The sequence below is a fragment of the Cellulomonas timonensis genome (genome assembly GCF_900046455.1).
In the GTDB taxonomy this organism is placed as follows: domain Bacteria; phylum Actinomycetota; class Actinomycetes; order Actinomycetales; family Cellulomonadaceae; genus Cellulomonas_A; species Cellulomonas_A timonensis.
In genome coordinates, this window is record NZ_FCOT01000007.1 from 1 (window position 1) to 56255 (window position 56255).

Below are 56255 nucleotides of genomic sequence, written 5' to 3' on the forward strand. Positions count from 1 at the left end.
CGCGTGGGTGGTCGTCGGGGGCCAGCAGGAGGCGCCCGACTCGCGAGGCCAGGGCGCGGCGGGCGTCGTCGGGCAGGCCGGAGTCGGTGACCAGGACGTCGACCTCGTCGAGGGCGGCGATCCGGGCCAGGCCCACCACGCCCCACTTGGTGTGGTCGGCGAGCACCGTGAGCTGCGTCGCGCAGGCGAGCAGGGCCTGGTTGGTGGCGGCCTCGAGCAGATTGGGGGTGGTGAGTCCGTCCTCGTCGAGGCCATGCACCCCGAGGTAGGCGGTGTCCACCCGCAGCCGGGACAGCGAGGTGTCGGCCACGGGGCCGACGAGCGCGTCGGACGGCGTGCGCACGCCACCCGTGAGGATCACGTCGAGCCCGGCCGGCGAGGTCGCGGAGTGCAGGGCCTCCGCGACGGGCAGCGAGTTGGTGACGACGGTGAGGGGCCGCAGAGCGGTGGCGGCGGCGATCTCCCGGGCCAGCAGGTGCGTGGTGGTGCCCGCGGACAGCGCCACCGACTGCCCTGGCTCGATCAGGCTCGCGGCGAGCCGGGCGACGGCGGCCTTCTCGGCTGCCGCCCAGCCGCGCTTCGCCTCGAAGCCGGGCTCGTCGGCGGAGCGGTGCCGGGCCTCGACGCCGACGGCGCCGCCGTGCACCCGCCGGACCAGCCCGGCGTGGGCTAGCTCGGCGATGTCACGGCGGACCGTCATGTCGGAGACGCCGAGCTCGTCGACGAGGTCGGCCACGCGCACGGCGCCGTGCGCGTGGACCGCTGCCAGGATGCGCTCCTGGCGAAGGGAGGCCAGCATCCGCACAGTATTCACCATTTCCGAACAACAACCAACAACCGGTTGCTGTTCGGCGACGTCAGCGCCCCGCGGGGGTCAAACCGAGAGAGCGGCCCGCGAGGCCACGCGACCGCGAGGCCAGCGTCCGCGCCACCCCGCGCAGCGCCACGGCCGCGGGGGAGTCGGGGTGGGCCAGGACGACGGGCGTGCCGGAGTCCCCGTCCTCGCGCAGCGTCACGTCCAGCGGCACCTGGCCCAGCAGCGGGACCTCGGCGCCATTCGTCCGGGTGAGGTTCTCCGCCACGCGGGCGCCGCCACCGGCGCCGAACAGCTCGAGCCGGGAGCCGTCCGGCTGCTCGAGCCAGGACATGTTCTCCACGACGCCCACCACGTTCTGGCGGGTCTGCTGCGCCACCGAGCCCGCGCGCTCCGCGACCTCGGCCGCCGCGACCTGCGGGGTCGTCACCACCACGACCTCCGAGGAGGGCAGCAGCTGCGCCACCGAGATCGCGATGTCGCCCGTGCCGGGCGGCAGGTCGAGCAGCAGCACGTCCAGGTCGCCCCAGAACACGTCGGCGAGGAACTGCTGCAGCGCGCGGTGCAGCATCGGGCCGCGCCACCCCCCCGGCTGCCCCGCCGGCACGAACATGCCGATCGAGACGACCTTCACGTCGAAGGCCACTGGCGGCATCAGCATGTCGTCGACCTTCGTCGGCGGCTGCGTCACGCCCAGCAGGCGGGGGATCGAGAAGCCGTAGATGTCTGCGTCGATCACGCCGACCCGCAGCCCGTCGGCGGCCATCGCCACCGCCAGGTTGGCGGTCACGGAGGACTTGCCGACACCGCCCTTGCCCGACGCGATGGCGTACACCTTGGTCAGCGAGTTGGGCTGCGCGAACGGGATCACAGGCTCGGCCGAGTCGCCGCGCAGCAGAGTGCGCAGCGCCGTGCGCTGCTCGGCGGACATGACGCCCATGTCGACCCGCACGTCGGTGACGCCCTCGACGGTGCGCGCCGCCGCCGTGACATCGGTGGTCAGCGTCGCCTTCAGCGGGCAGCCCGCAGTCGTCAGGTCGATGCCCACCACCACGAGCGGTCCGCCGTCGGTCGCGGCGCCAGGCGTCACGTCGACCGAGCGGACCATCCCGAGCTCGGTGATCGGCTTGCGGATCTCGGGGTCGAGGACCCCGACGAGGGCGCCCCGCACGGCTTCGGCGAGGACGGCAGGATCAAGGGAGGACGACGACATGGACCCATGGTAGGTCGGACCCGCGCAAGGCCCGATGGGCCCAAGGTCGCTACGCCCCGCCGTCCCGCCGTGCGTCGCCCGAGTCGTCCTGAGTCGGGGCCGGTCGGGCGTCGATCGGCACGGCCTCCCGCTCGGCACGCTCCGCCTCCCGTTCGGCGGCCAGCTCCTCGAGCAGGTTCCGCAGCTCGGAGCGCACGAAGTCGCGGGTCGCGACCTCGTTCAGGGCGATGCGCAGCGCCGCCATCTCCCGCGCCAGGTACTCCGTGTCGGCGAGGTTCCGCTCCGCGCGCTGCCGGTCCTGCTCCAACGTCACGCGGTCGCGGTCCGTCTGCCGGTTCTGGGCCAGCAGGATCAGCGGCGCCGCGTAGGACGCCTGCAGGGACAACATCAGCGTCAGCGCGGTGAACCCGAGCGCGGCCTTGTCGAACTGCACGCTCGTGGGCGCCCAGGTGTTCCACGCGATCCACGCCAGGCAGAACAAGGACAGCCACACGAGGAAGCGCGGCGTGCCCATGAAGCGGGCGATCCCCTCGGAGACCTTGCCGAACGCGTCCTGGTCGAGCCGGACCTTGGGCAGCAGGCTGCGACGGGCGACCTTCGGGGTGTCGAGCCGGTCAGCCACGACGCCCCACATCCCGTGCCGAGGGCGCCCGCGTCCCGGTCGGCGGCGTCGAGACATGCTCGTCGTCGGTCTCGCGCCAGTCCTCGGGCAGCAGGTGGTCCAGCACGTCGTCGACGCTCACCGCGCCGAGCAGGCGCCGCTCGGAGTCCACCACGGGCAGGGCGAGCAGGTTGTACGTCGCGAGCAGGCGCGTGACGTGCAGCAGCGGCGCGTCGGCGGACACGGCCTCGATGTCGGTGTCCACGAGCGCGCCGATGGCCTCGTGTGGGGGGTCCCGCAGCATGCGCTGCAGGTGCACCACGCCGATGAACCGCCCCGTGGGGGTCTCGAGCGGTGGCCGCACCACGAAGACCATCGAGGCGAGCGCGGGCGCCAGGTCCTGGCGGCGCACATGCGCGAGCGCGGCGGCGACGGGCGTCTCCGGGCCGAGGATCACCGGCTCGGTGGTCATCATGCCGCCTGCGGTGTTCTCCTCGTAGGCGAGCAGGCGCCGCACGTCGCGGGCCTCCTCGGGCTCCATCAGCGCGAGCAGCTCGGCCTGCTGCGCGTCGGGCAGGCCGCCCAGCAGGTCGGCGGCGTCGTCGGGCTGCATCGCCTCGAGCACGTCAGCGGCGCGGGTGCGCTCCAATCCGGACAGGATCGCGACCTGGTCGTCCTCGGGCAGCTCCTCGAGCACGTCGGCCAGGCGCTCGTTGTCCAGCGCGGAGGCGACCTCCATCCGACGCGTCGTCGCCAGGTCGTGCAGCACGTCGGCGAGGTCGGCGGGCTTGAGGTCGTCGTACCGGGCCAGCATCAGCGCGGCGCCCTGCGCCACATCGGCGGCGGACAGGCCGGTCACCGCGTCGACGGGCACCAGCACCGTCTCGCCGCGGCGCCGCAGCAGGCCCGTCGTGGGGGAGGAGCGGCGCACGAAGAGCTGCGTCACCCGCCAGTCGCCATCCCGCTGCCGCTCCATCGCGACGTCCTCGATGGTGCCCGTGCCGGACCCGTCCACGAACGTCACCGTGCGGTCCAGCAGCTCGCCGACCACCAGCGTCTCGGAGGGGCGCTGCTCGAAGCGCCGCATGTTCACCAGCCCGGTGGAGATCACCTGGCCGGGGTCGATGGCGGTGACACGGGTCAGCGGCAGGAACACACGACGCCGGCCCGGCACCTCGACGACGAGGCCCACCGCGCGCGGGGCGCCCTTCTCCCGGACGAGCGCGACGACATCGCGCACTCGACCGACCTGGTCACCGAGGGGGTCGAAGACGGTGGTGCCGGCGAGGCGCGCGATGAAGACCCGGGTCCCTGCGCTGCTCACGCAGGTCAGGATAGACGCTGGGCCCTGGTGGCCGCCCGACACGCGGCGCTGGCGGAAGGGCAGTCCTCCTGGCGTCCGCGCTGATCCGGGCGCCGGGCGCGCTGATCCTGGCGTGCCGGGGCGCCGTGGGGGAGGATCGGAGTATGTCGTTCACCCGTCAGACCCGTGTGCCCCAGGCTCCCACCCTGCCGCAGGGCGAGCTGGTCGCGTCCTACGGCGCCTACCTCGAGGCCCAGCGCGCCGTGGACCACCTGGCCGACAAGCAGTTCCCCGTGCAGCACGTGACGATCGTGGGCACGGACCTGCGGATGGTGGAGCGGGTCACCGGCCGGCTGTCCTACCCGCGCGTGGCCCTCGCCGGCCTCGCGTCCGGCATGTGGTTCGGGCTGTTCGTCGGCCTGCTGCTCACCTGGTTCTCGTCCGGGTCCGGATCGACCCCGCCGCTGCTCGCCGCGATCCTCATCGGCGCGGCGTTCGGCGTGCTGTTCTCCGTCATCACCTATGCGTTCACCGGGGGGAAGCGGGACTTCACGTCGTCCTCGCAGATCGTGGCCGCGCAGTACGCCGTGCTGTGCGCCGCCCAGCACGCGCACAAGGCGCGCGCCCTCCTGCACGAGATCGGCGGCGTGCAGTCCGGCTGGCCGGCCCGGCCGGCGCCCGCGAGCCCGGCCCAGCCGCCGTCCGACCCATCGGCCGCCTATCCCACGCCGCCGGCCCCGCAGCCGCCCAGCGGGTCGCCCACCACGCCGCCGGTGCAGCCGCCGACGGCGCCGCCCACGAACCCGCAGCAGCCGTCGGCCTGACGCCCGCCCTCAGGCCCTGAGGGCGGAGCGCCCGCCCTCAGGCGGAGCGACCCGAGAGCCGCGCCATCCACGCCTCGACCTCGTCGGGGTCGCGCGGCAGCGCAGCCGAGAGGTTCTCGTTCCCGTCGGCGGTGACCAGCACGTCGTCCTCGATGCGCACCCCGATGCCGCGGTACTCCTCGGGGACCAGCAGGTCGTCGCTCTTGAAGTACAGCCCGGGCTCGATGGTGAAGACCATGCCGGGCTCGATCGTCGCGTCGAGGTACAGCTCACGGCGGGCCAGTGCGCAGTCGTGCACGTCGAGACCCAGGTGGTGGCTGGTGCCGTGGACCATCCAGCGGCGGTGCTGCTGCCCCTCGGGGGACAGCGACTCCTCGACGGAGACGGGCAGCAGGCCCCACTCGCCGAGCCGTGCGGCGATGACCTCCATCGCGGCGGCGTGGACGTCGCGGAACTTGGCGCCCGGCACGGCGACGGCGAACGCGGCGTCGGCGGCGTCGAGCACCGCCTGGTACACGCGGCGCTGCACCTCGGTGAAGACGCCGTCCACGGGCAGCGTGCGGGTGATGTCGGCGGTGTAGAGCGAGTCGACCTCCACACCCGCGTCGATCAGCACGAGCTCGCCGGGGCGCACCTGGCCGTCGTTGTCGGTCCAGTGCAGCGTCGTGGCGTGGTCGCCGGCGGCGGCGATGGTCTCGTAGCCGACGTAGTTGCCCTCCAGGCGGGCGGGCCCGAGGAACGTGCCCTCGATGACGCGCTCGCCGCGCCGGTGCGCCACCGCGGCGGGCAGCTCGGCGACGATCTTCTCGAAGCCGGCGATGGTGGGCGCCACGGCCTCGCGCATCTGCTCGACCTCGTGGGAGTCCTTGACCAGCCGCAGCTCGGAGAGCGCCTCGGCCAGGCGCGCGTCGGACTCGCCCGCGTCCTCCGCGGCGCGGATCTCCTCGACCACCGCGTCGACGGCCTCGTCGACGCCGGAGACGACGACGAGCTGGACGCCCTCGGGCCCGATGTCCTTCGCGAGCGCGTCGCGCAGGCCGTCGAGGTGGGCGGTGCGGATGCCGGTGAGCGTCTCCAGGTCATCGAAGGTGGGCCGCGCGCCGACCCAGAACTCGCCGTAGCGCGCGTCGGAGAAGAACTCCTCGCTGTCGCGGCCGGCTGGCGGGCGCACGTAGAGCACGGCCTGGTGCGTGGCGCCGCCCTCAGCCTCGTCGTCGGGGTGCAGCACGAGCACCGCGTCGGGCTCCTGCTCCACCCCGAGGCCCGTCAGGTGCGCGAACGCCGAGTGCGGGCGGAAGCGGTAGTCGGTGTCGTTCGACCGGACCTTGAAGGCCCCCGCGGGGATGACGAGGCGCTGGCCGGGGAACTGCGCGCCCAGGCGCTCACGGCGCGCAGCCGTGTGCGGCGCCGCGGGGCCGGGCTCGGTGGACACGCCGGGTCGGGGGCCCCACCCGGAGGCCATGAACTCCTTGAACGCCGCCGAGGAGGGGCGCTGGGAACGGTTCTCGCCGCGGCTCTCCAGTGGCTGGTCGCTCGACGGCACGGTCTCGGGGGTCACGTCCTCGCTCATGGTCCCATCCTCCCACCAGTGCGCGGCAGGACGGTCGGCAGGGCGGGCCGAGCGCGGGCAACTAAAGTTGTGCGGTGCGCATCGATCTGCATACCCACTCCACGGCCTCGGACGGTACCGAGAGCCCGTCCGACGTCATTGCCGCAGCCACCAGCGCAGGCCTTGACGTCGTCGCCCTCACCGACCACGACACGACCTCCGGCTGGGACGAGGCGGCAGCCGCCGCCCACCAGCACGGCATCGCCCTGGTGCGCGGCGCCGAGATCTCGGCGCGCTCCCACGGGACGAGCGTCCACCTGCTGTCCTACCTGCACGACCCCACCCACCCCGACCTGATGGCCGAGATCGGGCAGACTCGATCGGCCCGGCTCAGCCGCGCCCAGCAGATGGTCGAGCTGCTCGCCGAGGACTACCCGCTGACCTGGGAGCACGTCGTCGCCCAGTCCGGCCCCGACACCGTCGTGGGCCGCCCGCACATCGCCGACGCACTCGTGGCGCTCGGCGTGGTGCCGAGCCGTGACGCCGCCTTCGCCGACCTGCTCACCGCGGACAGCCGCTACTACGTCCCGCACCACGCGCCCGACGCGGTGGTGGCGGTGCGCGCGATCCGCGCGGCGGGCGGCGTGCCCGTCTTCGCCCACCCCGGCGCCACGGGCCGCGGCCGAATCGTGCCCGACGAGGTGTTCGACGAGCTCGCCGAGGCCGGCCTCGCGGGCATGGAGATCGGCCACCGCGACCACTCGAAGGAGCAGGTCGTCAGACTGCTGGGCATCGCCGCGCGACTGGGCATGCTCGTCACGGGGTCCAGCGACTACCACGGCGCCGGCAAGCTCAACCGGCTCGGGGAGCACCAGACCCCGGCCGCGGTGCTCGACGCCATCGAGGAGCAGGGACACATCGAGGTGGTGCGCCCGTGACCGACTTCTTCGACCCTCGGCTGTTCAGCGAGGTCTTCATCACCCTGTTCGTGATCATGGACCCGCCCGGGGCCGTGCCGATCTTCCTCGCCCTGACCAGCACGCTGACGCGCGCCCAGCGCAACCGCTCGGCACGCCAGGCGGTGCTAGTGGCGCTCGGCGTGATCATCGCCTTCGCGGTGTTCGGCCAGCAGCTCCTGTCCTACATGCACATCTCGCTGCCCGCCCTGCAGGCGTCCGGCGGCCTGCTGCTGCTGCTCGTGGCGATGGAGCTCCTCACCGGGAAGATGGAGGAGCCGCAGCCCTCGGGCGCGAAGGGCGTGAACGCGGCGATCGTGCCGCTCGGCACCCCGCTGCTCGCCGGGCCCGGCGCCATCGTCGCCACGATGGTGTTCGTGCAGGGCAGCGACGGGGACACCGCGGCGTGGACGTCGATCGTCCTCGCGTTGCTCGCCGTGCACGTGTGCCTGTTCCTGGCGATGCGGTTCGCGAACGTCGTGCACCGTGTGCTGGGCGACTCCGGCACGATCCTCATCTCGCGGATCGCGGGCCTGCTGCTCGCGGCCATCGCCGTGCAGCTCGTCGCGGACGCGGTGATCGCCTTCGTGCGGAACGCCTGACCGCACCGACCCCGCGCATGACGAAGGCGAGCCGTCCTGGGACGGCTCGCCTTCGTCATGCGCAAACCCTGTCAGCAGTGCTGACCGTGGGGGAGCGGGCAGGTCACGGCTGTGCGGTGGCCGATCCGGCAGCCGGCGCGCCGCCGTCCTGGCGGCGACGGGTGCGACGGCGCGGGCGGCGAGCGCCGCCCTCTGCCGGGGCGTCGCCCTGCGGCGCGGGCGGGGTCGACCCACCCGACGCGGCGGCGGGAGCCTCGCCGGTGGAGGGCGCGGACTCCGCGGACCCGCCGCTGCGGCGCCGGCGCTGGCGCGAGCGGCCCTCGCCGTCGGCGGGCGCCGCGTCGTCGGAGCGCGGGGCACGCTCGCGGCCCTCGCCACCAGCAGCGCCGCCCGTGCGACCGGATCCGCCGCGACCCGAGCCACGCTCGGGCCGGCCGCGGTCCGCTGCGCCGTCCGCGCGCGCGGGCCGGCCGGTGCGCTTGCCCGTCTCGCCGAGGTCCTCGAGCACCTCGGCGTCGAGCCCGGCACGCGTGCGCGCCGAGCGCGGCAGCCGGCCCTTGGTGCCCTCGGGGATGCCCAGGTCCGTGTAGAGGTGCGGGGAGCTGGAGTACGTCTCCACGGGCTCCGGGATGCCCAGGTCCAGCGCCTTGTTGATCAGGCCCCAGCGCGGCACGTCGTCCCAGTCGACGAACGTCACGGCGGTGCCCTTGTGCCCGGCGCGGCCGGTGCGGCCGGTGCGGTGCAGGTACGTCTTCTCGTCCTCGGGGCACTGGTAGTTGACGACGTGCGTCACGTCGTCCACGTCGATGCCGCGCGCGGCGACGTCGGTGGCGACCAGCACGTCGACCTTGCCGTTGCGGAACGCGCGCAGCGCCTGCTCGCGGGCGCCCTGGCCCAGGTCGCCGTGGATCGCGCCTGCGGCGAAACCGCGCTCGATCAGGTCGTCGGCCACCTTGGCGGCGGTGCGCTTGGTGCGGGCGAAGACGATGGTCAGCCCACGGCCCTCGGCCTGCAGCAGCCGCGCGAGCACCTCGACCTTGTCGAGCGCGTGCGCGCGGTAGACGACCTGCTTGATGTTCTTGACGGTCTGGCCGCCGTCATCCGGGTCGTTCGCGCGGATGTGCGTCGGCTGCGTCATGTAGCGGCGGGCCATCGCGACGACGGCGCCGGGCATGGTCGCGGAGAACAGCATGGTGTGGCGCGAGGCGGGCGTGCGCGACAGGAGCTTCTCGACGTCGGGCAGGAAGCCCAGGTCGAGCATCTCGTCGGCCTCGTCGAGCACGACGCAGCGCACGCGGGACAGGTCGAGGTAGCCCTGGTTGAGCAGGTCGATCATGCGGCCCGGGGTGCCGACGACAACCTCGACGCCGTTCTTCAGGGCGTCGACCTGCGGCTCGTAGGCGCGGCCGCCGTAGAGCTGGACGATGCGCACCGAGCGCTGCGACGACGCGGTCTGCAGGTCGCCGGCCACCTGCACGGCGAGCTCGCGCGTGGGCACCACGACGAGGGCCTGCGGCTTGCCCGGCGCGGGCAGCTCGTCATAGCCCGGCTCGCCGGGCGCCACGACGCGGTGCAGCAGCGGGACGCCGAAGCCCAGCGTCTTGCCGGTGCCCGTCTTGGCCTGGCCGATGATGTCGTGGCCCGACAGCGCGACCGGCAGCGTCATCGCCTGGATCGGGAAGGGGTGGGTGATCCCGGACGCCGCGAGCGCCGCGACGATCTCGGGGCGGACGTCGAAGTCCGCGAAGGACGGGTCGGTGGCCTGCACGCTGGCGTGGCTGGGGTCAGCCGCCGCAGCGCCGGCGATCTCCGGCTCGGTGGTGGTCATATGTGTGACTCTTCACTGCTGGGGTGGCAAGCCGCGCGCTTCCCGAGGCTCGTCGCCGTCGGGAGCGGGCATCGCCACGCGAGTTGGCCGGCAGCCGATCGTGAAGGTTCAGTCGCGCGGGGCGCCAAGGCGCTGCCGGCGCGAGGCGGTCGAGACGACCGGGCAACCGATGTACTGGGCCATCCTATCGGACGCGGCTCGGAGCGGAGATAAGATCCTCCGATGACTCCGACGCTGCGCATGGATGCCGACCAGGTCGAACCCGGCGCGGACACGATCGACCTCCTCGGCCTCGTGGCGCAGTTCGAGCTGCAGTCCTTCGCCCGGCTCGCCGCCGACTCCGCCGCCGCCCCGAGCCTGGAGCAGCGCCTGCAGCTCAGCCGGCTCGCCGCGGCGGCAGTGGAGCGGCGCGACCGGGTGCTGCGCCGGATCGCCGAGCTCGGCGGCGACCCCGTCCAAGCGGTCGCCCAGTTCGACCACGTCCTCGACGACTTCGACACCCGCACCGCGCCGAGCTCATGGTGGGAGCGGCTGCTCACCACGTATGTGGGCTACGGCGTGGCCGACGACTTCTGCCGCATCGCCGCGGCCGGGCTCGACGACCAGTCGCGCCAGCTCGTCCTCGAGCTGCTCGAGGACGCGGAGCACGCGGAGCTGGCCGTCGCCGCGCTGGGCGCCGCCGGCTCCGACGACGCGGTGCTGGTCTCCCGCCTCGCGCTGTGGGGGCGGCGCCTCGTGGGCGAGGCCCTCGGCGTGGTGCAGGCGCTGCTGGTCTCGCGCCCGGGCCTGGTGCGGCTCGTCGACAGCGGCACGGCGGAGGCCGAGTCCTCAGCCCGGCTCTTCGGCGAGCTGACCGCGCAGCACACCCGGCGGATGGCGCGCCTGGGGCTCACCGCCTGATTCCTCGGAGACGCGCGACGGGCGCGGCACGCGGGTGTTCCCACCGGCGTGCCGCGCCCGTCGCGCGCTTGTCAGGTCAGATGGTGCCGAAGCCCACCCGTCCCTTCGCCTCAGAGCCGATCTCCACGTACCCGATCGACGCCGTCGGGATGATGACGCGACGGCCACGGGAGTCGAGCAGCTCCAGCGCCGGCTTGCCAGCGAGGGCCTCCGTGACCAGGGCGGCGACCTCGTCGGCGCTCTGGTCGGACTCGAGCACCAGCTCGCGTGTCTGGTTCTGTACACCGATCGTGATGTCCACTGACAACGTCTCCTCGCAGCTCTGGTCGGTCCGAAGTGTGTGCCCTGGCCGGTCAGGCAGTGGGACCGTTCCCCATCCTAGGTCGGTCGTCGTACTCGAAGTCGCCTCGGATGAGCCCGGCGACCCCGCCCCAGGCGAGCCGCGCGATCAGGTCGGCGGCCTCGGCGGGCCCCGGGCCGTCCGGCGAGCGGTAGCGGTGCGTCGCGGCGACCTGCGTCATGGCGATCATGGACACGGCCAGCATCGCGGCGCTCGACGCCGGCAGCCCCGTCACGTCGACCAGCACCTCGGCGATGCGCCGCGCGGCCTCGGACGTCACCCGCTCCACGTGCTCGCGCACCCCGGCGTCACGCGTGACATCCGACTCGAAGAGCAGGGAGGACGACTCTCCCGCCACCTCCACGAAGTCGACGTAGGCCCGCACGATGTCGGCGACCACCGCGCGGCCCTCACCCGGGCGCACCGGCCCGTTGACCACGGGGGCGACCGCCAGCTCGACGGCGGTGAGCAGGTCCTCGCCGCGCTGGTCGACGACGGCGAGGTACAGGTCGAGCTTGGACGGGAAGTGGCGGTAGAGGACCGGCTTGCTGACCTCGGCGTGGTCGGCGATGTCGTCCATCGAGACGTGGTGGTACCCCTCCGTCGCGAAGAGGCCCTGGGCGATGCGCAGAACCTGGGCGCGGCGGGCGTCGCGGGGCATCCGGGCATTCCGGGGCTTTCCGGCGGTGGCGTCCTTCACCCGTCGATCGTAGCCACGGGCCCTCCTGCGAGGTGCGAGGATGTGCCGATGGCCGCGCGTGAGAAGTCCGGGACGAGCCGGGCACAGACCCGTCGCGCCGCCGCGCGCGCACGCCGCCGCAAGCGCGCGATCTCGTCCAGCGTCGGCGGGGTCGCCCTCCTGCTGGGCGGCTTGGGCGGATGGCTCGGCCCCGGCGGCGGGATGGACGTGCTCCGCCCGCAGCAGGACGCGCCGGTGGTCGCCGCCCGCGACTGGGCCGACGTGGTGCGCGGCGACTCCGCCTCGCGGGGCGGTGAGCGCGCCGACCTGGCCGGGCTGACCGACGAGGTCGCGGCCGAGGTCGCCAACGAGGGGGACGCCCTCCTCGCCGAGGAGCTGCTCGGCGAGGGCGCCGCTGCGCTGCCGGAGCCTGGCTCCGGGCTCGCCGAGACGGACGTCGCCGCCGGCCTGCTCTCGCTCGACGTGCCCCGCTCGGCGGGCGGCACGCTGGTCGTCGTGCCGGGCTCCCAGGCCGCGCCCGGGCCAGGCGAGGTCCGGACCATCCGCATCGAGGTCGAGGCGGGCCTGGATGTCGACCTCGGGCTCTTCGCGCACACCGTGATGAGCACGCTCAACGACCCGCGCGGCTGGGGCGCCGACGGCTCGATCACCTTCGCCCGCACCGATGGCGACGCGGACCTTCGGGTCGTCCTCGCCTCACCGGCCCTCGTCGACACGATGTGCGCCCCGCTCGAGACGGTCGGCAAGGTGTCCTGCGGCATCAAGGGGCACGCCGTCCTCAACTACCTGCGCTGGGTGGACGGCTCGCAAGCCTGGGCCGGCGACAAGGTCGGCTACCGCCAGTACCTCGTGAACCACGAGGTCGGGCACGTGCTGGGGCACCGCCACGAGTACTGCGGCGGCTCCGGGGAGCTCGCCCCGCTCATGCAGCAGCAGACCGGCTCGATGGCGCCGTGCAAGCCCAACCCGTGGCCCGCGCAGGACGTCTAGTCGTGCCGAGCCGCATGCGGCCTTGGATGTCAGCGGCCGGTGATGTGATCGGCGGGTGAACCACCGCCCCGCCTCCACCATGCTGCGGCTCGTGCGGCCGGTGCTGGCCGAGGCCGAGGCGTCGGGCGGCCCCCGGCTCGACGCCGACCAGCAGGCTGTCGTCGACACCGTCGCCGCTGGCCAGGCCCCTGCGCTGCTCGTGCTCGGCGCCCCGGGGACGGGCAAGACCACTGTGGCGGTCGAGGCCGTGGTGGCCGCCATGGCGGCGGGCGGGCTCGCCCCCGAGGACGTGCTGGTGATCGCCGCGAGCCGCCGGGCTGCGGCCGAGCTGCGCGACCGGCTCTCGGCCCGACTGCGCCTCACGTCGGGGCAGGCGATGGTGCGCACTGCCCCCGCCGCCGCGTTCGCGGTGTTGCGCGCACGGGCGGCGCTGCTCGGCGACCCGCCTCCGACCCTGATCTCCGGCCCCGAGCAAGACCTCCTGCTCGCCGAGCTGCTGGCCGGCCACGCCGAGGGGGAGGGCGCCCACCTGGAGTGGCCCGCCGCCGTGCCCGCCGAGGCGCTGGGCCTGCGGGCGTTCCGCGACGAGCTGCGCGACCTGCTGATGCGTGCCGCCGAGCGAGGGCTGACACCCGTCGACCTGGCCGAGCTGGGAGCACGCCACGACCGCCCGGCCTGGGTCGCGGCGGCCGGGCTCTACCAGGAGTACCTCGACGTCACGCTGCTGCGGGCGGGCACGCCGGACATGGGCGCGCGCCACGACCCGGCGGTGGTGGTGGACGAGGCCGCCGAGGCGCTGCTCGCCTGGGATGAGGAGGTCGCCGCCGCCCCGCGCCCGCGCTGGCGCCTGGTCGTCGTGGACGACCACCAGGAGAGCACGGCGGCGACAGCGCGGCTGCTGCGCGTGCTGGCCGACGACGGCGCCCGGCTGCTGCTGCCCGCCGACCCCGACGTCGCCGTCCAGGGCCTCCGTGGCGCGAGCCCGGCGCTGGTCGGCCGGGCGACTGTGGACGGCGACGGCCTGGGCGAGCTCGGGGCGCAGCGACTGGTGCTGGGCACGGTGTGGCGGCACGGCGCCCGGCTGCGGCAGGCAGCCTCCGAGGTGGCGTCGCGGGTGGGGGCGCTCGGCGCCGTCGCGCATCGGCGCGCGGTCGCTGTCGAGGGGGCCGAGGCGGGGACGGCGCGCGGCGCCATCCTGCCGAGCGCCGCCCAGGAGGCGGCGTACGTCGCGCATGCGCTGCGCAGCGCGCACCTCGAGCACGGTGTCCCGTGGGAGCGCATGGCGGTGATCGCGCGGTCAGGCTCCCAGGTCACCGCGCTGCGCCGCGCGCTCGCGGGCGCCGCTGTGCCGGTGGCCGTGCTGGGCAGCGACGTGCCGCTGCGGGAGGAGCCCGCGGTGCGCCCGCTGCTCGAGGCGGTGCGCTGCGTGCTGCCCGCCCCGGACGGGACCGCCGCCCCGCTCGACCCGGAGGTGGCCGCGCGCCTGCTGTGCTCCCCGCTGGGCGGGCTCGACGCGGTGGGGCTGCGCCGGGTCCGTCGCGCGCTGCGCGCCGAGGAGATCGACGGCGGCGGCGGCCGCAGCAGTGACGCGCTGCTCGCCGAGGTGCTCGCCGACCCGGCACACGCCAGCGCCTTGCCCACCACGGTGCGCCGGCCCGTGCTGCGGCTCGCGGAGGTGCTCGCGGCGGGCCGTGCGGCCGCACTCGCGCCGACCGCCGATCCGCAGACCGTGCTGTGGGCGCTGTGGCATGCCACCGGGCTGTCGGAGGCATGGCGCCGGTCCGCGCTCGCGGGCGGCCCCGGGAGCGCGCGCGCCGACCGCGACCTCGATGCCGTCCTCGCGTTGTTCCGGGCCGCTGAGACCTTCGTGGACCGGCTGCCGCAGGCGCCGCCCGGGGCATTCGTCGACTGGGTGCTGTCCCAGGACCTGCCCGCGGACACCATCGCCGCGCGCGCCCACCGCGACGCCGTCGCGGTGCTCACCCCGCCGGGAGCCGCCGGGCGCGAGTGGGATGTGGTGGTCGTCGCCGGCGTGCAGGACGGGGTCTGGCCCGACCTGCGCCTGCGCGACTCGCTGCTCGGCGCGCAGACGCTCGTGGAGATCCTCGCCGGGCGCGAGCCCGACGCCGGTCAGCTCGGCGCCGGCGCCCGCGCCGCGGTGCTCGCCGACGAGCTGCGCTCCTTCGCCGTGTCCGTGTCCCGGGCGCGCCGGGCGCTGCTCGTCACGGCCGTCGCCGACGCGGACACGCAGCCGTCGCCGTTCGTCGAGCTCATCGAGCCGTGTGAGGCCGATGTGGACCCGCGCAAGGTGATGAGCCCGGCGCCGCTCGACCTGCGCGGCCTCGTCGCCCAGCTCCGCTCGCACCTCGAGGCCACCGCGGTGGGCGGCAGGCCGGACGCGGGCGCCGCCGCGCTCCTGGCCCGGCTCGCGCGCGAGGGCGTCGAGGGGGCGGACCCCGCGCAGTGGCACGGCCTGGCCGAGCCGTCGAGCGACGCCGTGCTGTGGGCGGAGGGCGAGAAGGTCCCCGTGTCCCCGTCCAAGGTCGAGACGGCGTCGACCTGCGCGCTGCGCTGGGCGCTCGAGGCGGCGGGCGGGACGGCCGCCGAGAGCTCGGGGCAGTCCCTCGGCACCCTCGTGCACGCCATCGCGCAGACCTACCCGCATGGCTCCCACGACGAGCTGCTCGCCGAGCTCGACCGCCGCTGGCCCGAGCTAGGGCTCGGCGACGGCTGGCCCGCGCTGGTGCAGCGCCGCCGGGCCGAGGGCATGGTGCGCCGCTTGGCGCAGTACGTGCGCTCGGCGGGGGAGCCGCTGCTGGTCGAGGGCAGGTTCGAGCTCGAGCTGGACCGCGCCGTGGTGCGCGGCAGCGTGGACCGGGTCGAGCTCGCATCCGGTGGCGCGTCCCCTGACGATCCGCCGCTCGTGCGGGTGAGCGACCTCAAGACGGGGCGCAGCGCGCCGTCGGTGGCCAAGGCCACGGAGAACGCGCAGCTCGGCGCGTACCAGCTCGCGGTCGACGAGGGAGCCTTCGAGGGGCTGCCGCCCGGGGCCCGCAGTGCCGGCGCGCAGCTCGTCTTCGTCTCCGACGTCGGCAAGGGGCCCACTCTGCGCGTGCAGCCACCGCTCGAGCGCGAGGACGACGGCTCCACCTGGGCGCGCACGCTCATCGAGGACGTCGCCGGGCAGATGGCCGGATCGACGTTCACCGCGTCCCCGAACGACCTGTGCTCGCGGTGCCCCGTGCGTCGCAGCTGCCCCGCGCAGGACGAGGGCGCGCAGGTGGTCGAATGAGCACCGTGCCGCCCGCAGACCCCCGGCTCTCCGCCGCAGCCATCGCCGAGCTGCTCGGCAAGCCCGCCCCCACGGACGAGCAGACGGCCGTCATCGAGGCGCCGCTGCGCCCCTCGCTCGTGGTCGCGGGCGCCGGCTCGGGCAAGACCGAGACGATGGCCGGACGGGTCGTCTGGCTGATCGCCAACGGCGTCGTCGCACCCGAGCAGGTGCTCGGGCTGACCTTCACCCGCAAGGCCGCCGGCGAGCTCGGCGACCGGGTCCGCCACCGGCTGCGCCACCTCGCCCGGGCCGCCGCCCAGGCCGGGCTCACCCTCCCCGGGCTGACTGCCGCGGAGCAGGGCGCCGGGCTGCTCGACCTGGCCCGCCCCACCATCTCGACGTACAACTCCTACGCCGCGTCCCTGGTCACCGACCATGCGATGCGGCTCGGCATCGAGCCCACGTCGCGGCTGCTCGGCGAGGCCGCCCAGTGGCAGCTCGCCTCCGAGGTGGTGGAGTCCTGGACCGGGGACCTCGACACCGAGGCCGCCGTGTCGACAGTGGTGGAGGCCGTGCTCACCCTGTCCGGGGCCCTCGACGAGCACCTGCTGACACCCGCCCAGGCGCAGGCCGGCATCGAGGACATCATCGAGGCGATCCAGCAGACGCCGTCCGGCGAGCCGCCCCGCGCGCACTACGCCGCCGTGCAGACGCTGCTCGGCTCGCTGGGCCAGCGGGTCAGGATCCTCGACCTGGTCGAGGACTACCGCCGCCGCAAGCGCGCCGCCGACGCGCTCGACTTCGGCGACCAGGTGGCGCTGGCCGCGCGCCTGGCCCGCGACGTGCCCGAGGTCGGGGCAGGCGAGCGGGCGCGGTTCGCCGTGGTGCTCCTCGACGAGTACCAGGACACGTCCTACGCCCAGCTCAGCCTGCTGGCGGCGCTGTTCGGCGACGGGCACCCCGTCACGGCCGTCGGCGACCCGCACCAGTCGATCTACGGCTGGCGGGGGGCGAGCGCCGGGGGCCTCGAGCGGTTCCCCGAGACGTTCCCCGTCGTCGAGCGCGCGCCCGGGGCGGCGGACGGCCAGGACGCTGCGGTGACGCGGCGCCGCGCCGACGTGCACCAGCTCTCGACGTCCTGGCGCAACGACACGGCCATCCTCGCGGCCGCGAACCATGTGGCCAGCCCGCTGCGCCAGGCCAGCACCCGTGTGGAGGTCCCGCAGCTCGCCGTCCGCCCCGGCGCCGGGCCCGGCCAGGTGCTGGCACACGTCGCGGCGACGGTCGAGGAGGAGGCGGCCACGGTCGCCCGGTTCCTCGCCCAGCGCTGGCGGCCGGCTGGTCCCGGGAGCACCCGCGTGACCGCAGCGGTGCTGTGCCGCAAGCGCTCGCAGTTCACCGCCCTGCGCCGCGCGCTGCGCGAGGAGGGGCTGCCGGTGGAGGTCGTCGGGCTCGGCGGGCTGCTCTCCGCGCCCGAGGTCGTCGACCTCGTCGCCGCGCTGCAGGCCGCGCACGACCCCTCACGCGGCGACGCCCTCATGCGGCTGCTGACCGGTGCGCGCACCCGGCTCGGCGCCGCTGACCTGCACGCCCTGGCGGCATGGTCCGCCGAGCTCGCCGCGGGCCTCGGGCGCCGCCACCAGTCCGCGAGCGACGAGCAGGCAGTGGTCGAGGGCGACGTGGTGGACGAGCGGAGCATCGTCGACGCGCTCGACCAGCTCCCGCCGCCCGGCTGGCGCAGCCCCTCAGGCCGGTCCCTCACCGACACCGCCCGCGCCCGGCTGGTCGAGCTCGGCCAGCTCCTGCGGGTGCTCCGCGCGCACACCTACCTCTCCCTGCCGGAGCTCGTGGGGGAGGCCGAGCGGCTGCTCGGCCTGGACATCGAGGTCGCCTCGCGGGCGGGGGTGTCCGCAGGCCGGGCGCGCGCTCACCTGGACGCGTTCCGCGACGTCGCGGTCCGGTTCTCCGACAGCGCCGACAGCCCGACCTTGGGCGCGTTCCTCGCCTGGCTCGCCGCCGCGGAGTCGCATGAGCGCGGCCTGGACATGCCGGTGGCCGAGCCCGACCCCGACGCCGTGCAGCTCATCACCATCCACGCCGCCAAGGGGCTGGAGTGGGATGTGGTGGCCGTCGCCGGGATGGTCGACGGCGGCTTGCCCGCGATCCGCACCCAGGGCAAGGACGGCCCCCGCGACTCCGGGTGGCTGACCGGGCTGGGCACGCTGCCCTACCCGTTGCGCGGCGACCGTGCGGACCTGCCGGCGCTGGACTGCGCGGGCGCCGCGGACCCGAAGGACCTCGAGTCGCGCCGGCGCCTGTTCGAGCAGGCCTCCGGGGACCACCAGGTGGCCGAGGAGCGCCGCCTGGCCTACGTGGCCCTCACCCGCGCGCGGTCCGCGCTGCTGCTCACCGGCGCCTGGTGGGGCGAGGCGCAGCGCCCCCGTCCGCCGTCGCTCTTCCTCACCGAGCTCGCCGAGGCGGGCCTGGTCGAGGACGCCCACTGGGCCGCCGAGCCCGAGGCCGGCGCTGCGAGCCCGCGCGAGGTCGGCGACGAGCCGCCGGTGTGGCCCGCGGACCCGTTCACCCGCGGCAGCGCCGACACCGGGTCGCGCCGTGCCGCCGTGGAGTCCGCCGCCGACGCGGTCCGCGCCGCGATGGCGTCCGTGCAGGCCGACTCTGACGCGCGGATCGACGCCGGGCCCCGGTGGGACCGCACCGCCGAACTGCTGCTGCGAGAGCGGGTGCGCACGCAACGGCCGCCCACCGACGTCGAGCTGCCCGCGCACCTGTCCGCGTCCGCCGTGGCGCGCCTGGCCTCCGCCCCGCAGGAGTTCGCGCGCGCGCTGCGCAGGCCAGTGCCGCTCGAGCCATCGCCGCAGGCCCGCCGCGGCACCGCGTTCCACGCGTGGGTGGAAGGCTGGTTCGGCGCGTCGAGCCTGGTCGACCTGGACGACCTCCCGGGCGCCGACGATGACTCCGTGGCCGTGGACGCCGACCAGAAGGCCCTGCGCGAGGCGTTCCTCGCCACCGAATGGGCGCAGCGCACCCCGCTCCAGGTCGAGGTCGACATCGAGACGGTCGTCGCGGGGTACGTGCTCCGCTCCCGGGTGGACGCCGTGTTCCGCGACCCCGAGCGGCCCGACGTGGACGACGCGGTCGTCGTCGTCGACTGGAAGACCGGCGCCCCGCCCACCGATCCGGTCGCGGCGGCCGCACGGGAGCTCCAGCTCGCCGTCTACCGGCTCGCGTGGTCGCGGTGGAAGGGCACGCCGCTCGACCGGGTCAGCGCCGCTTTCGTCTACGTGGGCGCGCGCCGCACGGTGCGCCCCGCGCGCCTGCTCGACGAGGCCGAGATCACGGAGCTGCTCGAGGCCGCCGCCGCGCGCCGCGACGGGGCGGCGGACGTGGCGCCCACCGCAGACGCGGCGGACACCGCAGCCGTCAGTTGACGGCGTCGGCCTCGTCGTCGGCCTGGGTGTGCTCGTCGAGCTCGACGAGCATCTGCACGGCATCGGCGACGACGTCCTCTTGGCCCGACCGCACGCCGTACAGCAGCCAGCGGGCGAGGGCCAGCTCCCCGGCAAGCAGCGCGCGCTCGGCCAGGTGCGGGTCGAGGAGCTCGGTGCGGCGCAGCTGGTAGGCCTCCATGATCGAGTCCACCGCCTCCTGCGGGGCCGCGACGAGCAGCCAGGACAGGTCGTCGGCGGGGTCGGCGACCTTGGCGTCGCTCCAGTCGAGGATCCCGGTCACCGCGCCACCGGCGGTGAGCACGTGATCGGTGGTCAGGTCTCCGTGCACGATCGTCGGCCGGAAGCGCCACAGGGCGACGTCCTCGAGGCGCTCCTCCCACCGCAGCAGCAGCGACGGCGGCACCTTGCCGGTGCGGGCGGCCTCGTCGACCTCCGACTGGCGGCGGCGGCGGTACGCCTCGGCGTCGTACACGGGCAGGCCCGCGTTCTCGACGAGCGAGGTCGGCAACTCGTGCAGGGCCGCGATGGCCCGGCCGAGGGACGCCGCGAGCCCGGGGCCGGGGCCGAGCGTCTCGAGGCGCAGGGGGACGCCCGGCACCTCGGGGTAGACGACGGCCCTGCCACCCTCGGGCAGGTGCGCGAACCCCGTGGTGCGCGGCACGTCGAACGGCAGGCGCTCGGCGTCGACCTCGGCGGCGAGCCCTTCGAGCAGCTCCACCTCGGCCTCGAGGGCCGCCCCGGCGGCGGGGTGCACGGGGGCGCGCACGACCCAGCGTCGCCGGGTCGAGTCGATCACGACGGCGGAGTCGTAGTCGCCGCCCGATCCTGCGGCCCTGCGGGCGTCGAAGGCGTCGAGACCGGGCACGGCGACCGTCGCCAGGGCGGCGAGGGCAAGGGGTGAGCGTGGCACCCGCTCAGCCTAGGCGGCGGCCCGGCCCGGTGCGGGCACGACCACGGGCGTGTCTGGGATGTCCTGAATGTGGTGACTCGGTGGACGTGTCGTGAACCTCCTGCGAGGTCCGCGTACCGTGACGGGGTGAATGCTGCCGAGCTCCCCCTGGCCCGGATCCGCACTGACCGGGCGGCAGACGTCAGGTCGCGCCCCGGTCTGATGGCCTCGTTGTTGACCGATCCGGCCACCCGCGTGCTGTTGGTGCACGCCGGCTCGGTGGCCACCCGCCCCGGCCCGGACGGCCGCCCCGAGCTGACCTTGTTCGGCGCCGGCGAGGCGGCGCTGCGGGCCCCGGGCGGCCGCCTGCCGGAGGGCTGGGTGTTCCTCGGGTATGACGACGCCGACGGCCTGCCGGGCCTCGCGCCGCATGAGACCCGGCCCGAGGGCGCCACGCCCTACCTGGCCCGTCTGGTGCCCGACCGCGACACGGCGGTGCTGCTCCGCGGGGACCGGTGGACGCCGCTGCGCGATGTGGGCGTCGAGCTCTCGGCCCGCGACGCGGGGCTGGCCACCGCCGCTGTCGCCCTCGAGGGGTGGCACTCGCGGCATCCGCGCTGCCCGCGCTGCGGGGGCCTCACGCGGTCGGAGAGCGGCGGCTGGGGGCGCCGGGGCGGCGACGACGGCAGCGAGCACTATCCGCGCACCGACCCGGCGGTGATCATGGCCGTGGTCGACGAGCAGGACCGTCTGCTGCTGGGGCACGGCGCGCTGTGGCCGGAGAACCGGTTCTCGACGCTGGCCGGCTTCGTCGAGCCGGGGGAGTCCATCGAGCACGCGGTGCGCCGCGAGGTCCGCGAGGAGACGGGCGTCGTCGTGGGCGCCGTGGAGTACCGGGGAAGCCAGCCGTGGCCATTCCCGGCGTCGCTCATGCTCGGGTTCCGGGCGACGGCGCTGTCCACGGACATCACCGTCGACGGCCTGGAGGTCACCGAGGCCCGGTGGTTCGCCCGCCTGGAGCTGCGCGCGGCGGTGCGCTCGGGAGCCGTGCAGCTCCCGAGCCGCACGTCGATCGCCCGCGCCCTGATCGAGGACTGGTACGGCTCGGAGCTGCCCGAGCCGCTGTGACCCCGCCTGGCGTCAGTTGTTGAGCCGCGCCCGCACCTCGGCCAGCGACGGGTTCGTCGCGGAGCTGCCGTCGGGGAACAGCACAGTCGGGACCGTCTGGTTGCCGCCGTTGGCCTGCTCGACGAACGCCGCCGCGTCGGGGTGCTCCTCGATGTTGACCTCCGTGTAGCCGATCCCGACGGAGTCGAGCTGCGACTTGAGCCGCCGGCAGTACCCGCACCAGGTGGTCGAGTACATGGTGATCGTCCCGGCGTCGGGGGTCTGCGTGCTCATGCGTCCTCAGCTCTCTCTCGGGTGACGGCCCGCTCGGTGCGGCCGGGCCTGCCGCAGGTGAACGCCCTGGGCTGCCCGTTCTCTTCCCAGGCGCCTGGAGCCGGGCGTTGTGGGCGCGGCCCGGAGCGTCGGCGGGGGCTGAGACAATCGGTGGCGATGTCTGCTGATGATCTTCTCGAAGCCCTCGACCCCGACCAGCGTGAGGTGGCCCTCGCCCTGACGGGGCCCGTGTGCGTGCTCGCGGGCGCGGGAACCGGGAAGACGCGGGCCATCACGCACCGCATCGCGTATGGCGTCCGCACGGGTGTGTACCGGCCGACATCTGTGCTCGCCGTGACGTTCACCGCGCGCGCCGCGGGCGAGATGCGGACCCGCCTGCGCGACCTCGGCGTGGCCGGCGTGCAGGCCCGCACGTTCCACGCCGCGGCGCTGCGCCAGCTCGGGTTCTTCTGGCCGAAGGTCGTGGGCGGGGCGCCGCCACGCATCCTCGAGCACAAGGCGCCGGTGGTCGCGGAGGCGGCGCAGCGCCTGAACCTGTCCGTCGACCGGATCGGTGTGCGGGACCTCGCCTCCGAGATCGAGTGGTCGAAGGTCTCGCTCGTCACGCAGGACGACTACGTGCGGGCCGCCACCGCGCTGGACCGCCCGGCGCCTGCGGGGTTCGACCGGCAGGCCGTCGCGCGCCTGCTGGACGTCTACGAGCAGGTCAAGACGGAGCGCGGCGTCATCGACTTCGAGGACGTGCTGCTGTTGCTCGCGGCGCTGCTGGAGAGCCGCGGCGACGTGGCGGCGGAGGTCCGGGCGCAGTACAAGCACTTCGTGGTCGACGAGTACCAGGACGTCTCGCCGCTGCAGCAGTTCCTGCTCGACCAGTGGCTGGGCGGCCGCCAGGAGATCTGCGTCGTCGGCGACCCGAGCCAGACGATCTACTCGTTCACCGGCGCCACCCCGCACCACCTGCTCACGTTCTCCCACACCCGCCCGAAGGCGCAGGTCGTGCGGCTCGTGCGCGACTACCGCTCCACGCCGCAGGTCGTGGGGCTCGCGAACCGCTTGCTCTCGAAGGCGTCCCGCGGCCAGTCCGGCGCCCACGCGCCGCTCGAGCTCGTGGCGCACCGCCCTGCGGGGCCGCCGGTGGGCTACGTGGCCTACGACGACGACGACGCCGAGGCCGCCGGGATCGCCACCCGGATCGGACGGTTGATCGCCGCGGGCACGCGCCCGAGCGAGATCGCTGTGCTGTACCGCACGAACGCGCAGTCGGAGCCCTTCGAGCAGGCGCTCGCGTCCGCCGGGATCGGCTATCTGGTGCGCGGTGGCGACAGGTTCTTCGCCCGCCGGGACGTGCGGGACGCGATCCTGCTGCTGCGCGGCGCGGGCCGCGCTGCCGGGGCCGACGAGCCCATGCCGCAGCTCGTGCGGGATGTGCTGCTCGCCGTGGGCTGGGCGCCCGAGCCCCCGGCGGCTCGTGGCGCCGCCCGTGAGCGGTGGGACGCGATGCAGGCGCTGGTGGCGCTCGCGGACGACCTCGCGGCCACGGCTGAGCGGGAGGGCCGGCAGGCGATGCTCCCCGATCTCGTCGCCGAGCTCGACGAGCGCGCGGCGACGCAGCACGCGCCCACCGTCGAGGGCGTCACCCTGGCCTCGTTGCACGCCGCCAAGGGGCTGGAGTGGGACGCCGTGTTCCTCGCGGGCATGAGCGAGGGGCTGATGCCGATCTCGCTCGCGGAGACGGACGCGGCGATCGCCGAGGAGCGCCGCCTGCTGTACGTCGGCATCACCCGGGCCCGCGAGCACCTGGAGTTGTCCTATGCGCGAGCCCGGAACCCCGGCGGGCGGGCGTCGCGTCGGCGCACCCGCTTCCTGGACGGGCTGTGGACCGACGACAGGCAGTCGCCGCGGACGGGCCGGCCCTCGCGCGCCACGGCCGTCCCCGCCGACGTCGACCCCGAGCTCCTGTCCCGGTTGATGGAGTGGCGCGCGCTGGTCGCCACGGAGACCTCGAAGCCCACGTACACGGTGCTGAACGAGGCCGCGCTCATGGGCATCGCCGCCCAACGGCCGTCGACGATCGCCGAGCTCGCACGGGTCAACGGCATCGGCCCGGCCAAGATCGACAGGTTCGGGGCGACGCTCCTGGCCATCGTCGCGGGTGATTCGCCCAGGTGAGGAGGCCTTCCTCCCGGCCGGGTGGAGGTAGCAGGACCGCGACGAGAAACTCGTCGAGGAATTCGCGAATAAAAGAGTTGTGCCGCTTGATGAGCGACGCATAACCTGTCTGTCGTCCCTGTAGGAGGGCCGTGCCGAAGAGGCGCAGGCCCGAGTTGAGAGGAGGTGGGTGCCCTGATGGAGACCATGAAGCGCAACGCAATCGACACGATCGCGTACACGCCGCGTCCCGCTGCGCCCATCTCCGGCACGCCCCAGGGCTGGTCGGCACGTGGCGTCATCGCCCAGGGCTCCACGGTGCTTGCCGCTCGTGGCGTTCGGCGCCGCGCTGGCGCTCTCGCGGCTGCTGCCGGCGGCCCACTCGACTCCGCATTACTCACCTGACGGTCTGACTGACCGAACTCAGGCCGCGGAGTCCTCACACGGACACCGCGGCCTTCGTCTTTCCACCTGATGTCACAGGGGAGCGGCGCAGGTCCCGGAGGCTCCGGAACCTCGCATCACGCTCACCAGCTCGACACTTCAGGAGGACATCGTGCGGCTCACGACGCTGCTCGACACGGTGAACCAGGGCGGATCCGGCCCTTGGCCCCTCGCGCCCGTGCCCACCACCGCCGACGACCAGCAGCAGTTCGACCGGATGATCGCGGGCCTCATCCCGTGCCGCTCGAACGACCCGGAGCTCTGGTTCGCCGAGCAGACCGCCCAGGTCGAGCAGGCGAAGGCCATGTGCCGCGGCTGTCCGATCATCGAGGGCTGCCTCGCCGGCGCCCTCGAGCGCGCGGAGCCATGGGGAGTCTGGGGCGGGGAGGTCTTCGTCGCGGGGGCCGTCGTCGCGGTCAAGCGCGGTCGGGGACGCCCGCGCAAGGACGCGGCCCCGGCCGCCTGACGCCTGGCGCACATCTCCCGCGCCGCACGCCCACGGCACGGCCCGCCTCACCAGCGGCCGGCCGCCGGACCGCGTGCGGAGGCGGGTGCAGGGGGCACCGCAGGGGGCACCGCAGGGGCAGGGGGCAGGGAGGTGCATCCGCACTGCGGGTGCACCTCCCATCCGCGCGTCTGCGGCAGCACGTCGGGCATCGCCACCTCGACCGTGGCGCCCCGGGTGCGTGGCGTCCGCCCGTCCAGGTGGGCGAGCACCTCGGCGGCCGCGAGGGCGGCGCAGACGCCGGCGAGGACGCCCGGCTCGCCCGGCTCGCCCGGCGGCGGGGGCCCGCGCGGTCGCGCGGCGACGAGCTGCGCGGCGACGGTGGGCCACGCGGCGTCGACGTCGGCGCGGTGCAGGTCCAGGCAACGCAGGCATGGCCCCTCGCCGGGCACGACGAACGGCCCGACGCTGGCGTCCGCCTCGCGGAGCACCACCGACAGGTGCGTGGCGCCGCTCGCCACGAGTGCCACGGCCGTGGCGGGGTCAGCGGCCCCGCGCTCCACATGCAGGATCACGTCCGGGCGCTGCCCGGGCGGCAGGGAGACCTCCACCTCGGGGGCGATGTCGCGCAGCGCGCGGGCCGCGGCGGAGAGGCGTCGCCCGCCGACGTCGCTCACCCGGTACCCGGAGGCGCCCACATCCAGCGACGTCACCCACGAGTCGTCGTCGAGCAGGATGGTCCCCACCCCGGACGCCGCGAGTGTCAGTGCCGCGCCCAACCCGGTGCGACCGAGGCCGACGACCCCGACCGACCGCCCCGCGCGAGCCCGCACCTGCGCGGCGCCATCGCCGTCGTCGCGTAGCAGCGTCCAGGCCTCGACCTCGGCGGAGGCGCCCGGTCGCAAGGGCGGCCCGGCCCGCCGTGGGCCGTCCGAGGTGACCTGGGCCGAGCGCAGCGCGTCCGCGAGCTCGCCGGCGCGGGCGGCGGAGACCCCGTGACGGCCCGCCTCCCGTCTCAGCAGGTCGAGGTCGCCGCCGTGCTCCAGCTCGAGCAGCAGGTCGACCTCCCGCGCGCCGAGGTCCACCAGTCGCACTGCCCACCGAGGGTCGGCGCCCACCTGCACCTCGGAAGGCCCACGGCGCAGCACGCGCAGTCCAGGACGCAGCCGCATGCGCTCTCCTCCGAGTCGTCGCCCGCACCAGGGCCCGCGTCCCGGGCCAAGTGGGCCCACCCTGGCACGCGGGGCGGCCTCAACAGCCGTCATCCACAGGGGTGCGGCACGCCCCAGACGCGAACGGGGCGCCGTCCCGGAGGACGGCGCCCCGTGGAGGCGTGGCGGAGGTGCTCAGGCCTTGCCGAGGATCCGGTTCAGCTTGGTGCCGCACACCGGGCAGATGCCCTTGGCCATCTTGCGGCCCGACTCGGAGACGACGACGTCACCCTCGGTCTCGCGCTTCTCCTTGCACTTCACGCAGTAGAACTCGCCCGTGTACTTCTCGGCCATGACAGATCTCCTCGCGATGTCTGGTCACCGGTGGCGGTTGGCGCAGGCCCGGCGGCCCGGCCGGTACTTGGGGGACCCCTCGGCGCGAGCAGGGCCACAGTAAACCGTGCGGTAGCCCGAGAAAGGCCGTTCCCGGAGGCGCGCCGAGCACGTCGCCCACCTGGAGTGTGACGAACCGCCTATCACCGCCCGCAACGGGCAGAACATGGTGAGTGGGGGCGCCTGGAGCGTCCTAACGGCTACGGTGCTGGTCGTGCAGCCGTCCAGCGAGCACCCAGCCAAGCAGGTGCGTCCCCGCGCCGGCCGAGCGCCCGACGTCGGGTCAGCCACGGCCGCGCTGTCCGACGCCCATGGCCCGGTCGAGGTGCGGCGGTCGCGCAAGAGGCTGCGGACGGTCACCGCCTACCGGGAGGGCGACCGCACCATCGTGGCGATCCCGGCGCGGTTCACCCGTGCGCAGGAGCGCGAATGGGTCGCGCGGATGCTCGCACGGCTCGCGAACCAGGAGCGCCGACGCCGGCCCTCGGACGCCGAGCTCATGCAGCGCGCGGTGGAGCTGTCCACCCGCTACCTCGCGGGCCAGGCGGAACCGGCCAGTGTGGTGTGGTCCTCGAACCAGGGGCGCCGCTGGGGATCGTGCACCCCGTCCGACCGGACGATCCGGATCTCCGACCGGCTGCGCGGCATGCCGAGCTGGGTGCTCGACTACGTGCTGCTGCACGAGCTGGCGCACCTGCTGCACGCGGGCCACGGTCCGGAGTTCTGGGCCGAGCTCGACGCCTATCCGCGCACGGCTCGGGCGCGCGGGTTCCTGGAGGGGTACTCGTACGGCGAGGAGCACGCCGAGGACCTCCGCGAGGGGCAGGTCCCGGCGGCCCCCGTCGCAGAGGACACCGAGCTCGAGGCGCGCGAGCAGAACTGACGCGCGGGCGACCGCGCGGGCCTCAGGCGCCCTGCGGCCCGCGGCCCTCTTGGGCGTCCGGGTCCGTCGGCTCGTCGTCCGGGGCGGATTCGGCGTCGGCGTCGGATTGCGCGGCCGCCTCCCCGAAGATCTCCGCCAGCGCACGGTCGACGTCGGCGTGCTCGTCGCTGCGCTCGGACCGGCGCCGCGCATAGCCCTGCGGGTCGTCGAGGTCGTCGGTGGTCGGCATGAGGTCCGGGTGCTCCCAGACCGCGTCGCGGGCCTCGGGGCCGCCGTCGGCCGTGATCGCGGCCCACAGTGCTGCCGCGTCCCGCGAGCGGCGGGGGCGCAGCTCGAGGCCGACCAGCGTCGCGAAGGTCTGCTCGGCGGGGCCGCCCGCGGCACGGCGGCGGCGGATCATCTCGCGCAGCGCCATCGCGTGGGGCAGATGCGGCAGGGCGGCGACGGAGGTCACCTCGTCGACCCAGCCCTCCACGAGCGCGAGCGCCGTCTCGAGGCGGGCCAGAGCGGCCTGCTGCTCGGGGGTGGTCTGCGGGGCGAAGACGCCACGTGAGATCGCGGCCTGCAGCGCGGCCGGGTCGGTGGGGTCGATCGAGCGGACCGCCTCGTCCAGGCTCTCCACGTCGATGCTGATGCCGCGCGCGTAGGCCTCGACGGCGCTGAGCAGGTGGCCTCGCAGCCAGGAGACGTGCGTGAACAGCCGGGCGTGGGCGGCCTCGCGCAGCGCGAGGAACAGCCGCACCTCGTCCACCGGGGCGTCGAGCCCCTCCGCGAACGCGTCCACATTGCTGGGGACGAGGGCCGTCGACGGCTCCCGCACGAGGGGGACGCCGATGTCGGTCAGCCCGAAGACCTCGCGGGAGAGCGTGCCGGAGGCCTGCCCGACCTGCATGCCGAACACCGCCGAGCCCAGCTGGTGGATGATCTGGCGCGGACCGGCGGCGTCGCCGAGCGGCCCCAGCGCGCGGGGCATGTCCGGCTCTGCCTCGTCGGGCAGCGTGTCGGCCAGGGCTCCGGCGAGCGCCTCCGTCAGCGAGGAGGCGATGGGCTCCGTGAGGTTGCGCCAGGCCGGCAGGGTCAGCTCCACCCATTCGGAGCGGCTCAGGGCGCGGGCTGGGCCGCCGCTGGGCGGCAGCTCGGTCGCGGCGTCGAGCCACAGCTCGGCGACGGACAGGGCCTCGGTGGCCTGACGGGTCTGCTGCGACGTGAGGGACGGGTCGCCCTCGGCGACGGCCGCCTGGCGGGCGACGTCATGCGCGAGGTCCCAGTTCACCGGGCCGTCGCCGGATGCGGCGAGCAGGCGCTGCACCTGGGCGAGCACCTGTCCGAGGAGCTGGGGATCGTTCGGCAGCCCGGAGGCGGCGGCCAGCGCGGCGGGGTCCATGCCCTGGGCGCGGAGCTGGCGCAGGGCCTCCTCGGAGTCGGATCCGAACATCTGGCGCAGGAGCTGTTCCCACTCGGGCGCGCCTTCACCTTCGGGGAAGGGACCGGCGGGGCGTTCGCTGCTCATCGGCGTGCTCCTGGGACGATGGGCTGAGGTGTCCGTCAACGGTAACCACACCCCGCAAGGATCGAGGGACGGTGCAGGCACAGGTTCGCTCAGGGCGCAGCCTCGCCGATGACGCGCGGGAGGCCCCGCGCGAGGTCGTCGTCGTGGGCCACGGGCCCGTGGCCGTCGGCGTCGCGGCGGTGCTCTCGGCGCGGCTCTCCGCGCGCTCGGGCGGCGTCGTCCGGATGCTCGACGCTGCCCCTGACGATGAGCCTGGCGCCGCGTTCGCGGGGGCGGACGCCGTCGTCCTGGCCTCCCACACCGGCGACCTCGGAGCGGCGCTCACGGAACCGTCGGCCGAGCGCCGCGCCGCCGCGGTGGCCGACGCCGAGCGGGTGCTGGCCGGCGCCCGAGCCGCCCGCGTCCCGCAGGTTGTGGCGATCACGTCCGCGATGGTCCACGGGGCCGCCCCGCAGCAGCCGCCGTTGCCCGAGGACGCGCCGCTGATCAGCGCGGCCGAGGCCGGCGACGGCGTGGTGGGCGACCTGCTGGCCGTCGAGGCGGTGCTGGCCCGGGCCGCACGGCGACGCGGCGGTCCGCGGGGGACGGGGCGGCGCCCCGCACCGATCGGCGGGCCCGCCGTCGACACGATGCTCCCCCGCCACTTCGAGGCGCCCCGGCTGCTGACGGTGCGCGGCGTCGAGCGTGAGTGGCAGTTCACGCATGTGGACGACCTCGGCTCGGCGGTGGCGCTCGTGGTCGACCAGCGGCTGCGTGGGCCGTTCACCGTCGGCCACCCCGACGTGCTCACCGCGCGCGAGGTCGAGGCTGCCGCGGGGATGCGCCGCATCGAGCTGGCCGCCGTCACCGCGTTCGGCACGGCCGAGCGCCTGCACCGGGTGGGCGCGCTGCCCGCCCCCGCCGCCGAGCTCGCCTACACCGTCTACCCGTGGACCGTCACCGGCGCCGGGCTGCTCGCCGCCGGGTGGGAGCCGCGCTGGTCGGCGGCGCAGTGCGTCGACGCGCTGCTCGAGGGCGTGCAGGGCCGCACCGCGCTCGCGGGCCGCAGGCTCGGAGCCCGGGACGCGGCGGCCGTCGGCGCGGCGGGCGCCGCCGTCGCGATGATCGGCACGGCAGCGGTGTGGCGCAGGGCGCGGGCCCGCCGCCGTCCCTGACCGTCTCGACCGCCGGGCTCACGGGTGCGTGGGGGATGATGTGCCGGTGCATGACGAGCCCACTCCCGCACCGGACGGCGTGACCGGCCTGGCGAACGACGGCCCGGCCGCGCCCAGCAACCGGTCCATCACCCTGTCCGTGACGATGCTGGCCTCCGCCGTCCTGCTGGCGGTGCTGGCCCTGCTGCCCGCGCCCTACGCCGTGAGCTCGCCCGGGCCCACCCGCGACACGCTGGGCGAGCACGCGGGGGAGCCGCTCATCACCATCTCCGGCGCCGAGACCTACAACGCGACGGGCGAGCTGCTGCTGACGACCGTGTCCACCACGGGTCGGCCGGGCTACCCGTCGAACCTGCTGAGCGTGGTGACCGGCTGGTTCCAGGGCGCCACGGCCGTGCGGCCCGTCGAGCTGGTGTTCCCGCCCGACGTCTCGCAGGACGAGTTCGATCAGAGCAACGAGGCGGCGATGGTCTCCTCGCAGGAGAACGCCACGGTCTCGGCCCTCGAGGAGCTCGGCTACGAGGTGCCGGCCACGATGACCATCGCCGGCACCACCGAGGACAGCGGCGCCGCGGGGATCGTGCAGGAGGGCGACGTGCTGGTCTCGATGGACGGCGAGCCGCTCACCACCTACTCGCAGCTCGTGGACCGGCTCTTCGCGACGGAGCCGGGCTCCACGGTGCAGCTCGGCGTGCTGCGCGACGGCCAGCCCGTCGACCTCGAGGTCGTCACCGCGGAGCGCGAGGGCGGCGGCAGCCAGCTCGGGGTGTACATCGACCCGCAGTTCGACCTGCCGGTGGACGTGTCCATCAAGATCGACGACATCGGCGGCTCGAGCGCCGGCACCATGTTCGCGCTGGGGATCATCGACAAGCTCACGCCCGAGGACGAGGCGAACGGCGCGATCATCGCGGGCACCGGCACCATGGACTCCGTGGGCCGCGTCGGCGCCATCGGCGGCATCCAGCAGAAGCTCGCGGGCGCCCGCCGCGACGGCGCCGAGTGGTTCCTGGCGCCCGCCGCGAACTGCGACGAGGTCGTCGGGCATGTGCCGGACGGCCTGCGGGTGGTGAAGGTCGAGACCCTGCACGAGGCGCGCGAGGCGGTCGTCGCGATCGGCGCGGGGCAGGGCGACGACCTGCCGACGTGCGGCTCCTGAGCTGAGGCCGCGGCTCACGCCCGCGGGCGGCTAGCTCACTCCAGCGTGGAGCGCAGCGCCTCCACCAGGCCGGGCACCACGTCCGAGCCCTCGCCGACCGCGTCATCGGAGTCGTTCGCCCGGGTGCGGACCGCGCACCAGGACGGGCCGTCGCGCAGCACGCCCACGGCGATGCGCACGTCCTGGCGGTCCGGGTGGCCCATGAGGTAGGCGAGCGCCTCGTCGGGGTCGGCGGGCATGCCCTCCTCGGCGGCCGGGGGCAGCACGACGCGCTCGACGGTCACCGCGGCGCCGTCCACCGTCGGCGGCCACGTGATGCCGCCCAGCAGCTCCTCGAGGTCCTCGGCCGCGGGCAGACCCTCCTGCTCCACCGACGTCAGGTGCTGCGGCTCGTCGGCCGCACGGGCCACCACCTCGGCGGGGAGCTGCTCCGCGAGGCCCGGCTCGGCCTCCAGGGCCTGGGCGGTGCGGACGAGCGCGAAGACGCGGGCCGGCCCGTCCCACCCACCGGTGGCGACGTGGCGCTCGATCTCGCGGACCGCGTCGGCGAGCGCGAGCTGGGTAGCGACGGGAGAGGCGTCAGTCATAGAGCCATCGTCCCATCTTCGCGTGGGAGCCTATGTGCGGGGCCATGGGAACCTGTGGGCCGCCTGGGTCGTTCACGGAGCAACGTGCACACCCGACTCAGCTGACGACGAGGACCTTGATCCAGTGACTTTCGCTCATCCGCCCACCCGCCCGGGTCGACCTCATCCGCCACGGGAGCGCCGTGGACCACTGGTCCCCACGGTCATCGTGCTGGCTGTGCTGGTGGTCCTCCTGTTGATCGCCGCCAACGTCTGGACCGAGTTCCTCTGGTTCCAGCAGCTCGGCTACGTCGAGGTCATCCGCACCGAGTGGGGCTCGCGCCTGGTGCTGTTCCTGCTCGGCTTCCTGGTGATGGGCGGCGTGGTCTTCGCGAGCCTGCGGTTCGCCTACCGCTCGCGCCCGGTGTACGCGCCGTCCACGCAGGAGCAGGCGAACCTCGACCAGTACCGCGAGGCCATCGAGCCGCTGCGCCGCGTCGTGATGATCGCCGCGCCCGCCGTGCTCGGGCTGTTCGCGGGCGGCGCCGCCTCGCAGCAGTGGGCCACCATCCAGCTCTGGATGAACAGCGTCCACGTCGGCAAGACGGACCCGCAGTACGGGATGGACCTGTCGTTCTACCTGTTCACGCTGCCGGGCCTGCGGTTCATCGTGTCCTTCCTGATGGCCGTGGTGATCCTGGCCGGCATCGCGGGCGTCGCCACGCAGTACCTCTACGGCGGCCTGCGGATCGGCGGCGCGGCGCACGGCGCCCGCACCACGCGCGCGGCACGCATCCAGGTCTCGGTGACCGGCGCGGCGCTCATGCTGCTCATCGCCGCGAACTACTGGCTCGACCGGTACTCCGTGCTGACCCGTGAGGGCGACAAGTTCGAGGGCGCGTCGTTCACCGACGTCAACGCCGTCATCCCCGCCAAGGGCATCCTCGCGGGCGTCGCCGTGTTCGTGGCGATCCTGTTCATCGTGACGGCTGTGCGCGGCACGTGGCGCCTGCCGGCGATCGGCGTCGGGCTGATGGTGGTCTCCGCGATCGCCGTGGGCGGCGTCTACCCGGCCATCGTCCAGCGCTTCCAGGTGACCCCGAACCAGCAGGACGCCGAGGCGGAGTTCATCCAGCGCAACATCGACGCGACGCTCGACGCCTTCGCGCTCGACGGCGTGGAGGTCTCCGAGTACGACGCCGAGGTCACCGCCGAGAAGGGCGCGCTGCGCTCTGACGCGGACACGACGGCGTCCATCCGACTCCTGGACCCGCAGATCGTCAGCCCGTCGTTCAAGCAGCTCCAGCAGAACAAGGGCTACTACTCCTTCGCGGACACGCTGTCCGTGGACCGGTACACGATCAACGACGAGAGCCGCGACACCGTGATCGCCGTCCGCGAGCTCGAGCTCAGCGGCATCAACGACGCGCAGCGCAACTGGATCAACGACCACACCGTGTACACGCACGGCTTCGGCGTGGTGGCCGCCTACGGCAACACGACCGGCGCCCGTGGCGCCCCCGCGTTCTGGGAGGGCGGCATCCCGTCCTCCGGCGAGATGGGGGAGTACGAGGAGCGGATCTACTTCAGCCCCAAGTCGCCCGACTACTCCATCGTCGGCTCGCCCGACAACCAGGAGTGGGAGCTCGACTACCCGGACGACTCGGCGCCGGGCGGCCAGGTGAACACCAGCTTCCCGACTGACGAGGTCGACGCCGGCCCGAGCATCGGCACGCCGCTCAACCAGTTGCTGTACGCGATCAAGTTCGGCTCCGAGCAGATCGTGTTCTCCGACCGGGTGACCGACGAGTCGCAGATCCTCTACGACCGCGACCCGCGCACCCGCGTGGAGAAGGTCGCCCCGTACCTGACCCTCGACGGCCGCGTGTACCCCGCGGTGGTCGACGGGCGCGTGGTGTGGATCGTGGACGGCTACACGACGTCCGACCAGTACCCGTACGCCGCGTCGCGCTCTCTCGAGGACGCCACGACGGACTCGCTCACGGCGCGCTCGGCCTCCATCGAGGCGCTCGAGCCGGAGAAGGTCAACTACATCCGCAACTCGGTGAAGGCCACCGTCGACGCCTACGACGGCTCGGTGAAGCTGTACGCGTGGGACACCGAGGACCCGGTGCTGCAGGCGTGGAACAAGGTGTTCCCGACGTCGCTGTCGTCCGTCGAGGACATCAGCAGCCAGCTGATGAGCCACATCCGCTACCCCGAGGACCTGTTCAAGGTGCAGCGGAACCTGCTCACCCGGTACCACGTGCAGGACGCCACCCAGTTCTTCTCCGGCGGTGACTTCTGGGCCAACCCGAACGACCCGACGCTCGGCGACCAGCAGGTGGCCCAGCCGCCGTACTACCTGACGTTGAAGATGCCGGACCAGGACGAGGCGACGTTCTCGCTGATGTCCACGTTCATCCCGGCCGGCACCAACCAGCGCAACGTGCTCACCGGCTTCTTGGCGGTCGACGCCGAGGCGGGAACCGAGGCCGGCAAGGTTGCGGAGGGCTACGGGAAGCTCCGGCTGCTCGAGCTGCCACGTGACTCGACGGTGCCCGGGCCCGGCCAGGTGAACAACAACTTCAGCGCCGACCCGACGGTCTCCCAGCAGCTCAACCTGCTGCAGCAGGCGAACTCCGCCGTCGTGCGTGGGAACCTGCTGACCTTGCCCGTCGGCGGCGGCCTGTTGTACGTGCAGCCCGTGTACGTGCAGTCCTCCAGCGGCACGCAGTTCCCGCTGCTGCAGCGGGTGCTCGTGGCCTTCGGCGACCAGATCGGGTTCGCCCCGACGCTGGACGAGGCGCTGGACCAGGTGTTCGGCGGCGACTCCGGCACCAATGCCGGAGACGTGGGCACCGACCCCGAGGCCGGCGTCGAGCAGCCCGTGCCCGAGGACGGCGCCACCGAGGCGCCGGCCCCCGAGCCGACGGCGACGCCCGAGCCGACGGACGCCCCCACCGGGGACGCCCGGGCGGCCCTCGACAAGGCGCTCGCCGACGCCAGCCAGGCCATGAAGGACGGTCAGGCGGCTCTGGCCGCAGGCGACTTCGCGGCGTACGGTGAGGCGCAGAAGCGGCTCGACACGGCGCTCTCGGCGGCGATCGCCGCAGAGCAGCAGCTCGACCAGGGCTAAGGCCCGAACGATGGGCGGCGCGGGGCGGTGGACGTATGAGCCACCGCCCCGCGGTGCGTCCGGGGCAGGGGCGCGGGACCCGATTTGGCTGTCGTCCCACCTGTGCCGTACTGTGAAGACACCGACGCGGGGTGGAGCAGCTCGGTAGCTCGCTGGGCTCATAACCCAGAGGTCGCAGGTTCAAATCCTGCCCCCGCTACTTGTGAAGTGGCAGTACAGAGGCCCTCTCGATCATCAGATCGAGAGGGCCTCTGTCGTTGGCGTAGGTCAGCTCGCGTCCCACTGGGCCTCGACGTCGAGGACCCACGTGACCCCGAAGCGGTCGGTGAGCATCCCGTACAGCGGCGCCCACGCGGCCGGGGCGAGCGGGACGGCGATGGTGGAGCCCTCGGCGAGCTTCTTCCAGTAGCCGGTGACCTCCTCGGCGTCGGCGCCCCGGACGGAGACGAAGAACGGGATCGTGCCGGGCTGCCAGGCGGTGTGGGAGGGCACGTCGTAGGCCATGACCCGGACGCCGGCGCCGGAGGCGACCTGGCCCCACATGATCTGGTCGGCCTCCTCGGCGGCGGTGACGGCTCCCGCGTCGGCGTAGGTGATGGCGGCGAGGTCGCCGCCGAAGACGGACTGGTAGAACTCCAGGGCGGCGCGGGCCTGGCCACGGAAGTTCAGGTGGGGCGTGACGTTGACGGACATGGATGGCTCCTGAGGTGGATGGGCTGCTGGGCCCCGAGGTTCTCGGGGCATGTCACCGAGACTTCCAGGAGTAGCGGCCAGATCCTGGCCTCTACTTCGACTACTTTGACGACCATGACGACGCCCACCTCCCGGCTGCTGCGACTGCTCTCGCTGCTGCAAACCCGGCGCGACTGGCCCGGCCAGGTGCTGGCAGAGCGCCTGGAGATCAGCCCGCGCACCGTGCGCCGGGACGTCGAGCACCTGCGCGAGCTGGGCTACCGGGTCACCGCCGTCAAGGGGCCCGACGGCGGGTACCGGCTCGACGCGGGCTCGGAGCTGCCCCCGATGCTGTTCGACGACGAGCAGGCCGTCGCCCTGGCGGTGGCGCTGCAGGCGACCTCGGTCAGCGGGATCGGGATCGACGAGGCGGCCGGCCGGGCGCTGGCCACCGTGCGGCAGGTGATGCCGGCCAGGCTGCGGCGGCGCATCGACTCCCTCGACGTCACAGCGGTGCCCGCCACCGGGGCGGCGCCGACCCCGACGGTCTCCCCGGACGTGCTGGTGGCCGTCAGCACCGCCATCCGCCAGCGGGAGGTCCTCGCCTTCGACTACGCGCCCGACGCGGCGGACCACCCCGCACGCCGGGTCGAGCCGCACCACGTGGTGACCTCGTCCGGGCGGTGGCACCTCGTGGCCTGGGACCTCGACAAGGGCGCGTGGCGGATCTTCCGCCTCGACCGCGTCCAGCCGCGAATGCCCACCGGGCGCCGGTTCACACGGCGGGAAGTGCCCGGCGGCGACGTCGCAGAGTATGCGGCCGCCAGGTTCAAGGGCTCCGACCAGGCGAACGCATGGCCCTGCGTCGGCGAGGTGACGCTGGCCCTGCCCGTCGGCGACGTGGCGCCGTTCGCCGGGGACGGCGTCGTGACCGACCTGGGCGACGGTCGCTGCCGGCTCACGGCAGGGTCGTGGTCGTGGGTGGCGCTCGCCGCCTCCCTCGGCAGGTTCGACGCCGACATTGAGGACGTCGCGCCGGCGGAGCTCGCCGTTGCATTCGGTGTCCTCGCCGAGCGCTACTCCCGCGCGACGTGACGCAGCAGCAACGCCTGAGACGTGCTCGAACCCGATGTCACGGGGACAACGCGATGCTGGCTATCTCGAGGGGCGTCTGAAGGCAACTTGGAAACCGCGCAGAGGACAGAGCCAAATCGCATCGGCCTTGCACTCGTCTGTCGGAGTGCGTGATTTCGCCGTGACCGTAACGACACGCCACCCAACTTGCTCCGTGGTCGAGCTGCTTCCTGCTAGCGTCCATGCGCCGGATGGAGGGCCATGATTGAGTCAGTGACTTTCAAGAGCTTCAAGCAATTCGCGGATGTCCGCATCCCCCTGCAGTCTGAGGGTCTCACCCTCGTCGCCGGCGGAAACAACGCGGGGAAGTCGAGCCTGCTTCACGGTTTGGCTGTTTGGGAATTCTGCCGCACGGTTGTGACAATGGAAAAAGGCGATGCTGCGATTCGTGTCGGCAGTCATCATCAGGGTCTGGGCCTTGGTGATGATGAATTCAGTCCGATCGCCCTGCCAAGTCTGAAGCATCTATGGACGAACTTGAAGACTCAGAAGACACCGTCCGACCCTGATGGGTACACTCTGCGGATTAGGTGCGAATGGGAGGATGAACTCCAGGCCGGGAAGCACCTGGAGTTTGGGCTTTCGCTCTCGAATGATCGCCTCTTTGTTCGTGCCACGTCCTCTAATCTTGAACGGGCCGACGGAGTGCCGCGAATGGCGTACCTTCCCCCGTTTGCCGGTATCACTGATCGCGAAACTAGAGTTACAAGAGCGGTGCGAACTCGGCGGATCGGCGAAGGTCTAGCTGGAGCTGTGCTTCGCAACATCGTTCTGGAGTTGCAGGAAGCGAATCAAGTGCGTCGTACCGTGCTCAGGGGCGACCGGTCGAAGATCTCCGATGCGGCTCTCAAGGTTCTGCGCGAAACTGACCCCTGGGAACTACTGCAGCAGGCGCTGAGGCAACAGTTCTCCGCCGAACTCATCGTTGAGCCATTTCGCGAGGAATATCACTCGTACATACGGGTCGACTTAGACAAAGGTGCGGTTGACGGCTATAAACTCAAGCGCCACGCCGGCTACAATCGGCGGGACCTTATGGTTGAAGGAAGCGGATTTCTGCAGTGGCTGAGTGTCTACGCGCTAGCGGCCTCCGGTGAGGTGGATGTTCTGCTTCTCGATGAGCCCGACGCGCACCTCCATCCGACACTGCAATCCCAACTCTTGGCGGCAGTGGCTGAACTGGCGAGAAAGACAAGCAAGCAAGTTCTAGTCGCGACGCACTCTGCGGAGATCCTCAAGGCGGCTGATCCGAGCGCGATCCTCGAGATACGACCCGGAGGAATTCATGCTAAGTATCTCGCGCAAGATCACCAGAAGGTTGGACTGCTGGCCGGAATCGGGTCTTCTTACGCACCCAGGATAGATCACCTGCGACGCACAAAGCGCCTCCTCTTTCTCGAGGGGTCCTCTGATGAGAGCATACTTGCTGCGACAGCAAAATCTCTCGGGAGGCGGTTCCCGGATGAGGTAACAATCTGGCAGACTTCGGCGTCCCACAAGGAGCGCCGTCAACTTTTCCGCGCGCTTCTAGAGGAGATTCCTGGGATCAGGGCTCTCAGTTTGCGCGATCGCGATGAGGCGCTGGTCGCTACGACGAGCCTCGACTTATCCGACAAGAGCGAGTCGCCCAGCCCGGAGTTTCGTGCCCTAAAATGGCGACGGCGACACATCGAGTGCTACTTGCTGCATCCCCAAGTGATTGCTCGCGTTGCGCACGTGTCGATCAACGATGTCTCGGATTGGTTAGCAAGCGAATTCGGACTAGCGATTTCCGCGACATACGTCGAATCGGACTGCCCCTCCGCGTTCGTTGATGTCGACGGGAAGTTTGTGCTCAGGTCCGCGATGAGCAGATTTGCGTGTTCGACCAAGAGCATGCCCATCACAGTGGCGAAGGCGATGTCCGCCGATGAAGTATGCGTCGATCTGCGAACGATGCTCGACATTGTGGATGAGTTCGTGGCTTCGGCATAACAGTGGGTGGCCCCCGTGCTTCGGGCTCTCACCCCGCCCCGACGGGTGCGCGCCGTCAGAACACCCGGTAGGCGACCTCCGGCGGAGCCGCGCAGCCGAGGTCCCTCGATCGAGGTTCTGGACCGGATGCTCGCGGCCCTCGAGCAGTATGACCGCGGTAGTATCACGGTATGAAGCTGAGTGTGAGCCTCCCGGACGAGGATGTGGCAGTCCTCGACGAGTACGCCAGGGCCACCGGCCTGCCGTCCCGTTCTGCGGCAGTGCGCCGTGCGGTCCAGATGCTGCGTGAGGTCGACCTCGAGGACGACTACGCCGCAGCGTGGAACGAGTGGGAGGCCTCGGGCGAGCGGGCAGCGTGGGACGGCGCCGTCGGGGACGGTCTCACCGATGCTCCGCGGTGAGATCAGGCTCACGGACTTGGATCCCACGGTCGGCAGTGAAACCGGGAAACGCCGCCCGGCGATCCTCGTGAGCAACGACCGCGCCAACGCGACAGCCGCACGCCTCGGGCGCGGAGTCGTGACCGTGGTGCCGGTGACCAGCAGCACCGCTCGCGTGTTCCGGTTCCAGGTGCTCCTTCCCAGCGCCCTGACCGGGCTGGACGTGGACTCCAAGGCCCAGGCGGAACAGGTGCGCTCCGTGTCCGTCGAGCGGATCGGCCCGGTGCTCGGCCGCGTCCCCGCGGGGCTGCTGGCCGAGCTCGACGGTGCGCTCCGGCTGCACCTCGACCTGTAGCGCTGCGTGGGGTCTCGCCTCTCGTCTCGCGCACGGACGCCGAGCGGCTCCGCGACATCTTGGAGTGCATCGACCGGATCGACCGTGCCGAAGCGACTGCTTCGAGCGGGAGTCAGAACACCCGGTAGGCGACCTCCGCCGGGGCCTCGAGGAGTCGCTCGATCTCGTCGTCGAGGCGGACCAGCGTGAGCGAGGCCCCGGCCATCTCGAGTGACGTGCAGTACTCGCCGACGTAGCTGCGGCCGATGGTGATGCCGCGGTCGGCGAGCTTCTGGTGGGCGATGCCGTACAGCACGTACAGCTCGGAGATGGGCGTGCCGCCGAGGCCGTTGATCATCAGCGCGACGCGGTCGCCCGACTCGTAGGGCAAGTCGGGGACGACGGCGCCGAGCAGCTCGTCGACGATCTCGTTCGCGGAGACCAGCTTGGCGCGTCGGCGGCCGGGCTCGCCGTGGATGCCGACGCCCACCTCGATCTCGTCGTCGGCGAGCTCGAAGAGCGGGGAGCCCTTGGCGGGCGGGGTGCAGGGGGTCAGGGCGATGCCCATGGAGCGGGTCACGGCGTTGACCTTCTCGCCGATGCGGATCCCCTCGTCGAGTCCCGCGCCGGCCTCGGAAGCCGCCCCGACGGCCTTCATCACGAAGAAGTTCCCGGCCACGCCGCGGCGGCCCACGGTGTACGTCGAGTCCTGCACCGCGACGTCGTCGTCGATGAAGAGGGTGCGGACCTTCATGCCGTCGGCCTCGCTCATCTCCTGCGCCATCTCGAAGGCCATACGGTCGCCGGTGTAGTTGTTGACCAGCAGCAGCACGCCCGCATCCGAGGCGAGGCGCTTGGCCGACTCGTAGACGTAGTCCATGGGCGGGGCGGCGAACACGTCGCCGGGACAGGCGCCGTCGAGCATGCCCCGCCCGACCATCATCACGTGGGCGGGCTCATGCCCGGACCCGGATCCCTGGAGGATGGAGACCTTGTCGTCACGGGGCGCGTCGGCCCGCATGATCAGGTTGTACGCCGGCTCGTAGCTCAGCGTGTCCGGGTTGGCGAGGGCGATGCCCCGGAGCATCTCGGGGACGAACTGCTGGGGGTCGTTGACGAACTTCTTCACGGCTTCCTCCACGGCACTGTGAGCGGATGGGTGCGGGTCAGGCCAACCCCGGCAGGTGGTCGGACCACTGTGCGGCGACCTGCTCGGCGATGACCGCCACAGCGAGGGCTCCCGCGTCGGGCGAGCCGATGCTGCGCTCGCCGGTGTAGGCGGCCCGGCCCCGCCTGGCCTGCAGCGCGCTCGTCGCCTCGGCGCTCGTGCGCGCGGCCAGGGCAGCGGCGTCGGCCACCTCCTGCGATGTGGACCCGTCGGCGATCCCCGCCGCGATGGCCTCGCGCAGCGGCACGAGGGAGTCGAGCAGGGTCTTGTCGCCCAGCGCCGCCCCGCCGCGCGCCTGGATCCCGGCCACGGCGCCGTCGAGCATTGCCAGCACCGCCACGCCGTCGAGGTCGTCCTGGCCGCGGATCGCGCTGGCGGCCCGCAGGAACGCGGTGCCCCAGAGGGGTCCGGACGTCCCGCCGATCCGCCCGGTGATGATCATCGCGATCTTCTGCAGGAACGTCGCCGCGTCGGTGCGGTCCAGGTCGTCCCAGTCGGCGAGGACGATCTCGAAGCCGCGGGCCAGGGAGTAGCCGAAGTCGCCGTCGCCCACCACGGAGTCGAGGTCGCCGAAGTACGTCTCGTTGTCGACGGCGGTCTGCGCGATGATCTGCACGACGTGCTCGATGCCGGCCAGGTCGACGGCCATCGTCACTCCTTCGCGGTCGTGGGGGTGGGAGACGGCAAGGTGTGCGCGAGGTCGAGGAGCCGGCTGAGGTCGGCGAGTGTGACCTCGTCCCCGATGCCCAGCCCGTACGGGTCGGCGAGAACCTGGGTGGGGGCGTCCGGTGGGTCGCCGAGGCTGCTGACCACGAGCGCGGCGCCGGTGAAGTCCTCGTCGCGGGTGTAGGCGCTCACGGTCACGACGGTGGCCAGGCCCGCGGCGAGCGCGGCGCGCAGCCCGTTGGCGCTGTCCTCGACGACCAGGGTGTCGTTGGGGTCGACGCCCATCCCGTCGAGCGCGAGCAGGTAGATGTCGGGCGCCGGCTTCTTGTGCGCGACGACGTCGCCGGCGAAGACGGCGAACCGCACGGCCAGTTCCGGGCCCACCGCGTGGTCGAGCACGGCGCGCACCGAGCGCTCGGCCGAGGTCGAGGCGACGCCGAGGGCCCACCCGGCGGCGGACGCCTCGGCGGCGATCCGGGCGATCCCGGGCCGCCCGGGCAGCGCTCCGGACTCGACCATCGCCACGTACGTCGACGTCTTGCGGCGGTGCCAGTCGGCGAGCAGCTCGCGTTGCGCGTCGGGGTCGGTGGGCAGCTCGGCGCGGGCCACCAGCTCGGGGGTCAGCAGGGCGGCCATCCGCTCCTTGCCGCCGCCGATGAGCACGAGGCGCGCGTACTCCTCCTCGCTCCACCGCACCGGCAGCCTCACCTCCGCGAACGTCGCGTTGAACGCAGGAAGGTGGCCGTCGCGCTCGGTGTCGGCGAGCACCCCGTCGCAGTCGAAGATCAGCGCCGGGCTCATGGCACTGCCGCCGCGACCCGCGCTGACTCGGCCTGGCCTGACGAGCCGAACGCGTCCAGGCGGCCCGCGACCTCGGCCTGCACGGCCGCGTGGATATCGCGGAACATCGTCGGGGGATCCCACTTGCCCGTCTCCTCGGCCCGGGCGGTGGCCGCCTGCGCGGCGCGCATGTACGCGACCTTGAGGCCCGTGGAGATGTTGATCTTCGAGACCCCCGCGTCGATGAAGGCGCGGAAGTCGGCGTCGGCCAGGCCCGTGCCGCCGTGCAGCACGATCGGCAGGTCGGTCAGCGTGGCCAGCTCGCGCGCCCGCTCGGGCAGCAGCACGGGCGCGCTCGTGTACAGGCCGTGCGCGGTGCCGAGCTGCGGTGCGAGCAGGTCGACGCCGGTGCGGCGGGCCACCTCGGCGAGCGTCTGGACCGTGTAGGCGTGCACCGACTCGTCGGAGCCGATGTCGTCCTCGACGCCCACGATGTTCTCGATCTCGGACTCCACGTCGCAGCCCGCCGCATGGGCTTGGAGCACGACCTCGGCAGTCTCCTGCTCCGCTTGCTCGAGGCCGCGGTCGGACGCGTCGAAGAGCACCGACGACCACCCGGCGGCCACGACCGATGAGATGACGTCCCGGTCGGGGCAGTGGTCCAGGTGGAGCGACACCGGGACCGGGACGTCACGCGCGGCCAGGCGGAACATGGTGGTGAGCAACTCGACGCCGATCGACCGCACCGTCTTGACCGACACCTGCACGATGAGCGGCGACGACCTGACGACTGCCGCGTCGACCGCCGCCCGCAGGCTCAGGTCGTCCAGGATGTTCACGGCGGCGACCGCATAGCCGTGGGCGCGGCCGTGCTCGGCGAGCTGTGCGGTCGAGGCGATCATGGGGCTGCTCCTCATCGAGTGCACCCGCGGGTCCGTGATGTCAAATATGTCAGGAATGTCCATGCGCGGCCAGCCGGATCTCCACGGCGACCTCGGCGTGGGTCAGGCGCGGACGAACGCCTGGATCTCCTGACGGAGCTCACCCGCGAGCGCGGCCAGACCGCCGTCTTGCCGCCCGTGACCGCCGGCCGCCGCGTAGATCCGGGCGACCTGTTCGTCCATCTCGGCGGTGCGCGCCCTGATCTGCTCGAGCGCGGCCACCGATTGGGCAGCCGCGGCCTGCACGGCCTCGACCTGCACGCTGATCAGCTCCGAGCTGGCCGCCGACTCGTCCGCGAGGTTCTTCACCTCGTTCGCCACGACGGCGAAACCCCTGCCGGCGGCCCCGGCGCGCGCGGCCTCGATCGTCGCGTTGAGCGCGAGCAGCCGGGTCTGCGACGCGATCCGCGTGATGACCTCGACCGCGTTCTGGATCTCGACCGACGAGCGCTCGAGCGAGGCGACGATCTCCTTCGAGTTCTGCGCGGCCGTCGCGGTCTCGCGCGATGCCGCCGTGAGGGCGCCGGCGGCATCGGCGAGGCCGCCCGACTCGCTGGCGACACTCGTGGCCACCTCGGTGATCCGGTCGCCGAGCGACTCGCGGGCCGACTGCTCCTGGGCGACCCGCGCTGCTGAGGCCGCCAGGGCCTCGCGGGCGGCGTCGATCCGCCCGGCGTCCCCGCGCAGCCGCCCCGGCATGCCGCGCACGAGGAACCGGCGGTGGAAGCGCTGCTGCTCGGCCGCGGCGAGCACGCCGGTCGCCTCGCGCACGTAGGCGTCCATGACGTCGACCGTCCGGTTGATCGACGTGCGCAGTGCCACGGCCTGCGGGGCGCCGGCCAGGGCGGGGAGGCGGTCCTCCAGGTTGCCCTCGGCGACGCCGTCGAGGAAGTCGGCGATCGTGGTGAGCGACTCGAGGGTGCCCGCGGGCACCTGCTCGGTCGCGGGCTCGACGGTCGGCTCGAGGCGCGGGCGGCGCCTCATCGGGCGCCGGCCATCTGACGCCCGGCCATCTCCCGACCAGCCATTGCCCACACCCAGGTGTCGAGGGTGTGACCCGCGGAGGCCAGCTCGTCGACGAGCGCCGCCACCCCGGCGGCGATCGCGTCCGAGGTCTTCTGTTGTGCGGCTTCGGCGTGGAGGACCCGCGCGTACACGGCCTCGACCTCGTCGCGGATCTCCGGCTCGACCCAACGGCGGTTCGAGTGGTACCCGACGATCGTGCCCGTCGCGTCGAACGTCGGGGTGACATGCGCGAGCACCCAGTAGTGCCCGCCGTCCGCGGCGAGGTTCACGACGTAGGCGAACAGCTCCTCGCCGGAGCTGATCGTGTCCCACATGACCTGGAAGACCGCGCGCGGCATCCCGGGATGCCGAATCACGTTGTGGGGCATTCCGACGATCTCGGACTCGTCGTATCCGGCCACCCGAAGGAATATGTCGTTGGCGTACCTGATCACACCTTTGGTGTCGGTCTTGGAGACGATGATCTCCTCGCGCCCGTAGGGGCGTTCCACGCCTGTGGGGACCACGCGCGTATTTCCGCGCGGCGATTTCACGGCCCGGGCTGTGGGGGGTGTGACCAGCATGGATGTCCCTACGAGAGTGCCCGATGAGGCTTTACGTCGACAAATCCTATCGAGGTGTTGCTCGCGTCAGTGCACGCGTCGGGTGTTTCCACAGCTGGCCGCGCAATCTCGGTGGGCGGTGCGGGAGGGGCTGTCAGCCGGGCGTCACCGCACGGCGGCGCCACCGTCGACGCGCGGCCGCTCCTGGGTGGACTCGAGCAGCGCGCGCAGGGCGGGCCGGTCGACCTTCCCGGTCGCGTTGCGGGGCAGCTCCGGGACCGCCACGACCCGGGTCGGCAGTTTGAACCGCGCGATGGTGCGGGCGGCGAGCTCGCGGACCTGTTCGAGCGGGGGGCACTCGCCGGTGGTCTCGAGCACTGCGACGACTGTCTCGCCCCACTGCGCGTCCGGCAGGCCCAGCACCGCGAGATCGTGCACGTCGGGGCCGAGCAAGTCGGAGAGGGCGCGCTCGACCTCGCAGGGGAAGACCTTCTCCCCGCCGGAGTTGATCATCTGCGTCAGCCGCCCGACCACCGTGAGGCAGCCGTCGTCGTCCCGCACCGCGAGGTCGCCGGGCCACCTCGTCGATCGTGAGCCCTGACCAGCCCTTCTCGCCGTACACGTCGAGGGTGGCGCGCAGCGCGTGGTCCTCGAGCTCTGGGTCGCGGGGGCGCCCTCGGCGTCGAGGGGGTGCGGCGGCGGCGTCGTCCTCGGGCTCGCGCGTCGTCACGCCCCCACATTAGTCGGCGCGCGGAGCGGCCCCGTCCCACTCGGCGACCTGGCCGAGCGCGGCCTCGAGCGTCTCGACGGCGCCGGCCGTGCTGGTGCGGGCCACGACGAGCGCTGTGACGCTCAGCGACGTGAGGACCCGGGCGCGCCGCAGGGCCTCGGCGCTGCCGAGCGTGGGGTAGCGCGTGGAGAGCCCGCGGCGGAACGCGTCGACGAGCTCCGCGCGGTAGGCGTCCACGACGGCGCGTTGCGCGTCGTCGCGCGCCGCGAGGCCGGCGGTGCTGTCGATCAGCAGGCAGCCGCGCCGCGCGGCATCCTCGGTGCGCCGCCCGAGCGCCTCGACGAGCCCGCGCAGGTAGACGAGCACGGCGTCGGGGTGGCCGGGCTCGGCGGTGAGGACCCGCAGGCGTGGCCGGACGACGGTGTCGAGGTAGTCGCGCACCGCCGCGTCGAACACGCCGCGCTTGTTCTCGAACGCGTGGTACAGGCTCGAGCGGGCAAGGCCTGTCGCCTGCTCGAGGTCGGGCACCGAGGCGCCGTCGTAGCCCTTGTCCCAGAAGACGTCGCGGGCGGCCTGGACCACCTGTGTGGTGTCGAAGCCCGGATGCCGTCCCATGGCCACCGCCGATCTTGTGCGCTGAGGGTTCCACTCTATAGTGGAACGATCAGTCCAGAAAACCTGGACCTCGGCGAGGGGCAGTGGCATGACAGTGGCAGGGCTCGTGCTCGCCGTGGCGGTGATCGTCGGCATCGTCGTGACCGCCGCCGGCGCCCCCACGGTCGGCCTGACTCTCGTCCTGACCGGCACGGGGTCCATGGCCCTGGCCGGCCTCGTCCTGCTGGTGTCCTCACCCGACAAGGCGCGCTCCGCGCTCATCCAGCTCATCCCACCCGCGCTCGCGGTCGTGGCGATCGTGACCGCGCTCATCGCCTAGGCCCTGCCGGCGCCCCCTGCACCACCTGATTCGGAGACCCCCATGACCACCCGCACCACCCCCACGCGCAGCACCCAGGTCCAGCTCGTCGCCCGGCCGCACGGCTGGCCCACCCATGACGACTTCCGCACCGTCGTCGTCGACCTGCCGGAGCTTGGCCCAGGCGAGGTGCGCGTCCAGAACGAGTTCGTCTCCGTCGACCCGTATATGCGCGGACGCATGAACGACGTGAAGAGCTACACCCCGCCGTACCCCCTCGGCGAGACCATGGCCGGCGGCGCCGTCGGCCGCGTCGTCGCCTCGACCGCTGAGGGCGTCGCAGTCGGCGACGTGGTGGTGCACCAGCTCGGCTGGCGCGACGTCGCCCAGGGACCCGCGACCGCGTTCCGCGTCGTCCCTGAGCTCCCGGGCGTGCCGCTGTCGGCGCACCTCGGCATCCTCGGCATGACGGGCTTCACCGCCTACGTGGGCCTGCTCGAGATCGCGCAGATGCAGCCCGGCGACACCGTCTTCATCTCCGGCGCCGCGGGCGCCGTCGGCACGGCGGCCGGGCAGATCGCGCGCCTCAAGGGCGCGCGCCGGGTCGTCGGGTCAGCCGGCTCCGCGAAGAAGGCCGCAGTGGTCACCGAGCGGTTCGGGTACGACGCGGCCCTCTGCTACAAGGACGCCCCCGTCCGCGAGCAGCTCCCCGCCCTCGTGCCCGACGGCGTCGACGTCTACTTCGACAACGTGGGCGGCGACCACCTCGAGGCCGCCCTCGACGTGATGAACCGCGGCGGGCGCATCGCCCTGTGCGGCGCCATCGCCGGGTACAACACCACCGATCGCGTCCCCGGCCCCGACAACATGGCGAACATCATCACGCAGGGCCTCACGCTGCGCGGGTTCACGCTGGGCGACCACATGCGGCACTACCCGGACTTCGCGCGCGACATGGGCGAGTGGTTCGCCGCTGGCCAGATCGACCACGACGAGACAGTGGTGGACGGCATCGACCACGCCGTCGACGCGTTCCTCGACCTCATGCGTGGGGCGAACACCGGCAAGATGGTCGTCCGAACGGCGCCCCGCAGCTAGCCGGAGCGAATATCGTGCCCCAGCGGGCCGCGCGGTCCGCGCGAACCGCTGGGGCACGGACGGAGAGCCCGATGATCGATGCCGTCAGCGCGCTGCTGGACTCGCGGCCCGAGGCCGCGGTGGCCGGCCTCGTCGTCATTGCCGGCGTGATCCTGGCAGGCCTGCGCACGTGGCTGTGCCGCGGCCCGCGGGCCCGTCCCGGCGAGGTGTGGTTCGCCGACGTGCCGTTCGAGGACCGTCCGGGGAGCAAGGACCGGCCCGTGCTGGTCCTCGCCGTCGCGGGGCGCACGTGCACGGTGGCCGCGTTCACCTCGCAGGACCGCAGCGCGCGCCGTGACCACGTGCGCCTCCCGAGCGGGGTGCCCGGGATGGGGAAGGCGAGCTGGATCCGGCTACGGCCGATCCCGCTGCGACGCTCCGCCCTTCGTCGGCGGATCAGCGACCCGGGACCCGCGCTGGTGGCCTGGTACGACGGCGTCGCGCGGCCAGCCGCCACCCGTTCGCGCTGATCCGCCTCAGGGGATCGCCGTGACGAGGACGATCGCGATGGCCAGCAGCGGGTCCAGCACCATGCAGAACTCGGCGAGCGACCGGGAGACGACGCGCTCGGTGCGGTAGTGGTGCCAGTCCCACGCTGCGTGCGCGAGGAGCGCGGCGGCGATGAGATACCCGGCGAGATCGTTCGGCAGGGACGGGGCGGCTGCGGCGATGGACCCGAGCACGAGCAGGGCCAGGCCTTGCAGCGGCAGGCCGTGCGCCGGGCGCGCGGCGTCGCGGAAGGCCAGGCCGTAGGCGGCGAGCAGGGCCCCGAGGCCGATCAGGACCCACGTCGGGTCGACGCCGTCCACGAGGAGCCTGACCAGGAAGACCACCACGAACATGGCGAAGAACAGGGGCCATGCGGCGGCCCGGCTCCGCAGCGCCGCGGAGCCGAGGTAGATCACCGCCAAGGCCGCCAGCATCGGGGCCAGGTCGACCCCGTGCCTCAGGTCGGCGGCGACGAGGGCGGCGAAGCCGACGCCGACCAGCGCTCCCCAGTGACGGCGCGCCACGCCGAGCGGCGTCGTGGTCCTCGGTCTGGATGTGGCAGTCATCTCCGGCATGTCCAGCTCCCTCGGGCGGCCTTCCCATAACCCATACACGGGTGTCTGACTTTCGAAATTAGCATCGTGAACACGGGTGTACAAGATGGCGGAGGTGATCAAGTCATACAGTGGTGTTCGGCAACCGCGAGGAGGGTCGATGACCAGCAAGGCAGAGCCCGAGCGGGTTCAACGGGCCGACGCCCGGCGCAACGTCGAGCTCATCCTCGACGCCGCCGAGGCCTGCCTGGCGCGCGATCCCGACGCGAGCATGGCGGAGATCGCGGCGGCGGCCGGGCTCGGGCGCGTCACCGTGTACGGGCACTTCGCCTCACGCCCCGCGCTGGTGGACGCCGTGGTCCGGCGCGTGCTCGCCAAGGCCGACGCCGCGCTCGAGGCCGTCAACCTCAGCGGCGACGCCGCGCCCGCGTTCGCCCGGCTCGTCGAGGCGACCTGGCAGGTGACCATGCGGTCAGGTCGGCTGCTCGTCGCCGCCGAGCGGGCGCTGCCCGCCGAGACTGTCCGCCAGGCCCACAGCGGGCGGCTCGAGGAGCGCGTCCGTGACTTCTTCGCCGCCGCGCAGGAGCAGGGCGCGTTCCGCCGCGACCTCTCCGCCGGCTGGCTCATGACCGTCTTCCACGCCGTGCTGCACGCCGCCGCCAACGAGATCGACAACGGGCGGCTGGACGACGCCGAGGCGGCCGCCACGATCGTGCGCACGATGCTGCCGATGCTGCAGGCGTAGCAGCCCGACGCGCCCAGCCGGCGCCCAGGAATGCCCGCGGCCCCCGGCCGGTTGGCCCTGCTGACATCCCGATGCGAGGAAGGCCCGACCCTGAGCGCCACATCACCCAGCCGGGCGGGCATCGGCTTCCGCTCCGAGCGCGGACCCGTCCTCATCGCGGTCATGGTCACCACCGGGCTGGTGGCGATCGACTCGACGATCCTCGCGACAGCCATCCCGACGATCGTCGCCGACCTGGGCGGCTTCTCGAGCTTCCCGTGGCTGTTCTCCATCTACCTGCTCACCCAGGCTGTGAGCGTCCCGATCTACTCCAAGCTCGCGGACACCGTGGGCCGCAAGCCGATCATCCTGATCGGCGTCGGGCTGTTCCTGCTCGGCTCGGTGCTGTGCGGGCTCGCCTGGTCGATGCCCGCGCTCATCGCGTTCCGCGCCGTCCAAGGCCTCGGGGCCGGCGCCGTGCAGCCCATGGCCATCACCATCGTCGGCGACATCTACACGCTGGCCGAGCGGGCCAAGGTGCAGGGCTACCTCGCGAGCGTGTGGGCGGTGTCGGCGGTGGTGGGGCCGACGCTCGGCGGCCTGTTCGCCGAGTACCTGACCTGGAACTGGATCTTCTTCGTCAACATCCCGCTGAGCATCGCCGCGGGGTGGCTGCTGGTGCGGCACTTCCACGAGACGGTGCCGAGCCGGGTGCACCGCATCGACTGGGCGGGCGGCGCGCTGCTGACCGTCTCGACGAGCCTGATCATCCTGGCGCTGCTGGAGGGCGGGAACGCGTGGGAGTGGGCGTCACCGCAGAGCATCGGCGCGCTCGCGGTCGGCATGGCGCTGCTCGCCGCGTTCGTGCTCGTGGAGCGGCGCGCGGCTGAGCCGGTGCTGGCGCCCTGGGTGCTGTCCCGCCGGTTGCTGGGCGTCACAGCGCTCATCGCCGTGGGCGTCGGCGTGGTCCTCATGGGCGTGACGACCTACGTGCCGACGTTCCTCGAGGCGCTGCTCGGCACCTCGCCGCTGGTCTCCGGGCTCACGCTCGCGATGCTGACGATCGGCTGGCCCATCTCGGCCTCGCAGGCAGGGCGGCTCTACCTGCGCTGGGGATTCCGCACCACGGTGCTGATCGGCGTGGTGATCGTCGTGCTCTCCACGGCGGCGCTGGCGTGGACCTCGACGACTCCGTCCGTCCTGGCCGTCGGGTTGTCGTGCTTCTTCATCGGCCTGGGCCTGGGCCTGGTCGCGGCCCCGAGCCTCATCGCGGCGCAGGCCAGCGTCGGGTGGGGCGAGCGGGGCGTGGTGACCGGCGCCAACATGTTCGCCCGGTCGATGGGCAGCGCCGTGGGCGTGGCCGCGCTCGGCGCCCTGGTCAACGCGCGCATGGGCGGGGCTGACGCGTCGGCCGATCCGCAGGCGTTCGGCAGCGCGTCGACTTCGGTGTTCGTCGCGGTGGCGATCGCGGCCCTCGCGATGGCGCTCGTCTCGCTGGCCATGCCGCGCACCGGTCGCCCGGGCTCGCATTCGACGTCGGATGTGGAGCTCGCCGCGTCCTGAAGGAGTCGGCGGCGGTGCGGGTCAGGCGTCGACGGGTGTGGCCCGGATGACCGGGACAGGGAACCGGGCCGCGCGGATCGGGTCCAGCGTCGCGTCGGTGATGCCGGCGGTGAAGTCCTCGAAGCCGAAGACGCGGAACAGCGCCTCGCGCCCGAACTTGGTGCTGTCGGCGACGAAGAACGCCTCGGAGGCGATCGAGCGCATCTTGCGCTTGAGCTCGATCGAGTAGCTCGAGCTCGCGTAGATGCCGTCGTCCATGACGGTGCCGACGCCGAAGACGGCGACGTTGACCCGCATGTTCTCGAGTTGCTGGATCGACGTGGGCCCCCACATGGAGGTGCTGGTGGGGAGCAGCTCGCCGCCGATGAACACGAGGTTGATCTGCGGCTTCGTCGAGATCTCGAGGCCCACGTGCAGGTCGTGGGTGACGACGGTCAGGCGCGAGTGGTCGAGGTGCCGTGCGACCTCGAGGCAGGTCGTGCCGCCGTCGATGAGGATCGTCTGCCCCTCGTGGATGCGCTCGGCCATCGCGGCGCCGATGGCGCGCTTCTCGGGCAGGCGCGGGTCGTGGGCGTCCGGGCCCACGGCGGACTCGGCATGTCGCGCGTTGACGACTGCGGCGGCGCCGCCATGTGTGCGGACCACCTGGCCCTCGGCGGCGAGTTTGTCCAGATCGCGGCGGATCGTGGAGGCGTCGACGGCGAAATGGCGCGCGAGAGCGGCCACGCTGCTGAATCCACGCTGCTCAATGAGCTCGACGATCTGCTGGTGTCGCGACATCCGGGACCCTTCCGCTGATTCTGGGCAAGGCTAGCAGGGGTACGTGCGCGAAAACGAGCATCGGTGTGCCTCATCGCAGGCAGATTGTTGCACGGTTCGCTAGACATCTGCGCGAACGCGCCCTAGTGTGTGCGCAGCCACAGACACTGACGCGCGGACGTGGGAGTCCGCTGCACATAAGCAGGCGTCTTGGCGCACGATCACGAGGGAGTGACGTATGAAGAACACGCGTGCAGCGGCGGTCGTGGCCACAGGCCTGGCAGCGCTGCTCATGGCTGGCTGTGGTTCGGTCAACGACGGCGGCTCGTCCGCCGGGGACGAGAGCACCGCAGGTGGAGGATCCTCGTCGGACCGCACCATGGTGACGGTCGTCAAGGTCAAGGGCATCGCCTGGTTCGACCGCATGGACGTCGGTGTCGTCGCCTACGGCGAGCGCACCGGCATCGACACCCGCACCGAGGGCGGCGACGACGTCTCGCCCGAGAAGCAGATCCAGATCATCCAGGACCTCATCGCGCAGAAGCCGACCGCGATCACCGTGGTCCCGAACTCGCCGAAGGCCCTCTCCGCCGTCCTGGCGCAGGCCAAGGCGCAGGGCATCATCGTCGTCGCTCACGAGGCCACCGGCATCGAGAACGTCGACATCGACATCGAGGCCTTCGACAACGCCGACTACGGCGTCTCCATCATGGAGAACCTCTCCGAGTGCATGGGCGGCGAGGGCGACTACGTGCAGTTCGTCGGCGGCCTCACGGCCAAGACGCACATGGAGTGGGTCGAGGCGGCCCACGAGTTCCAGACGGCGGAGTTCCCGAACATGAAGCGGGTCGAGGACCCGATCGAGAGCACCGACAACGAGACCGCGGCCTACGAGAAGGCCAAGGAGATCCTCGCGAAGCACCCGAACATCAAGGGCTTCCAGGGCTCGGCCGGCAACGACGTCCCGGGCATCGCGCGGGCCATCGAGGAGGCAGGCCTCGAGGACCAGGTGTGCGTCATGGGCACCTCGATCCCGTCGGCCGCCGCGAAGTACCTCGCGACCGGCTCGATCGACAAGATCTTCTTCTGGGACCCGGCCCTCGCGGGTGAGGCCCAGCTCGAGATCGCCCGCATCCTCGCGGACGGCGGCACGATCGAGGCGGGCACCGACCTCGGCATCGAGGGCTACAACAGCCTCGTCAAGGTCGACGGCTACGACAACGTGTACGCGGGCAACGCCGCCATCGCAGCGGACGCCAAGGCCGCCAGCTCGTACGACTTCTGACCGGTCCCGGTGCGGGGCGGCGCGTTGAGCCCGCCCCGCATCGGCGCTGAAAGGCGCCCGACATGACACACCCTGCCCCTGTGGGCACCCCTGCTCCTCTCCTCGAGGTGCGCGACATCGTCAAGCAGTTCGGCGGCGTCACCGCTCTCGGGGGCGTCTCACTCGACCTGCTCCCCGGCGAAGTGCTCTGCCTCGCGGGTGAGAACGGCTGCGGCAAGTCCACGCTGATCAAGATCATCTCCGGTGCGGAGAAGCCCGACTCGGGCACGATCCTGGTCGACGGCCAGCCGTTCACCTCCATGAACACGACCGATGCCATCAAGAGCGGCATCCAGGTCATCTACCAGGACTTCTCGCTCTTCCCGAACCTCACGGTCGCCGAGAACGTGGTCCTCACCTCCGCCATCGCCTCCCGGCGCAAGCTCTACGACCGGCGCACCGCCCGGCCCGCCGCGCAGGCGATCATCGACGACCTCGGCCTCACGCTCGACGTGGACGCCCGGGTCGAGAACCTGTCGGTCGCCGACAAGCAGCTCACCGCGATCTGCCGGGCCCTGGTCGACGACGCGCGCGTCATCATCATGGACGAGCCGACCACGGCGCTGACCCGCACCGAGGTCGGCCGCCTCTTCGTCATCGTCGAGCGCCTGCGCGCCCGCGGCGTCGGCCTCATCTTCGTCTCGCACAAGCTCGACGAGGTCCTCACCATCTCGCAGCGCGTCGCGATCCTGCGCTCGGGCAAGAACGTCGTGACCAGCCCGGCCTCCGAGCTCGACATGCGCTCGATCGCCGAGCACATGACCGGCAAGGTGCTCGACGAGTCGCGGCACGTCGCCGCGATCGACCCCGAGAGCCCCGCGGTGCTCGAGGTCGAGCACATGGACCTCCCGGGCGCCTACCACGACGTCTCGTTCACGGTGCGCCGCGGCGAGATCGTCGGCGTCACGGGCCTGCTCGGCTCGGGCCGCACCGAGATCGCCGAGTCGCTGTTCGGCGTCCTGCCGCCCCAGAGCGGCACGGTCAAGGTCGACGGCAAGCCCGTGCGGCTCCGCAGCATCGGCGACGCGATCGCCGCCGGCATCGGGTACGTCCCCGAGGACCGCCTGACGCAGGGCCTGTTCCTGGAGAAGTCGATCGCCGACAACATGATCGCGGCCTCGATGGACGGGCACCGCGCACGCCTGGGCACGCTCGACAAGAACGCCGTCCGGGAGACCATCCAGCGGCTCTTCGCACGGCTGAGGGTCAAGGCCCCCAACGTCCAGGCGCCCGTCCGCTCGCTGTCGGGCGGCAACGCCCAGCGCGTGGTGCTCGCCAAGTGGCTGGCCCGCCGCCCCAAGGTCCTCATGCTCAACGGCCCGACCGTCGGGGTGGACGTGGGCTCCAAGTCGGAGATCCTCGACATCCTGCGGGCAGAGGCCGCCGACGGCATGGGCATCCTCGTCATCTCCGACGACGCCCCCGAGCTCGTCGCCTGCTGCCACCGCGTCCTCGTCGTGCGGCACGGCCGTGTCGTCGACGTCCTCGAGGGTGACGACGTCGACGTCGACAACATCCGGAAGAAGGTGGCCGCATGAGCGCGGGTCGCTCGGGCCTCGCAGAGCGGCTCCGCCGCCTGCGCGGGCCCAACAACGAGGGGGTGCTCGCCCTCATCCTGCTGGTCCTGATCGTCGGGATGTCGATCGCCAACCCCGTGTTCTTCACGCTCCCGACGGCGTTCAGCATCATGCGCAGCGCGATCGTGCCGCTGATCTTCGCCCTGGGCGTGCTGCTGGTGATCATCTCCGGCGGGATCGACGTGTCGTTCGCCGCGATCGCGGTGTTCGCCGCGTACACCACGGTGCGCGTGTACGGCAGCGGGGCGATCGACCTCGGCCTCATCGGGGCGTTCGCCATGGCGTTGGTCATCGGCGGGATGCTCGGGGCCATCAACGGGTTCCTGATCGCCAGGTTCCGGCTGCCCACGCTGATCGTCACGCTCGGCACACAGGGCATCTTCAAGGGCGTCCTGCTCACCTACGTCGGCTCGCGCTACATCGCCGACCTGCCCAGCGCGATGTCGTGGGTCTCCACCACCAACCTCATCGAGGTCACCACCGACACTGGGCGCGCGTACCTGCACGTCATGGTGGTGCCCGCGATCGTGCTGACCCTCGTGCTCGCCTGGGTGCTGCGCCGCACCATGTTCGGCCGCAGCATCTACGCGATCGGCGGCGACGCCGAGGCGGCCCGCCGGGCCGGCATCCGCGTGGTGCGGACCCAAGTCTGGCTGTACGTGATCGTCGGGATGATGGCCGCCATCGGCGGAATGATCTACATGATCATGGGCCGGTCCGCGAGCCCCCAGGAGCTCGTCGGCGGCGAGCTCGACATCATCGCGGCCGTCGTCCTCGGCGGCGCGTCGATCTTCGGCGGGCGCGGCTCGGTCCTCGGGACCGTCCTCGGCGTCTTCCTCGTCCAGGTCATCAACAACAGCCTCATCCTCGCCGGCGTCCCCAGCGCGTGGCAGCGGGCCGCCGTCGGCGTGCTCCTGCTCGTCGGTGTCGGCATCCAGGCGGTGACGGCCCGTGGCTCCGGACGGGCCGCGCTCGTCCACGACGCGCAGGAGGTGACGGTATGAACGCCGTCCAGGAGAAGAACCCGCTGAAGCGCGTCAACGCCGAGGTCGACTCCCGGTGGACCGGGCTCGTCGAGCGGCTGCACGTGGACCGCAGCGCACGACGCATGCTGCTGCTCGTCGTGGTGGCGTTCGCGATCTTCGCGGCGCTGAAGCCGTCGGTGTTCCTCAGCGGCATCAACCTGCAGAACATCGCGATCTCCTCGCCGGAGATCGGCGTCATCGCCATCGCGATGATGCTCGCGATGCTGACCGGCGGCATCGACCTGTCGCTGGTGTCGATCGCGAACCTGTCGGCGATCACCATGTCGACGATGTTCACGGCCATCGCCGCGAACAACCCGGACCAGGCCGAGCAGCTCTTCCCGCTGATCGTCCTCGTCGGGCTCGTGGTGGGCCTGCTGGGCGGGGCCGTGAACGGGCTGCTCGTCTCCCGGCTCGGCATCACGCCGATCCTCGCGACCCTCGGCACCATGCAGATCTACAACGGCATCGCCGTGGCGTGGACGGGCGGCAAGACGCTGTACGGCTCGCCGGCGGCGCTGACCTCGATCGGCCAGTCGACCGTCGGGGGAGTGCCCACGCTGTTCGTCCTGTTCGTCGTCGTGGCGGTCCTGGTGGGCATCATCGTCAAGCGCACCCCGCTGGGCCTGAAGGTCACGCTGCAGGGCGCCAACCCCACGGCCGCCCGCTACTCGGGGATCAACAGCCGCGCGGTGCTCATGAGCACCTACCTGCTGACGGGCACGCTCGGCGGCATCGCCGGTGTGCTGTTCCTGGCCCGGAACCCCACCGCCTCGGCGGACTACGGCGCCTCGTACGTGCTGCTCGTCATCGTCATCGCCGTCCTTGGCGGCACCAACCCCAACGGCGGGTTCGCGACGGTGTTCGGCGTGGTGCTCGCGACGTTGACGCTGCAGATCGTCTCCAGCGGCTTCACAGCCCTGCGGCTGTCGGCCTTCCAGTACTCGATCGCACAGGGGGTCATCCTCATCGCGGTCATGGTCATCGACCAGGTCCAGTGGCGACGGCGACCTCGGGCGCGGCGTGCCGCCGCCGTGAGCTCCTGACGCCCACCCCCTGGATTTTCACGAAAGGAACGTCATGAAGAAGATCATCAACGACCCCGCTGACTTCGTCGACGAGATGATCGAGGGCATCCTCCTCGCTCACCCCGACAAGGTGAAGACCCCCGGTGACGACCCCCGCATCCTCGTGCGC

At 72.7% G+C, this 56255-nt stretch carries 54 protein-coding genes and 1 tRNA gene (1 of these 55 running past the window's edge); 30 read left to right on the top strand and 25 right to left on the bottom strand.

Features of this window, described 5'->3' with window-relative positions:
- From BN3788_RS00100 to BN3788_RS00115, 4 genes are all read right to left on the bottom strand, one after another.
- Positions 1-799: DeoR/GlpR family DNA-binding transcription regulator (locus tag BN3788_RS00100; RefSeq protein WP_066581518.1), on the bottom strand; the 799-nt coding region annotated here is incomplete at its 3' end.
- 58 nt (positions 800-857) lie between these two features.
- Positions 858-2027 carry an Mrp/NBP35 family ATP-binding protein gene (locus tag BN3788_RS00105; protein WP_066581521.1) on the bottom strand — a complete coding sequence of 390 codons (1170 nt, stop codon included), beginning with the start codon at positions 2025-2027 and terminating at the stop codon, positions 858-860.
- 49 nt (positions 2028-2076) lie between these two features.
- On the bottom strand, positions 2077-2649 hold the full coding sequence (locus BN3788_RS00110) for a DUF1003 domain-containing protein (protein ID WP_082812455.1): 573 nt from the start codon (positions 2647-2649) through the stop codon (positions 2077-2079).
- Positions 2642-3952: a magnesium transporter MgtE N-terminal domain-containing protein gene (locus BN3788_RS00115; protein ID WP_066581524.1), complete on the bottom strand. Its 1311-nt coding sequence runs from the start codon at positions 3950-3952 to the stop codon at positions 2642-2644. The genes BN3788_RS00110 and BN3788_RS00115 overlap by 8 nt, the downstream gene beginning before the upstream one ends.
- A 143-nt stretch (positions 3953-4095) precedes the next feature.
- Here BN3788_RS00115 and BN3788_RS00120 point away from each other — a divergent pair, with 143 nt between their 5' ends.
- The gene (locus BN3788_RS00120) at positions 4096-4755 is read left to right on the top strand and encodes a general stress protein (protein WP_066581529.1); all 660 of its coding nucleotides are present in this window, start codon (positions 4096-4098) and stop codon (positions 4753-4755) included.
- A gap of 37 nt (positions 4756-4792) precedes the next feature.
- On the opposite strand, the gene BN3788_RS00125 is transcribed toward BN3788_RS00120, so the two are convergent.
- The gene (locus BN3788_RS00125; RefSeq protein ID WP_066581532.1) at positions 4793-6325 is read right to left on the bottom strand and encodes an aminopeptidase P family protein; all 1533 of its coding nucleotides are present in this window, start codon (positions 6323-6325) and stop codon (positions 4793-4795) included.
- Positions 6326-6399: 74 nt separating this feature from the next.
- Here BN3788_RS00125 and BN3788_RS00130 point away from each other — a divergent pair, with 74 nt between their 5' ends.
- Both BN3788_RS00130 and BN3788_RS00135 read left to right on the top strand, forming a co-directional pair.
- Positions 6400-7242: a PHP domain-containing protein gene (locus tag BN3788_RS00130; RefSeq protein WP_066581534.1), complete on the top strand. Its 843-nt coding sequence runs from the start codon at positions 6400-6402 to the stop codon at positions 7240-7242.
- 56 nt (positions 7243-7298) lie between these two features.
- Positions 7299-7862, top strand: a complete 564-nt coding sequence (locus BN3788_RS00135; protein ID WP_390619501.1) for a MarC family protein — start codon at positions 7299-7301, stop codon at positions 7860-7862.
- Positions 7863-7965: 103 nt separating this feature from the next.
- On the opposite strand, the gene BN3788_RS00140 is transcribed toward BN3788_RS00135, so the two are convergent.
- Entirely contained in the window at positions 7966-9690 is a 1725-nt protein-coding gene (locus BN3788_RS00140; RefSeq protein WP_066581540.1) for a DEAD/DEAH box helicase, read from the bottom strand.
- A 222-nt stretch (positions 9691-9912) separates the two neighbouring features.
- Between BN3788_RS00140 and BN3788_RS00145 the strand changes: the two genes are divergently transcribed.
- Positions 9913-10590: a ferritin-like fold-containing protein gene (locus BN3788_RS00145; protein ID WP_066581545.1), complete on the top strand. Its 678-nt coding sequence runs from the start codon at positions 9913-9915 to the stop codon at positions 10588-10590.
- Between the two features lie 76 nt (positions 10591-10666).
- Here BN3788_RS00145 and BN3788_RS00150 read toward each other — a convergent pair whose 3' ends face one another.
- Together BN3788_RS00150 and BN3788_RS00155 are read right to left on the bottom strand one after the other, a co-directional pair.
- Complete coding sequence (locus BN3788_RS00150; RefSeq protein ID WP_066581548.1) at positions 10667-10891, bottom strand: DUF3107 domain-containing protein; 225 nt, start codon at positions 10889-10891, stop codon at positions 10667-10669.
- 52 nt (positions 10892-10943) lie between these two features.
- Positions 10944-11630, bottom strand: coding sequence for a TetR/AcrR family transcriptional regulator (locus BN3788_RS00155; RefSeq protein WP_234346398.1), 687 nt, complete (start codon positions 11628-11630; stop codon positions 10944-10946).
- A gap of 48 nt (positions 11631-11678) precedes the next feature.
- Between BN3788_RS00155 and BN3788_RS00160 the strand changes: the two genes are divergently transcribed.
- The 3 genes from BN3788_RS00160 to BN3788_RS00170 are packed head-to-tail and all read left to right on the top strand — an operon-like array spanning position 11679 to position 19343.
- The gene (locus tag BN3788_RS00160) at positions 11679-12620 is read left to right on the top strand and encodes a DUF3152 domain-containing protein (RefSeq protein ID WP_066581554.1); all 942 of its coding nucleotides are present in this window, start codon (positions 11679-11681) and stop codon (positions 12618-12620) included.
- Positions 12621-12675: 55 nt separating this feature from the next.
- Positions 12676-15912, top strand: coding sequence for an ATP-dependent helicase (locus BN3788_RS00165; RefSeq protein WP_315969728.1), 3237 nt, complete (start codon positions 12676-12678; stop codon positions 15910-15912).
- Complete coding sequence (locus BN3788_RS00170) at positions 15909-19343, top strand: ATP-dependent DNA helicase (RefSeq protein ID WP_082812443.1); 3435 nt, start codon at positions 15909-15911, stop codon at positions 19341-19343. The genes BN3788_RS00165 and BN3788_RS00170 overlap by 4 nt, the downstream gene beginning before the upstream one ends.
- Here BN3788_RS00170 and BN3788_RS00175 read toward each other — a convergent pair.
- Entirely contained in the window at positions 19336-20274 is a 939-nt protein-coding gene (locus BN3788_RS00175; RefSeq protein ID WP_066581557.1) for a phosphotransferase, read from the bottom strand. The two genes, BN3788_RS00170 and BN3788_RS00175, sit on opposite strands and share 8 nt — an antisense overlap.
- A gap of 126 nt (positions 20275-20400) precedes the next feature.
- Here BN3788_RS00175 and nudC point away from each other — a divergent pair, with 126 nt between their 5' ends.
- Positions 20401-21381, top strand: a complete 981-nt coding sequence (gene nudC, locus BN3788_RS00180) for an NAD(+) diphosphatase (RefSeq protein WP_066581564.1) — start codon at positions 20401-20403, stop codon at positions 21379-21381.
- Between the two features lie 12 nt (positions 21382-21393).
- On the opposite strand, the gene BN3788_RS00185 is transcribed toward nudC, so the two are convergent.
- On the bottom strand, positions 21394-21654 hold the full coding sequence (locus BN3788_RS00185) for a mycoredoxin (protein WP_066581566.1): 261 nt from the start codon (positions 21652-21654) through the stop codon (positions 21394-21396).
- A 156-nt stretch (positions 21655-21810) separates the two neighbouring features.
- Here BN3788_RS00185 and BN3788_RS00190 point away from each other — a divergent pair, with 156 nt between their 5' ends.
- The 3 genes from BN3788_RS00190 to BN3788_RS00195 all read left to right on the top strand — a co-directional run bounded on the left by BN3788_RS00190 (position 21811) and on the right by BN3788_RS00195 (position 24712).
- Complete coding sequence (locus tag BN3788_RS00190; RefSeq protein ID WP_066581569.1) at positions 21811-23823, top strand: ATP-dependent helicase; 2013 nt, start codon at positions 21811-21813, stop codon at positions 23821-23823.
- Positions 23824-24009: 186 nt separating this feature from the next.
- Positions 24010-24207: a hypothetical protein gene (locus BN3788_RS19150; RefSeq protein ID WP_147525018.1), complete on the top strand. Its 198-nt coding sequence runs from the start codon at positions 24010-24012 to the stop codon at positions 24205-24207.
- A gap of 151 nt (positions 24208-24358) precedes the next feature.
- Positions 24359-24712 carry a WhiB family transcriptional regulator gene (locus tag BN3788_RS00195; protein WP_066581574.1) on the top strand — a complete coding sequence of 118 codons (354 nt, stop codon included), beginning with the start codon at positions 24359-24361 and terminating at the stop codon, positions 24710-24712.
- Positions 24713-24759: 47 nt separating this feature from the next.
- Here BN3788_RS00195 and BN3788_RS00200 read toward each other — a convergent pair whose 3' ends face one another.
- Positions 24760-25863 (bottom strand): ThiF family adenylyltransferase, encoded by a 1104-nt coding sequence (locus tag BN3788_RS00200; RefSeq protein WP_066581577.1) that lies wholly within the window; start codon positions 25861-25863, stop codon positions 24760-24762.
- A 174-nt stretch (positions 25864-26037) separates the two neighbouring features.
- Positions 26038-26196 carry a DUF5679 domain-containing protein gene (locus BN3788_RS19430; RefSeq protein WP_108723739.1) on the bottom strand — a complete coding sequence of 53 codons (159 nt, stop codon included), beginning with the start codon at positions 26194-26196 and terminating at the stop codon, positions 26038-26040.
- A gap of 337 nt (positions 26197-26533) precedes the next feature.
- Between BN3788_RS19430 and BN3788_RS00205 the strand changes: the two genes are divergently transcribed.
- Positions 26534-27118 (top strand): SprT-like domain-containing protein, encoded by a 585-nt coding sequence (locus BN3788_RS00205; RefSeq protein WP_066581727.1) that lies wholly within the window; start codon positions 26534-26536, stop codon positions 27116-27118.
- A gap of 22 nt (positions 27119-27140) precedes the next feature.
- On the opposite strand, the gene BN3788_RS00210 is transcribed toward BN3788_RS00205, so the two are convergent.
- A complete protein-coding gene (locus BN3788_RS00210; protein WP_066581580.1) occupies positions 27141-28628 on the bottom strand; it encodes a zinc-dependent metalloprotease in 1488 nt (495 codons plus the stop codon).
- Positions 28629-28699: 71 nt separating this feature from the next.
- Between BN3788_RS00210 and BN3788_RS00215 the strand changes: the two genes are divergently transcribed.
- On the top strand, positions 28700-29782 hold the full coding sequence (locus BN3788_RS00215; RefSeq protein ID WP_066581581.1) for a Rossmann-fold NAD(P)-binding domain-containing protein: 1083 nt from the start codon (positions 28700-28702) through the stop codon (positions 29780-29782).
- A 46-nt stretch (positions 29783-29828) separates the two neighbouring features.
- Positions 29829-30941 carry a YlbL family protein gene (locus BN3788_RS00220; protein WP_066581583.1) on the top strand — a complete coding sequence of 371 codons (1113 nt, stop codon included), beginning with the start codon at positions 29829-29831 and terminating at the stop codon, positions 30939-30941.
- A 35-nt stretch (positions 30942-30976) separates the two neighbouring features.
- Here the strand turns inward: BN3788_RS00220 and BN3788_RS00225 are convergent, their stop codons facing one another.
- Complete coding sequence (locus tag BN3788_RS00225) at positions 30977-31528, bottom strand: PPA1309 family protein (protein WP_066581584.1); 552 nt, start codon at positions 31526-31528, stop codon at positions 30977-30979.
- A gap of 124 nt (positions 31529-31652) precedes the next feature.
- Here BN3788_RS00225 and BN3788_RS00230 point away from each other — a divergent pair, with 124 nt between their 5' ends.
- Together BN3788_RS00230 and BN3788_RS00235 are read left to right on the top strand one after the other, a co-directional pair.
- Complete coding sequence (locus BN3788_RS00230; RefSeq protein ID WP_066581586.1) at positions 31653-34646, top strand: UPF0182 family membrane protein; 2994 nt, start codon at positions 31653-31655, stop codon at positions 34644-34646.
- A 125-nt stretch (positions 34647-34771) separates the two neighbouring features.
- A tRNA-Met gene (locus BN3788_RS00235) sits at positions 34772-34845 on the top strand.
- Between the two features lie 68 nt (positions 34846-34913).
- On the opposite strand, the gene BN3788_RS00240 is transcribed toward BN3788_RS00235, so the two are convergent.
- The gene (locus tag BN3788_RS00240) at positions 34914-35339 is read right to left on the bottom strand and encodes a VOC family protein (protein ID WP_066581589.1); all 426 of its coding nucleotides are present in this window, start codon (positions 35337-35339) and stop codon (positions 34914-34916) included.
- A 114-nt stretch (positions 35340-35453) separates the two neighbouring features.
- Between BN3788_RS00240 and BN3788_RS00245 the strand changes: the two genes are divergently transcribed.
- The 4 genes from BN3788_RS00245 (at position 35454) to BN3788_RS00260 (ending at position 39161) form a co-directional block, all read left to right on the top strand.
- Positions 35454-36413 carry a helix-turn-helix transcriptional regulator gene (locus BN3788_RS00245; RefSeq protein ID WP_066581592.1) on the top strand — a complete coding sequence of 320 codons (960 nt, stop codon included), beginning with the start codon at positions 35454-35456 and terminating at the stop codon, positions 36411-36413.
- Between the two features lie 252 nt (positions 36414-36665).
- Complete coding sequence (locus tag BN3788_RS00250) at positions 36666-38426, top strand: AAA family ATPase (protein WP_159066833.1); 1761 nt, start codon at positions 36666-36668, stop codon at positions 38424-38426.
- A 170-nt stretch (positions 38427-38596) separates the two neighbouring features.
- Positions 38597-38827 (top strand): ribbon-helix-helix domain-containing protein, encoded by a 231-nt coding sequence (locus tag BN3788_RS00255; RefSeq protein ID WP_066581598.1) that lies wholly within the window; start codon positions 38597-38599, stop codon positions 38825-38827.
- Complete coding sequence (locus tag BN3788_RS00260) at positions 38814-39161, top strand: type II toxin-antitoxin system PemK/MazF family toxin (RefSeq protein WP_066581600.1); 348 nt, start codon at positions 38814-38816, stop codon at positions 39159-39161. The genes BN3788_RS00255 and BN3788_RS00260 overlap by 14 nt, the downstream gene beginning before the upstream one ends.
- 112 nt (positions 39162-39273) lie before the next feature.
- Here BN3788_RS00260 and dhaK read toward each other — a convergent pair whose 3' ends face one another.
- The 8 genes from dhaK to BN3788_RS00300 form a co-directional block, all read right to left on the bottom strand.
- A complete protein-coding gene (gene dhaK / locus BN3788_RS00265; RefSeq protein ID WP_082812448.1) occupies positions 39274-40269 on the bottom strand; it encodes a dihydroxyacetone kinase subunit DhaK in 996 nt (331 codons plus the stop codon).
- Between the two features lie 37 nt (positions 40270-40306).
- Complete coding sequence (gene dhaL, locus BN3788_RS00270; RefSeq protein WP_066581602.1) at positions 40307-40957, bottom strand: dihydroxyacetone kinase subunit DhaL; 651 nt, start codon at positions 40955-40957, stop codon at positions 40307-40309.
- A 2-nt stretch (positions 40958-40959) separates the two neighbouring features.
- On the bottom strand, positions 40960-41775 hold the full coding sequence (locus BN3788_RS00275; RefSeq protein WP_066581604.1) for an HAD-IA family hydrolase: 816 nt from the start codon (positions 41773-41775) through the stop codon (positions 40960-40962).
- Positions 41772-42656 carry a class II fructose-bisphosphate aldolase gene (locus BN3788_RS00280; protein WP_066581606.1) on the bottom strand — a complete coding sequence of 295 codons (885 nt, stop codon included), beginning with the start codon at positions 42654-42656 and terminating at the stop codon, positions 41772-41774. The genes BN3788_RS00275 and BN3788_RS00280 overlap by 4 nt, the downstream gene beginning before the upstream one ends.
- 102 nt (positions 42657-42758) lie before the next feature.
- On the bottom strand, positions 42759-43679 hold the full coding sequence (locus tag BN3788_RS00285; protein WP_066581608.1) for a methyl-accepting chemotaxis protein: 921 nt from the start codon (positions 43677-43679) through the stop codon (positions 42759-42761).
- The gene (locus BN3788_RS00290) at positions 43676-44227 is read right to left on the bottom strand and encodes a PAS domain-containing protein (RefSeq protein ID WP_234346399.1); all 552 of its coding nucleotides are present in this window, start codon (positions 44225-44227) and stop codon (positions 43676-43678) included. Before BN3788_RS00290 ends, BN3788_RS00285 begins: the two co-directional genes overlap by 4 nt.
- A 201-nt stretch (positions 44228-44428) precedes the next feature.
- The gene (locus tag BN3788_RS00295; protein WP_066581613.1) at positions 44429-44824 is read right to left on the bottom strand and encodes an AMP-binding enzyme; all 396 of its coding nucleotides are present in this window, start codon (positions 44822-44824) and stop codon (positions 44429-44431) included.
- Positions 44825-45002: 178 nt separating this feature from the next.
- A complete protein-coding gene (locus tag BN3788_RS00300) occupies positions 45003-45608 on the bottom strand; it encodes a TetR/AcrR family transcriptional regulator (protein ID WP_066581616.1) in 606 nt (201 codons plus the stop codon).
- A gap of 88 nt (positions 45609-45696) precedes the next feature.
- On the opposite strand from BN3788_RS00300, the gene BN3788_RS00305 reads away from it, so the two are divergent.
- From BN3788_RS00305 to BN3788_RS00315, 3 genes are all read left to right on the top strand, one after another.
- The gene (locus tag BN3788_RS00305; protein ID WP_066581625.1) at positions 45697-45927 is read left to right on the top strand and encodes a DUF1304 family protein; all 231 of its coding nucleotides are present in this window, start codon (positions 45697-45699) and stop codon (positions 45925-45927) included.
- Between the two features lie 42 nt (positions 45928-45969).
- A complete protein-coding gene (locus BN3788_RS00310) occupies positions 45970-47004 on the top strand; it encodes an NADP-dependent oxidoreductase (protein WP_066581628.1) in 1035 nt (344 codons plus the stop codon).
- 71 nt (positions 47005-47075) lie between these two features.
- The gene (locus BN3788_RS00315) at positions 47076-47513 is read left to right on the top strand and encodes a type II toxin-antitoxin system PemK/MazF family toxin (RefSeq protein WP_066581631.1); all 438 of its coding nucleotides are present in this window, start codon (positions 47076-47078) and stop codon (positions 47511-47513) included.
- 6 nt (positions 47514-47519) lie between these two features.
- Here BN3788_RS00315 and BN3788_RS00320 read toward each other — a convergent pair whose 3' ends face one another.
- Positions 47520-48056, bottom strand: coding sequence for a hypothetical protein (locus BN3788_RS00320; protein WP_066581633.1), 537 nt, complete (start codon positions 48054-48056; stop codon positions 47520-47522).
- A gap of 190 nt (positions 48057-48246) precedes the next feature.
- On the opposite strand from BN3788_RS00320, the gene BN3788_RS00325 reads away from it, so the two are divergent.
- Complete coding sequence (locus BN3788_RS00325; RefSeq protein ID WP_066581640.1) at positions 48247-48831, top strand: TetR/AcrR family transcriptional regulator; 585 nt, start codon at positions 48247-48249, stop codon at positions 48829-48831.
- Positions 48832-48993: 162 nt separating this feature from the next.
- A complete protein-coding gene (locus BN3788_RS00330; protein ID WP_234346407.1) occupies positions 48994-50373 on the top strand; it encodes an MFS transporter in 1380 nt (459 codons plus the stop codon).
- Positions 50374-50394: 21 nt separating this feature from the next.
- Here BN3788_RS00330 and BN3788_RS00335 read toward each other — a convergent pair whose 3' ends face one another.
- Positions 50395-51153, bottom strand: coding sequence for a DeoR/GlpR family DNA-binding transcription regulator (locus BN3788_RS00335; protein WP_066581641.1), 759 nt, complete (start codon positions 51151-51153; stop codon positions 50395-50397).
- A gap of 217 nt (positions 51154-51370) precedes the next feature.
- On the opposite strand from BN3788_RS00335, the gene BN3788_RS00340 reads away from it, so the two are divergent.
- The 5 genes from BN3788_RS00340 to BN3788_RS00360 form a co-directional block, all read left to right on the top strand.
- Entirely contained in the window at positions 51371-52417 is a 1047-nt protein-coding gene (locus BN3788_RS00340) for a substrate-binding domain-containing protein (protein ID WP_066581642.1), read from the top strand.
- Positions 52418-52479: 62 nt separating this feature from the next.
- On the top strand, positions 52480-53994 hold the full coding sequence (locus tag BN3788_RS00345; RefSeq protein WP_066581644.1) for a sugar ABC transporter ATP-binding protein: 1515 nt from the start codon (positions 52480-52482) through the stop codon (positions 53992-53994).
- On the top strand, positions 53991-55037 hold the full coding sequence (locus BN3788_RS00350; protein ID WP_066581647.1) for an ABC transporter permease: 1047 nt from the start codon (positions 53991-53993) through the stop codon (positions 55035-55037). Before BN3788_RS00345 ends, BN3788_RS00350 begins: the two co-directional genes overlap by 4 nt.
- Positions 55034-56104, top strand: coding sequence for an ABC transporter permease (locus BN3788_RS00355; protein ID WP_066581650.1), 1071 nt, complete (start codon positions 55034-55036; stop codon positions 56102-56104). Before BN3788_RS00350 ends, BN3788_RS00355 begins: the two co-directional genes overlap by 4 nt.
- A gap of 34 nt (positions 56105-56138) precedes the next feature.
- A protein-coding gene (locus tag BN3788_RS00360) for a dihydroxyacetone kinase subunit DhaK (protein ID WP_066581652.1) crosses the window boundary here: on the top strand, positions 56139-56255 show its 5' portion. The gene runs 885 nt beyond the window's last position; only the first 117 of its 1002 coding nucleotides appear in the window; it begins with the start codon at positions 56139-56141; its stop codon lies off the right edge, out of view.

Bases quoted from the DNA above. Each gene is read 5' to 3' on its own strand.
- BN3788_RS00335 (WP_066581641.1), bottom strand. From the start codon at position 51,153: ATGTCGCGACACCAGCAGATCGTCGAGCTCATTGAGCAGCGTGGATTC.
- BN3788_RS00190 (WP_066581569.1), top strand. From the start codon at position 21,811: ATGTCTGCTGATGATCTTCTCGAAGCCCTCGACCCCGACCAGCGTGAG.
- BN3788_RS00245 (WP_066581592.1), top strand. From the start codon at position 35,454: ATGACGACGCCCACCTCCCGGCTGCTGCGACTGCTCTCGCTGCTGCAA.
- BN3788_RS00280 (WP_066581606.1), bottom strand. From the start codon at position 42,656: ATGATCGCCTCGACCGCACAGCTCGCCGAGCACGGCCGCGCCCACGGC.
- BN3788_RS00170 (WP_082812443.1), top strand. From the start codon at position 15,909: ATGAGCACCGTGCCGCCCGCAGACCCCCGGCTCTCCGCCGCAGCCATC.
- BN3788_RS00260 (WP_066581600.1), top strand. From the start codon at position 38,814: ATGCTCCGCGGTGAGATCAGGCTCACGGACTTGGATCCCACGGTCGGC.
- BN3788_RS00345 (WP_066581644.1), top strand. From the start codon at position 52,480: ATGACACACCCTGCCCCTGTGGGCACCCCTGCTCCTCTCCTCGAGGTG.
- BN3788_RS19430 (WP_108723739.1), bottom strand. From the start codon at position 26,196: ATGGCCGAGAAGTACACGGGCGAGTTCTACTGCGTGAAGTGCAAGGAG.
- BN3788_RS00105 (WP_066581521.1), bottom strand. From the start codon at position 2,027: ATGTCGTCGTCCTCCCTTGATCCTGCCGTCCTCGCCGAAGCCGTGCGG.
- BN3788_RS00125 (WP_066581532.1), bottom strand. From the start codon at position 6,325: ATGAGCGAGGACGTGACCCCCGAGACCGTGCCGTCGAGCGACCAGCCA.
- BN3788_RS00145 (WP_066581545.1), top strand. From the start codon at position 9,913: ATGACTCCGACGCTGCGCATGGATGCCGACCAGGTCGAACCCGGCGCG.
- dhaL (WP_066581602.1), bottom strand. From the start codon at position 40,957: ATGGCCGTCGACCTGGCCGGCATCGAGCACGTCGTGCAGATCATCGCG.
- BN3788_RS00185 (WP_066581566.1), bottom strand. From the start codon at position 21,654: ATGAGCACGCAGACCCCCGACGCCGGGACGATCACCATGTACTCGACC.
- BN3788_RS00285 (WP_066581608.1), bottom strand. From the start codon at position 43,679: ATGAGGCGCCGCCCGCGCCTCGAGCCGACCGTCGAGCCCGCGACCGAG.
- BN3788_RS00210 (WP_066581580.1), bottom strand. From the start codon at position 28,628: ATGAGCAGCGAACGCCCCGCCGGTCCCTTCCCCGAAGGTGAAGGCGCG.
- BN3788_RS00135 (WP_390619501.1), top strand. From the start codon at position 7,299: ATGGACCCGCCCGGGGCCGTGCCGATCTTCCTCGCCCTGACCAGCACG.
- BN3788_RS00355 (WP_066581650.1), top strand. From the start codon at position 55,034: ATGAACGCCGTCCAGGAGAAGAACCCGCTGAAGCGCGTCAACGCCGAG.
- BN3788_RS00120 (WP_066581529.1), top strand. From the start codon at position 4,096: ATGTCGTTCACCCGTCAGACCCGTGTGCCCCAGGCTCCCACCCTGCCG.
- BN3788_RS00325 (WP_066581640.1), top strand. From the start codon at position 48,247: ATGACCAGCAAGGCAGAGCCCGAGCGGGTTCAACGGGCCGACGCCCGG.
- BN3788_RS00300 (WP_066581616.1), bottom strand. From the start codon at position 45,608: ATGGGACGGCATCCGGGCTTCGACACCACACAGGTGGTCCAGGCCGCC.
- BN3788_RS00330 (WP_234346407.1), top strand. From the start codon at position 48,994: ATGGTCACCACCGGGCTGGTGGCGATCGACTCGACGATCCTCGCGACA.
- BN3788_RS00315 (WP_066581631.1), top strand. From the start codon at position 47,076: ATGATCGATGCCGTCAGCGCGCTGCTGGACTCGCGGCCCGAGGCCGCG.
- BN3788_RS00140 (WP_066581540.1), bottom strand. From the start codon at position 9,690: ATGACCACCACCGAGCCGGAGATCGCCGGCGCTGCGGCGGCTGACCCC.
- BN3788_RS00255 (WP_066581598.1), top strand. From the start codon at position 38,597: ATGAAGCTGAGTGTGAGCCTCCCGGACGAGGATGTGGCAGTCCTCGAC.
- BN3788_RS19150 (WP_147525018.1), top strand. From the start codon at position 24,010: ATGAAGCGCAACGCAATCGACACGATCGCGTACACGCCGCGTCCCGCT.
- BN3788_RS00340 (WP_066581642.1), top strand. From the start codon at position 51,371: ATGAAGAACACGCGTGCAGCGGCGGTCGTGGCCACAGGCCTGGCAGCG.
- BN3788_RS00350 (WP_066581647.1), top strand. From the start codon at position 53,991: ATGAGCGCGGGTCGCTCGGGCCTCGCAGAGCGGCTCCGCCGCCTGCGC.
- BN3788_RS00200 (WP_066581577.1), bottom strand. From the start codon at position 25,863: ATGCGGCTGCGTCCTGGACTGCGCGTGCTGCGCCGTGGGCCTTCCGAG.
- BN3788_RS00275 (WP_066581604.1), bottom strand. From the start codon at position 41,775: ATGAGCCCGGCGCTGATCTTCGACTGCGACGGGGTGCTCGCCGACACC.
- BN3788_RS00160 (WP_066581554.1), top strand. From the start codon at position 11,679: ATGGCCGCGCGTGAGAAGTCCGGGACGAGCCGGGCACAGACCCGTCGC.
- BN3788_RS00305 (WP_066581625.1), top strand. From the start codon at position 45,697: ATGACAGTGGCAGGGCTCGTGCTCGCCGTGGCGGTGATCGTCGGCATC.
- BN3788_RS00310 (WP_066581628.1), top strand. From the start codon at position 45,970: ATGACCACCCGCACCACCCCCACGCGCAGCACCCAGGTCCAGCTCGTC.
- BN3788_RS00225 (WP_066581584.1), bottom strand. From the start codon at position 31,528: ATGACTGACGCCTCTCCCGTCGCTACCCAGCTCGCGCTCGCCGACGCG.
- BN3788_RS00240 (WP_066581589.1), bottom strand. From the start codon at position 35,339: ATGTCCGTCAACGTCACGCCCCACCTGAACTTCCGTGGCCAGGCCCGC.